The following is a 57,671-nucleotide window of genomic DNA, read 5'->3' as shown; positions in this document are numbered from 1 at the left end:
GTTTTGTAATCTGCTTTATCAAGCACATCAAAACCCTGATCTTTGAACATACGAGCATGAAGGAAGTATTGGTTAATTCCAACTAGCTCATTAGCCAACACCTTATTCAAGCTGGCTATTACCTCGCGATCACCTTTCATGCAGGCTCCTTACATCTGGGATTGAATGTAGTTTTGTTCACCGATGGTGTCCATCAAACGTAGTTGCTTTTCAAGCCAATACACGTGATCTTCTTCTGTGTCGTACAGAAGCTTTTCAAGCATTTCACGCGTCTGGTAATCACCTTCTTCCTCACAAATAGCAATCACATTACGCGCACACGTCACAACCTCAAGTTCAAGTGTTAGGTCATTTTTCATCATTGATCGTACATCAGTACCCACCAACAACTCACGACGCTTAGTCATGCATGGAACACCTTCCAAGAAAAGAATTCGCTTAATCAACCAATCAGAATGGTCTTTTTCTTCATCCATTTCATGGTTTAGGCGCTCATACAGTTTGCTAAGTCCCCAATCATCATACATTCGCGAATGGATAAAGTATTGATCGATAGCCGCCAGCTCGTTTTCTAGCAACATATTTAAACTATCGATTACTTTTTGACTGCCTTTCATTGGGCTTCCCTCTTTGTTGTAAAGGCTACTTACCCGTAGCGCTAAATAGATTTAGTGTCAGCTTCTTAAAGCTCACTCGACTTGCCTTCACCCACTTTTATCTCCAGCAGATCGACACGCTGGAACCCTCTTGGTAATTTAAGCCCACGGCGTCCACGCTCGCCAATGTAGTCTACCAATTCTTTTTCCGCAAAAGACATGAAACGCTTGCCACTGTGCACCATCAGCAAGTCATCCGGTTGGATTGAACTCATGGCGCAGACCCACTCCTCACGTTCTTTTGCTCTTGCCGAAGAAATACTCAGCATTTTATTACCTTTGCCCTTCGCCATCTGAGGTAGTGACGCCACGCTAAAGGCCAACATTCTACCTTCATTTGAAACAACTACAGCCCTAGCTGTTTCAGGGTCGAGAACCTTAACTGGTGGCAGTACTTGCGCGTTAGCAGGCAAACTTAAGGTTGCCTTACCTGCTTTGTTTTTCGCATGTAAATCACCCAGCTTGGATACAAAACCATAACCCGCATCAGAGGCAATTAAGTAATAAGCCTCATCATTATCCAATGTTGCCGCAACAATGTGTATATCTTTCTCTAAACTGATACGACCTGTTATCGGCTCCCCCTGACCACGTGCCGATGGCAAGGTATGGGCTTTAATGGAATACGTCCGCCCATTGGACGCAAACAATACTAACGTCTGATTAGAGCGACCTTTTGTAGAAAGCAAAAACTCATCGCCAGATTTATAGCTTAATCCACGCTCATCAATGTCATGGCCCTTCGCAGCACGAATCCAACCTTGTTTAGACAGGACTACGGTAATTGGATCGTTTGACAACAAATCCTCTTCACTGAATGCTTGTGCTTCTTTACGCTCTACAATAGGTGTACGACGGTCATCTCCGAAATCGTTAATTGCTTCTTCAATTTCACCAATGATCAGTTTTTTCAACTTAGCGTCGGAGGCCAAATACCCCTCAAGTTGCTTACGCTCTTTCTCTAGTTCATCTTGCTCACCACGAATACGCATTTCTTCAAGCTTGGCAAGATGACGTAATTTCAGTTCCAAAATTGCTTCAGCTTGCGTATCTGTTAAGCTGAAACGCTCCATAAGAACAGGTTTTGGTTTGTCTTCACTGCGGATAATCTCGATCACTTCATCGATATTCAAAAAGGCGGTCAGTAAGCCCTCTAAAATATGTAAACGCTTCAGCACTTTATCTAAACGGAACTCAAGTCGCCTGCGCACGACACCAATGCGAAAACGCAACCACTCGGATATAAACGTTGCCAGCGGTTTAACTTGAGGCAAGCCATCTAAACCAATCACATTCATATTGACACGATAGGATTTTTCTAAATCCGTCGTCGCAAATAAATGCGTCATGACACTTTCAACATCAACTCGATTAGATTTCGGTACGATGACTAGCCGAGTAGGATTTTCATGATCCGATTCATCACGTAGATCCACCACCATTGGTAGCTTTTTGGCCTGCATTTGTGCCGCCATTTGCTCCAGCACTTTACTACCAGATACTTGATGCGGTAGCTCGTTTACAACGATTTCACCTTCTTCAACAGTGTATCGAGCGCGGGCTTTAATTTGCCCTTTACCCGTTTCATAGAGTTTACGTATGTCATCACGCGGGGTAATAATTTCCCCCCCGGTCGGGAAATCAGGCCCTTGTACAAATTCAAGCAAATCATCCAAATTTGATTTCGGATTTTTCAACATATGAATACAGGCTTGACCCACTTCACGCAGGTTATGCGGCAAAATATCGGTTGCCATACCCACCGCAATACCGGTGGTACCGTTGAGTAGCAAATTGGGTAAACGAGCAGGCAGAACCGCAGGCTCATTAAGCGTACCATCAAAATTAGGCATCCAATCGACCGTGCCTTGGTTCACTTCCCTTAGTAATACATCCGCGTATTTTGACAGGCGTGACTCAGTGTAACGCATGGCAGCAAACGATTTAGGGTCATCCGGTGCGCCCCAGTTTCCTTGGCCATCTACTAACGGATAGCGGTAAGAAAAAGGCTGTGCCATTAACACCATGGCTTCATAACACGCGCTGTCACCGTGCGGATGAAACTTACCTAATACATCACCAACGGTACGAGCCGATTTTTTGTACTTCGCCGTTGCTTTTAAACCCAACTCACTCATGGCATAGACAATACGTCGCTGCACAGGTTTAAGACCATCACCAATATGAGGCAGGGCACGGTCTAGAATCACATACATGGAGTAGTTCAGGTACGCTTTCTCAGTATAGTCTTTGAGAGAAAGCGTCTCATTGGCTTCAAAGTCTGTCGTGTCACTCAAAAGCGTATTCCTTTCTTAAACGATTCGTTAAGCAAAAAGCCTAAAGATTTCGATAACTTAAATAATTTCATCTACTATAATCAGGCACTATTGTCGCTGCAACCGTTGTCCTTAATGAATTAGTTATTGGTCGATTTTTTCTTTAGCATGTACACTCAATAGTAACGGAGCCTATCGTAAGCGGATCATTATGAAAGCAACTTTTGGACAAGACAGCTGGCAGACCATCATACATCACTCGGATAGGATGCGTGTCTATGAAATCCAACTTGCTATGAATGAGCATGCCAATCACAATTTTGCCTTTCCTTTTGATAGTTTATTGACCGTTACGGATGGCCAAGTCTTTTTAGAGTCTTCTATCGAGGAAACCACTCTAAAAGCCAATCAAGCGGCTTGGCTCACCCATAATCAAAGCATACGTTGTGTGGCTGTATCCCCGATCGCTCGGTTATTTATCATTGTTTTCACCAATCAAACGTCACGTCACAAAGAAAAATTCGAACGCTTTGCCAGTGGTACAGAGCATAAACATGAACTCGGTAGTGGTATTACCAATTGGACAGTCGAAAACAAAACTCTAGGGAAAATTGAGTGGGTTATGCTGCCAGCTAACCATATCGAGTCCGCTTATTATTTAAAAGATTCAGAACAGTTTATCCTGCCACTCAATCATGATGACTCACTTAGTATTATTTATGATGATGAGCGCCAAAAAACCATTATTAAGTCTGGAATCATCATTGAGCAAGGACGCTCTCGCAGCTTAGTTAATCAAGCAAATAAACCCATTACATTTTTAAGCGTTAGCACGCCCTACCCTAAACACAGCCGTATTTTAAAATTAAAGGGGGCTCGTTGATTTTAACGTAGTGTTAGAGCCGTCAGCACATGGTCTTCCCATTGCCCATTGATCTTTAAATAATGCTTTGCAATACCTTCTTTTTCAAACTTTAAACGCTCCAACACGGCAGCGCTTTTATGATTTCTAGGCATATAACACGCTTGTATTCTGTCGATATTTAGCTCTTTAGAAACGTGCTGAATACCCGCTTCGAGGCATTCATTCATATACCCTTGACCCTGTATATCTTCCGCCAAGCTATAACCTAAAAAACAGGACTGAGAAATCCCTCGAACAAACTGTGAATAATTGCTGTAGGCCAACATGCGATCTTGCTCTGAGTTAAGTAAACACAAGACACAGCCCTTATCTTCGATAAAATCTCGACGCATCTCTTTTACCCGAAGACGACAGGTTTCATCGGAGTAGTAATCTTCTCCACGCTGAGGCTCCCAGCTGACTAAATGCTCGCGCTGCTCATTCACATAGGTTTTCAGTAAAGGCGCCTCACTTTCATCAAGAAGCTTCAACACACCTCTCGCCGTTTTGATGACAGGAAAACGACCATTGTCCTGCCAACTTTTACCGTTCACAACTACTTTCTCCTTTCGCACTTCCATCAGCTTTACACTGTAACGATCAAACCAAAACTGCACGCCAATCGACAGTGTTCTGATCATCATCGTATGATTCATCCAAGCGGTCGCTTGCTCTAATGTTGCCCAATAAAATATCAGTTGAGAACACGCTTCAGCACTCCATTCACTGTACAAAAAACCTTCTTGATCCGCAGCAAGCTCGATGACTTTCTCTGTCATAACGCGAAACATAATGTCATCACGCAATGGAGAAGTCGTTATACTAACGGCGTAGTAAGGCGACACAAAATTATTGTCCATACATCTAGATTCCCAATTACCCTATAAATAATGAACCAAGTATCCGGCTCTTTGTCTACACTTAAACCGTCTGAGATTATGGATAATGAGCTAAGTCTCGGCGTGGAAGTGCTCCAATACGACTTCTAAGTGTACATTAGCTCCGTCATAAATTTGACGCTTCCCCTTAGCGTCAATATGGAAAGCTTTTAGCCCACCTCGAATGAGGTGGGCTTTTTTCCATAAAAAAAGCGAGGCGCAATACGCAACCTCGCTTTAAAAACCCAGTAAACGGTTTTAAGAAACGCGTTCACCGTGAGCTTGTTTGTCGGCATGGTAAGAGGAACGCACCAATGGGCCACAAGCTGCGTGCTTAAAGCCAAGCTCTTTCGCGACTTGCTCGTAGCGCTCAAACTCTTCTGGATGCACAAATCGATCCATTGGGAAGTGATGCTTTGAGGGTTGCAAGTACTGACCAATCGTTAGCATGTCAACGTTGTGGGCACGCAGGTCTTTCATGACTTCGACGATTTCTTCGAAAGTCTCGCCCATGCCTACCATCAAGCCAGACTTGGTTGAAACATCTGGGCAACGCTCTTTGAATTTTTTCAACAGATCGAGCGACCACTGATAATCTGAGCCGGGACGCACTTGACGATACAAACGCGGGATCGATTCTAAGTTGTGGTTGAAGACATCCGGTGGTGACACCTGAAGAATATCTAACGCTACGTCCATACGGCCACGGAAATCGGGCACCAGTGTTTCGATTTCAATCGATGGGCTTTGTTCACGCGTGTGATCAATACAATCGACAAAATGCTGAGCACCACCGTCACGTAGATCATCACGGTCTACCGAGGTAATCACGACGTACTTCAGTCGCATATCACGAATCGCAGCAGCTAATTCTTTCGGCTCATCTGGGCTTAACGCATTCGGGCGACCATGTGCCACATCACAGAAAGGACAGCGGCGAGTACAGATATCACCCATTATCATAAAGGTAGCCGTACCGTTGGAGAAACATTCGCCTAGATTAGGACAATTCGCCTCTTCGCAAACAGACGCTAACTTATGTTCACGCAAGGTACTTTTAATACGTGCAATTTCTGGTGAAGCCGGCATACGCACACGCAACCAGTCAGGTTTACGCGGGATTTCTTCTGTAGGGATAACTTTTACAGGAATACGCGCCATTTTGTCGGCACCACGAAGTTTTTCACCCTGTACAACTCGCTTTTGCTGAGTAGTCATTCTTATTCACCCTTGTTGGATAATCGGATGAGAGTATCCGAGACGTTCAGCCAATACATTGGCAAGCTGAACTTTAACTTGCGTCATCTTGGTATCTGACTGCAAGCGCTTCATATCAATCATTTGTAAGCCTTGGTAGCCACACGGATTAATACGCAAAAATGGAGAAAGATCCATATCGACATTTAAAGCGACACCATGAAACGAGCACCCTCTTCGCACTCGTAAGCCAAGCGAAGATACTTTCATTTCATTGACATAAACACCAGGAGCATCTGCTTTAGGATAGGCTTCAATGTTATGTTGCTTCAATACGTCGACAATCGAGTTTTCGATCAATGTGACAAGGTCACGCACACCGATTCCCAATCGCTTTAAATCAATCATAATGTAAGCAATCAGCTGCCCTGGGCCATGATAGGTCACTTGGCCGCCTCGATCAGCTTGAACAACGGGGATATCACCTGCATCCAGCAGATGCTCAGCCTTACCCGCTTGCCCTTGAGTAAACACGGACGGGTGCTCGAGCAGCCAGACTTGATCGGGATCTTCTTTCGTACGAGTCTGGGTGAAATTTTTCATTTCTTCCCAGGTCGACTCGTAGGGCACCACACCTAAGTCGCGGCACAATATAGAATTAGGCATGAATCACATAACCATTTTTACGACATCAACAGCCATGAGATCTTTATGCAAACGCGATAAGTGGTCTTCACTTTGCGCAGTGATGCGGAAAGTAAAGCTTACAAAGCGCCCTTTAGAAGACACATTCTTCCTGATCGCTGAATCATCAAGTTCCGGTGCATGCAGGCGCACACACTCAAAAACATTGAGATGCGTGTCATCACTGTCGATTGCGACAACTTTAATCATATAGTTGTCGCAAGGAAACTCGATTTTAGGGGCATCTGGCGCTTCCTTGGCAACAACACCGTTTTGATTAATTAAAGCCATTTTTGCTGCTAACCCTTTTTAGAACAAGTTCATAAAGAACAATTTAACTTTATCGAATAAACGTTTGAAGAAGCCGCCTTCAGAAACTGGCTCTAGTGCTACTACGTCACGCTCAAGCAAAATATTTTCGGGCGTACCGACAATAATTTTACCCAGTACATCACCTGCGGCAATAGGCGCTTCAATTTCAGACTTAAGATCCAAAGAAGCAGGAATAGAATCCGCATTTTGACGTGGCATGGTCACCAATACGTCTTCAGAGAAACCAACTTTTACCGTATCAACTTCACCACCCCATACACGCGCATCGCTCAAAACTTGGCCTGCACTGTATAGTTTACGTGTTTCATAGTAACGGAAGCCGTAGTTCAAAAGTTTTTGCGTTTCTGCTGCTCGGGCTTCTGTAGAGCTTGTGCCCATAACAACGGCGATCAAACGCGTACCATTACGAACTGCGGACGCGGCTAAACAATACCCAGCGGCTTCAGTATGACCTGTTTTCAAGCCATCTACTGTTTTGTCACGCCACAGTAGTTTGTTTCGATTCGGCTGACGAATGTCGTTATAGGTAAAGTATTTCTCAGAATACAATTCGTAATTTTGCGGGAAATGCACAATTGTCGCACGCGATAATAAAGCAATGTCTAAGGCGCTTGAATAATGCCCTTCTGCAGGAAACCCCGTTGAGTTTACGAAGTGCGAATTGTTCATGCCCAATAGTTTTGCATGTTGATTCATCAAATCGGCAAAGGCCGCTTCGCCACCCGCAATGTGCTCAGCAACGGCCACACTCGCGTCGTTACCAGATTGAATAATAATACCGCGCATCAGGTCTTCAAGACGGACTTGAGTACCTTCACGAATAAACATACGCGAACCTTCCATACGCCATGCTGTTTCGCTAATAGTGACCTGATCATTCATTGAGATGTTGCCTTTAGCAAGCTCATACTCAGCAATGTAAGCGGTCATCAGTTTCGTTAAACTCGCAGGTGGTAGCTCCTCACGACTATTATGTTCAACCAGAACATCGCCTGTATAGGCGTCCATTAACACGTAACTGTTCGCGGACAGTTGAGGTGGCGCAGGAATCAGTGATGGTGCAGCTTGCGCTACAGAAACCATGAAGGAAATTGTGATGATAAAAAGAGATAACAGTCGTTTCATATTTTTTAAACGTCTTAGCCTAATCCGTGATGACAGGAATGATACTAAAGGGAGCTAGGAATCTCTAGCCTCGATAAAATTCTCTAAGGAGCTAACGCGACTTTTACACTTTTGCCAAAGCCGGCTTGCTCAAGTTTTTGCTGCCAGCCTGACAGCAGTTGATCACTTTCGTAAGGTCCAACCAGAACCTTATATAAACCATCATCCGCATGCAGTACTTCGATATTAATCGATGTATCAAAACGCTCAAATAATTTTTGCTTAAGCCTTTCAGCTGAGTTTTTTTGCGAGAACGCGCCCATCTGTAAATGACTAAACAACAAGTCATTTGACAATCCTTTTGATGCCGAAGGCACATTATTGACTGCCACAGAAGGCTTAACTACCGCCACCGCTGGTGTAGAGACCACTGGTGTAGCGGCAGCAGAAGCGACATAACGCTGACCAGGTTTAGGGGTAATGGCTTCAACACGAACCCGAGCCAATCCTTTTTTGTGATAGCCCAAACGCGCTGCAGCAGCATAAGATAAATCGATCAAACGATCTCCATGAAAGGGGCCTCGATCGTTTACACGGACGACTACAGAGCGCTGATTAGCTAGGTTGGTCACTTTTAAAAAGGTCGGTAACGGCAATGATTTATGCGCTGCTGAAAACGCATACATGTCATAAGTTTCCCCATTTGATGTCTTATGACCATGGAATTTCTGACCGTACCATGACGCAGTACCCTCTGCTTTGTAGCCTTCCGCCGAATTCATTACATAGTACTTCTTTCCCCAAACCGTGTAAGGGGACTTATTGCCACCACGACTTTTGGCTTCATACTTTGGAATTAAATCAGGCAAATGGTCAACTTTGATATCACCACTTGGGGCGTGATCCTGCAAAATGCTGTAGCGACCACCCCCTGAAGCCTTCTCATAGTCAATTGAACCACTTTTACCACCAATATGCTCAGTACTCATACAACCGGTCAGGCCAATGACAGAGATTAAGCCAAAGTATTTAGCCACCTTCATGCTGTGCAATCCTATTCGCTAATTCTAAAACAGACATGGCATAACGGCGACTTGGGTTGTAATCCATGATCGTGAAAAAATTCTCGTAGGCGAGCCAGTAGTCGACCTCCTCCTCACTTTCACGCAGCCCAATTAAGCCCGTTTTACCTGCTGCATAATCTGTTGTGGCCCATACACCTTTGGTACTCCATTCATTCATAGAATACAGCGGCGCTCGGCCTTTATTTACAAGCTCTGATACTTGCTCAGGTTGATCAACACGTGCTGGGATTGCAGCGCGCTGTTTGTATTGCCAACCATGATGACGTAAATAATTGGCAATACTGCCAATAGCATCGGCCTCAGAATTCCAAAGATCGATCCGACCATCTTGGTCATAATCCACAGCAAGTTTCATATGGTTACTTGGCATAAATTGCACCATACCCAACGCACCACTATAAGAACCTTTGGTTTCCCCTAAAGTCCAGCCTTGGTTTCTAGCTAACAGCAAGTAAGCTTCTAGCTCACTTTTAAAATACACACCACGTCTAGGGTAATCAAAAGACAACGTGGTAAGCGATGTAAATACATCGCGGTTACCCGTTATTTTACCATACGCAGTTTCTACACCTAGCAAAGCAACAATGACTTGCCAATCAACACCGTAATCTCGCTCAGCCTGCTCTAACCAAGCTTTGTTTCGCTGAGCGAACTTGACGCCTTGTTGGACACGATAAGGATCAATAAAGTTCACACGATATTTGTGATAAGGCGTGAGTACCTCTGGCTGATTATTTGATTTAGTGATTACCTGCTCTCGTTTGTAGGTATTAGAGAACATTGATAAAAGCAAGTGACGATCATAGTTATGCTGGCTCGCCATCTTATTGATGAATTTCTGAACTTCGGGTAAATCACTGTATGGCACACTTTTCACGACTCCAGGAGTGGGTTGTGCCTCTACATGATTACTCACTGTAGAGCAGCCATACAATCCAATTGCCAAACTAATGGCCAACACTCTCGTAAACATTACCTTGCCCTTTTATGAGTTTGAATCGACATTAAAATTCCGAATGTCGCCATGATGGTAATGATGGATGTACCACCATAGCTCACAAGAGGTAACGGTACACCTACAACCGGTAAGATCCCAGAAACCATGCCAATATTTACAAACATATACACAAAAAACGTTAACGTAATACTGCCAGCTAATAATCGAGCATAGTTATCCTCAGCGTATGCAGCAATAAACAAACCCCGAGCAATTACCAGCAAATACGCGCACATAAGCAAAGCACACCCTACCATGCCAAACTCTTCCGCCAATACGGCGATAATAAAGTCTGTATGACTTTCAGGGAGGAAATTTAACTGTGCCTGAGTCCCTTCTAGAAAACCTTTACCGTGCAGTCCTCCAGAACCAATGGCTGTTTTCGACTGAATGATGTTCCAGCCAGATCCAAGTGGATCGCTTTCTGGGTTTAAAAACGTCAATACTCGTTGCTTTTGATAGTCATGCATAACATGCCATAAGCAGTAGCCTGCAATGGGGGCTATAGCCGCCGCCCCCAAAATATAAAGCCAACCTATACCGGCTAAAAACAAGGCGAATATTCCCGAAACACCGACCAACAGAGCCGTCCCCAAGTCGGGCTGCTTTGCCACCATCAAAGATGGCACAGTAATGATCACTAACACCGTTACTATTTCTTTCAAACTCGGTGGCAATTGTCGATTCGCGAAATACCAAGCAACCATCATAGGCATGACAATTTTCATAATTTCAGAAGGCTGAAACCGCAGTCCTCCTGGTAAAGCTAGCCAACGCTGGGCACCTTTGGCACCTACCCCAAATAACAATACACAAACCAGCAAACCAACCAAGAAAACAAATAAAAATGGAGAGGCTCTTCGCATGTACTTAGGTGGTAATTGAGCTAAAGCAAGGCAAACAACCATACCGATGCCTAAACGAATTAATTGACGCTCAACCATTGCTACGTTTTGCCCCGAAGCCGAGTACAAAATAAATAGGCCTCCCGACATTAAAATCAGCAGTGCTACCAATAGCAACACATCAACATGTGTCAAACGCCACAGTCGAGCATTGGTGAACACCAATATGCGCTGATAAAACTGCAAACTCATCGGCTCGGTTCCTTGAAGTAGTCGTATTCTTTCGGGTATTTGTCGTATAAATACGCATCAAACAGAGCTTTTGTTAGATCCGCTGGCTTAGAACTACTGCCACCATTTTCGAAAATAGCAAACACAGCGATTTTCGGGTCATCTGCAGGCGCAAAACCGATAAACAAAGCATGATCATGAAGGCGCTTATCTAAATTATCAGCGTCATACTCTTCATCCTCTTGTAGACTAAATACTTGACCCGTCCCCGTTTTACCCGCGATTTTATAATCCGCTCCCTGTAATCGACGGCCAGTACCACGTGAGTCTGTTACAACTTTCTCCATGGCATTGACCATACGCTCCCAATTACGTTGATCTTTAAGCTTAATCTCATGTTCAACACCATCGTTACCTTGAAACGTTGCAGGCTCATCAGCAATCTGACTTACCATTCGCGGATAGTACATATGACCACGAGCGGCCATAGCTGCATTGGCAGTGGCTATTTGAATGGGCGTAGCCACCATAAAACCTTGACCGATACCTACGTTTACTGAGTCACCTGGATACCAAGGCTCTTTGTATCGCGCCTTCTTCCACTCATTAGACGGCAGCAAACCGGCGCTTGCGCCATTTAAGTCCAAAATAGAAGTTTGTCCGTAACCGAACTTTGATAAGAATGTGTGAATCGGCGTAATGCCCATTTTATGGGCTAGTTGATAATAATAAGTATCTACAGACTCAATGATCGATCGTTCAAGATCTATCCAGCCATGGCCCCCACGCTTCCAGTCTCGGTAACGTCGTCCATTAGGATTAATTTGATAGTAACCACGAGCATAATAGGTCTCTGTCCACGAAGAGAAACCATATTCTAATCCTGCCAACCCCATGAAAGGCTTGATTGTCGAGGCTGGAGGATAGCCACCACGTAGAGCGCGGTTAAACAGAGGCAAGCGTTTATCTTCTCTAAGTTCAGCATATTTACTAACGGAAATGCCGCGCACAAATGCATTGGGATCGAAGCCAGGTTTGGACACCATAGCAAGCACACCGCCATTACTAGGATCAATGGCTACGACCGATCCTTTATAATTTCCTAACAAATCGTAAGCATACTGTTGTAACCGGGCATCCATGTAAAGATGGAGATCTTTTCCAGGGGTAGGGTTTTGACGCTCAATTTCAGACATAATCCGTCCACGAGCGTTTACTTCAACTTTTGAGATACCTGGATGACCAAAAAGCGTAGACTCGTAATATTCTTCAATTCCTGTTTTACCGATAAACAGCGCACCTTGATAAGCCGCTCGATCAACTCGCTTAAGATCTTTAGCTGTAATTCGTCCCACATAGCCAACAGCATGAGCAAACGCTTCGCCAAAAGGATAATAGCGCGTTAACTGCGCCTCAACTTGAACACCGTCAAGTCGATAAAGGTCAACAGATACTTTGGACCACTCTTCATCTGAAAGTTGAGATTTCAAAGTAATGGATTGATATGGACGACGATAGTCTTTCAAGCGGTCTTCATAATCGGCCCACTCTTCATCGGTTATATCTATCGACTCATTCAATGCTTCTTTAAGTTTAGGAAGACTAAGCGCTCGCTCAGGAATCACTGTTAGACTGTGTATAGGACGGTTGTCAGCCAGCACTACGCCATTACGATCAAAAATAAGACCTCTAGGCGGAGGCTCAGTAATTAGCATGACACGATTGTCATTTGCTTTCGTTTGATACAGCTCGTGCTCGACAACTTGTAGATAAAATAAGCGCCCCATTAATACGCCAACCATCATCAACACAAAGATCGCGGCGACGACTACCCTACTTTTGGTCAGGGAATGTTCTTGACGATGATTTCGAAAAACTTGATGATGCTTGCCCACAACAGAACTCTAACGGTGATATGGATGATTATTCATAAGTGTCCAAGCTCGATAAATCTGCTCAGCCAATAAAATACGCACCATAGGGTGAGGCAGTGTAAGCTTAGAAAGTGACCAAGCTTGATCCGCACGTGCGGTACAGCGGGGGTCCAGTCCATCCGGCCCCCCTACTAATAAAGAAATGTTATAACCATCCATACGCCAGTGAGATGTCTGCTCAGCTAACTGCTCAGTACTCCAAGTTTTTCCCAAAACTTCCAAAGCAATAACTTTATCTCCAGAGGGAATCGCCGCCAGCATTGCATCACCTTCTTTTTGAATGGCTTTTGCAATGTCAGTGTTTTTCCCACGAGGAGACATAGGTAATTCAACTAATTCAAGAGAGAAGTCTTTTGGTAGGCGTTTAGCGTACTCTTCGTACCCTTCAACGACCCATTTTGGCATTTTCGTACCAATAGCAATCAATCTAACGCGCATGTCATAACCTTAACGCTTCTCTGGCTTGATATCCCAAAGTTTTTCTAGGTCGTAGAACGAACGTGCTTCTTCTGTCATAACGTGTACAACAACATCGTATAAGTCCACAAGAACCCAATCGCTACCCATCTCACGACCTTCGCTGCCTAATGGCTGAAGACCTTTGCCTTTAGCGTGCTCGACTACATTTTGGCCCAGTGAGTTAACATGACGTTTTGATGTACCCGTGCAGATGACCATGAAATCCATCATGTCGGTTAATTCACTTACGTTAAGTACCGTGATGTTATCGCCTTTCACATCCTCTAATGACTCCACAGCAAGTTCGAGAATTTGATCAGCAGATAATTGGTTTTGGCTCATAGTTTCGGATAACCCTATTTATATAAAGAATGCGTTTCAATGAAACGCTGTATAGTTTCTGGAACCAAGTACGCTATAGACGCTTTTTTGCGACAAAGGTTTCGTACTTGGCTTGATGAAATCGCAAGAGGTGTAAAACTCTCCATCCATATCTTTCCAGCGGGCGCGCATTGTAACTCAGCCGCGCTCTTGGCTCGATGCTTTTCATAAAAAGACTCAAGACTGGAAATAAAGTCAGGCTCCCACCCGGGTCGAGATATGACCAAGATGTGTGCTACACTCAATAACTCTTGCCAACGAGACCAGGTCGGAAGCGACAGAAAGCTGTCCATCCCAACGACCATAATCAATGGTTCGTCTGCGCCTAACTCATGACGCAACTGCGCTAAAGTATCAATACTGTAACTGCGCCCTTCTCTTGCTATTTCTCGCTTATCAACACTCAATCGCTCATCAGCCTGAATTCCTAACCTCACCATTTCTAGGCGCTGTTCGGCACTGACAGAAGGTTGACCTTTATGAACAGGTTGATAACAAGGGATTAAACGTAGATTATTGAACTGAAAATAATCTAATATATCGACGGCAGAGCGCAGATGGCCATGATGGATAGGGTCAAACGTCCCCCCCATCACAACCGTTCCTTTCTGTTGTATATCAGATAACTCAGTTGTCACGTGTGTGACCATCGCCTAATACGACATACTTTTGACTTGTTAGTCCGATCAAACCAACGGGGCCACGAGCATGAATTTTATCGGTAGAAATACCAATTTCTGCCCCTAGCCCATACTCGAAACCGTCCGCAAACGCTGTTGAAGCATTGACCATCACCGAAGAAGAATCAACCTCCGCCATAAAGGCACGCGTTTTGGAGTAATTTTGCGACACAATCGCATCAGAGTGATGTGAGCCATACTGATTAATATGAGCGATAGCTTCATCCATATCGTCCACTAATTTAATGGACAACTTTGGACCTAAATATTCGGTATACCAATCGTCTTCAGTAGCGGGTTGCGTATTAATCAAAGCACGTGTTTGCTCACAACCAACAAGCTCGACCCCTTTTTCAACCAAGGCGTCAGCTAGGCGTGGCAAAATATCCTGAGCGATACTCTGGTTAACCAGCAATGACTCCATCGCATTACACACGCCATAACGGCGAGTTTTAGCATTTATAGAAATGTTAAACGCTTTTTCAAGATCGGCCTCGTCATCAATGTATACATGACAGTTACCATCAAGATGCTTAATTACAGGCACTCGCGCATCGTTACTAATACGCTCGATCAAGCCTTTACCACCGCGTGGCACGATAACGTCGACAAATTCAGGCATTGTAATCAAAAGACCAACGGCTGCACGATCAACTGTATTGATCACCTGTACCGCATCCTCTGGCAAACCAACTGCCGCCAAACCAGACTGAACGGCTTGCGCAATCGCTTGATTCGAGTAAAACGCTTCACTGCCACCTCGTAAGATCGTCGCATTGCCAGACTTTAAACATAGACTGGCCGCATCAATCGTTACGTTTGGACGAGATTCGTAAATGATACCAATCACTCCCAATGGCACACGCATTTTGCCCAGCTGTATCCCTGATGGACGATAAACCATATCGGTAATTTCACCCACTGGATCTGGCAATGACGCAACCTGCTTCAGGCCTTCAATCATGCCGTCGATACGTGCGTCGTTTAGCTCAAGACGATCAAGCAAAGCAGCTTCTAGACCTTTTTTCTTACCATTTTCCAAGTCCTTAGCATTCTCTTCTTTAAGTCGAGGTCGTGCAGACTCCAAAGCATCCGCCATAGCGAACAACGCATTGTTCTTTTGCTCTGTCGTGGCACGAGTCAATTGGCGTGATGCAGCACGAGCTTTTTGACCAACTTCATTCATGTAAGATTCTAAGGACATTATTCACTCTCTTCTTTATCCAGCGATGTCATTTCCCTTGATGGGACGCTATAAAAATAGATAAGCGGTATACTACCACATCTTATTCAATCTGATTCTCAATTATTCAACACCTAAACGATTAATTTACCTATGACGAACACATTTCAATTTCAGCAGATTGGAGTTACTCACTCTTGCTACAAAGAAAAATTTGGTATCCCTCGTCAACCAGGCCTTGTCACTGAGGCTGCTGCATCAATTGAACTACTGCCTCCGTTCAACCGTATGGATGTATTGGATGGACTGGAAGGCTTTTCACATATCTGGGTACATTTTATCTTTCATCAATGCATTCAAGAACATTGGAAGGCCAAAGTCAGGCCGCCGCGATTAGGTGGCAACAAGAAAGTAGGCGTTTTCGCAACACGCGCTACTCACCGCCCTAACCCAATTGGATTATCAGTCGTTGAGGTATGTGGCATTCGACAAGATAAAAAACGCATCTTTATTGATATCATCGGGGCCGACTTATTAGATAAAACCCCTATAATCGATATAAAACCCTATCTACCTTATGCCGACGCACTACATCATGCGCAGGGCGGGTTTGCTCCTGAACCTGCTCCTCTTACGCCTGTGTTACTCTCAAAACTGGCATTAGCTCAGGCAATTGCCTATAAAAAAGAGTACAAGAGAGAATTAATCCCTTTGATAGAACAAGTTATTGGACAAGATCCAAGACCTTCCTATCTCACAAATGCTGATGGCAGAATACATGGCAACTTGCTATGGAACACCAATATAAAGTGGACTGTCAGCAGCGACCATATTTTAATCACAGAGATAGAGTACCCAGTGGGTGAATAGTATGAATAAGTCAAAAATGCTAAATGCTTATAAGTCTGTGAATAACTTAAAAGGCAGACCGCAATGTAAAGAAGAGCAGGAACCAAAGACACCTAAGATTTATCGCTCAGAATACGATGAAAAGCTGATAAAAGAATACCATTTCGCTAAATTTCAGAAGAATTTGAACCTAATTCAGAACAACCAAGAAGTGGCTGAACTGCTTGAAAAAGAAGAGTGGGACGAAGAAGACATCAAAACACTACTCGCATCGTTTCGCTAACAAAAAAGCTATACCCACGTTTATCCACATCTTCTGTGTATAGTTTATTTGTCAATCTGATCTAGAAAAAACACATAAAAAAAGCGGACCCAGAAGGTCCGCTTTTTAAAAAACTTAATTCTTAAATAGAATTAGTTTTGGTTCTCAAGTTGAGCCTTGATCAGGTCACCGATTGTCGTCGGGCCATTTGATTCAGCTTGCTGCTTTTCAGAGTGAGACTTAATAGCCGCTTTCTCTTCTGTAGCATCTTTCGCTTTAATAGAAACAGCGATAGTGCGAGCTTTACGATCAACGTTCGTGATCGCAACTTCAACAGATTCATCTTGCTTAAGAACAGTAGAAGCATCTTCTACACGATCGCGGCTGATTTCAGAAACTTTCAAGTAAGCTTCAACACCTTCTGAAAGAATCACAACAGCACCTTTAGCATCTACTTCGCCAATAGTACCAGTAACGATCGCACCTTTGTCGTTTTCAGCAACGAATGCAACGAAAGGATCTTGCTCTAGCTGCTTAACACCTAGAGAGATACGCTCACGCTCAGCATCGATAGAAAGAACAACCGTTTCTAGAACGTCACCTTTCTTGTACTTACGTACAGCTTCTTCACCAGCTTCTTCCCAAGATAGGTCAGATAGGTGAACAAGACCGTCGATACCACCATCAAGACCGATGAATACGCCGAAGTCAGTGATAGACTTGATAGCGCCAGAGATCTTGTCGTTTTTGTTGAATGACGTAGCGAACTCTTCCCATGGGTTTGGAGTGCACTGTTTGATACCTAGAGAAATACGACGACGCTCTTCGTCGATGTCTAGGATCATAACTTCTACTTCGTCACCGATCTGAACAACTTTAGAAGGGTGGATGTTTTTGTTAGTCCAATCCATTTCAGAAACGTGAACTAGACCTTCAACACCTTCTTCAAGCTCAGCGAAGCAACCGTAGTCAGTTAGGTTTGTTACACGTGCAGTAACTTTAGTACCTTCTGGGTAACGAGCTTTGATTGCAACCCATGGATCTTCACCAAGTTGTTTAAGACCTAGAGAAACACGGTTACGCTCACGATCGAACTTAAGAACTTTAACGTCGATCTCATCGCCTACAGCGATGATTTCGCTTGGGTGCTTGATACGCTTCCAAGACATGTCAGTGATGTGTAGAAGACCATCAACACCGCCCAAGTCAACGAATGCACCGTAATCAGTAAGGTTCTTAACGATACCTTTAACTTCTTGACCTTCTTCAAGGTTAGCAAGAAGCGTTTCACGCTCAGCGCTGTTAGTCGCTTCCATAACGGCACGACGAGATACAACAACGTTGTTACGTTTCTGATCAAGCTTGATAAGTTTGAACTCAAGTTCAACACCTTCAAGGTGAGATGTGTCGCGAATAGGACGAACATCCACCAAAGAACCTGGCAAGAAAGCACGGATGTTAGCGATATCCACAGTGAAGCCACCTTTGACTTTACCGTTGATAACACCCTTAACGATTTCACCTTCTTCGTAGGCTTGCTCAAGAACAGCCCAAGTTTCAGCACGCTTAGCTTTCTCACGAGAAAGTTTAGTTTCACCGAAACCATCTTCTACAGCATCAAGAGCAACTTTAACTTCGTCGCCGATGTTTAGAGTGAATTCGCCTGTCTCAGAAAGGAATTGAGAACGAGGGATAACGCCTTCAGATTTTAGACCTGCATGAACAGTTACCCAGTCGCTGTCGATATCGACAACTAGACCAGTAACAATCGAGCCTGGAGCCATTTCTACGGTTTTAAGGCTTTCTTCAAACAGTTCTGCGAAGCTTTGAGTCATTGTGATTCCTATATACACGGAACAACTAAATGTTCCCTGCCACATCGCCAGCTTATGTGGGGTTAATTTACATTGTTTGCGATTTGGCGTTTGCTGGCCCCAAATCGACTTAATTTAATCGATCTATTTTAGCACAAAGATTGAACATAAATACAGTTCAAACTTAAATGTAAGAGGCTTTTGCCGCTTCAGACAGGATAATATCCACAACCTGATCAATTGACAGATCTGTACTATCGATTTCAAGAGCACCAGTCGCAGGCACCAAGGGAGCAACAGCACGATTTGCATCTCGCTCATCACGCTCTTTAATGGTTTTAACTAACGCATCAAAATCGACCACATCCCCTTTCTGTTCAAGCTGTAACAAGCGACGCTGCGCGCGCTCTTCAGGTGTTGCCGTCAAAAAGACTTTGATGCTCGCCTCAGGAAACACAACGGTTCCCATATCACGACCATCAGCAACCAAACCTGGTTCCTGCACAAAAGCACGCTGACGTAACAATAAACCTTCACGTACATCAGCAATAGCGGCCAACTTAGACGCTTGATTACCGACTATTTCCGTCCGGATCGCCTGCGTAACGACTTCACCTTCAAGCACAATCTCAACCTTACTATCTTCAGATTGCTTAAATTGAATATCTAAATGCTCAGCAAGAACTTTGAGCGCTTCCACGTCATCACTTTCAATACCATGATGGGACGCCGCTAAAGCCAACAAGCGATAAAGCGCACCACTATCAAGCAAATGCCAACCCAGCTTTTCGGCGACCAATTGACTTACTGTGCCTTTACCAGCACCACTAGGGCCATCAATCGTAATAACTGGGGCTTGATTCATCATAACTGTTCCTCTTATTTAGCTAAGCACTGAGCACTTCAGACCCAGTGTTGTCGCAATTTCTTCTAAGTTTGGAATTTGTGCTAACAATCTCTGACAATCTCTGACTGTCGCTCCATTGCGGCAACGAGCAGCAAGCAGCAAAAATGCCAATGCAACAAGCTCATTCCCTGCACTGTCCAAATCCCCTCCATGAGGAGTACTTCCTTTTATTGATAAGGCTCCGGCGTGCCATTCTCCAACACCACCGATATGGTTAACGCCATCAACTAATGTTGTCATGCGATCCTCATAGAAATAAGGCAAATTCGACACAGCCTCAAACTGACTGTCTCCTTCCGCATAAACGGCAGCCATGGCAAGACATGGCAAAAACTCGCGAAATTCATAAGATTGCTCTGCGCTTAGCGAAAAAGAACGCAATTTTGCAAATGATACACGTAATCTTTGAGTTGCGAAGACACCCAAAGGCTCACCACACCATTCTAACTTGGCGCCATTCTGCTGCAGCAGATCCAACAAAGCCCCCATGCGTCCAGAATGCGTCACGCCTTGCAGCTGTAAAGCTGAACCAGGTAGCAAAGAAGCTAGCAACACAAGCCATAGGCTTTTCTGCATATCAGACGGCAACTCAATATTAGCAGCCTCTAACTGAGCTTTTCGAACTGTTATAGAGGCCTGCCCTTCAATTTCAACAGCAAAGCTGGCGAACAACGCGCGCACCTGCTCGTCAAATTGCATTGTCGACTCAAAACTAGAGTCATCTTGCGCAAATAGACTCAGCAATACTGCAGATGACATTAGTCTTGAGGATGCAGGTCCTGGCAATTTCCCAGAAACCAGGCCTATGGAAGACGGTACAAACTTAAATGGCAAACAATCTGCCGCCCCTGAAGAGACCGCCGCCCCCGCACTTTTTAGCAAACTTAATAAATTCGTAAACGGAGTGTTAAGAAGAGAATCATCAGCCAACACATCAACAGGAAATGCTTGCCCAGCTAATACTGGCGCAAGCAAATACAAACTTGTCGCAGAACCATGAACATTAATGGGCGCTATCGGAGCTCGAAGGCCCGTTCGTCCGGCCCCATGCACCCGCACAGAACCGTAGCCAAACTCTTCAATCACGACCCCCATATCCTTGAGTGCCTGCATGGTGACTTTTACGTCGCCCGCCAAATCCACGTTAGCTAATTCACTAACACCATCAGCCAAGGCCGCCATGATAAGGGCTCTATGTGACAAAGATTTGTCACCGACTAATTTAATATCACCATTGATAGCTGATGCCGGGCTAACAGAAATTGACAACTGCTTTTCTTGCGGTTTACCCAAGGTACGCTGCTCTAACAATCGTAAAAAATGATCTCGAGCGGATTTCGCACGAGTAAACACTCCGTACATTGAAGCACCATCTGCATCAACAATTGCCTGTCGCATGTCAGATAAACGATCAGTAAATAAATCAAGCGTTGCCAGCGTGGCATCTTTATTCGCTAGAAACACATCGCGCCACATAACAGGGTCACTTGATGCAATGCGTGTAAAATCACGAAAACCACCCGCAGCAAACCGGAATATATCTTGACTGCGATCAGCATTGGCCAACGTATCGACCAACGTGTACGCCAACAAGTGCGGCAAGTGACTCGAAGCAGCTAAGACATGATCATGATGATCCACATCCATACTCACAACATCTGACCCGACTGCACGCCATAGCCGATAAAGACGATCAAGTAGCTCAGGATCGGAGTATGGTAATGGAGTGACAATCGCCATATGCTTTTCAAATAGATGTGGATTAGCAGCAAGCACGCCGCTTTTCTCAGCGCCTGCGATAGGATGACCTGGAATAAAGTTCGCGGGGGCTTCGCCAAACACTTTTGCAGCTGCAGCGACGACACTCCCCTTTGTCGAACCAACATCGGTAATCAGAGTGGTTGGTTTAATATACGATTTAATCTCAGTTAATACAGACTCCATGGCACGAACAGGCGTTGCCAAAATAATGATGTCCATATTACTGATGGTAACTTCGTCTAATTGAGCCGGGTAATCAATGACCCCCGTTGATACCCCTAAGGTCAATTCACCAACACGACGATCAGCACCAAACAAAGTTGCCAAGCCTTGTTGCTTTAAACTTTTTGCGAAAGAACCGCCGATCATGCCCAACCCAACGATTAAGACATTACCGAACTCTCTCTTATTGTCATACATACTAAGCGCCTTATAACGTATTGAGCAAAGCGCTTAAAGCACAGCGACTGGGTAAGACCCAAGCACTTTTACTTCCGATGCACGTTCACGCAGCTCGTCAATTACAACTTGACACGCTTCGTCTTCACAATGCCCCCAGAAGTCGATATAAAACACATATCCCCACTTACTAATAAGAGAAGGGCGTGTCTCCAAACGCGTCATATCAACACCGTGACGCTCAAACGACTCGAGTAAGCGGTACAATGCACCCGGCTCGTTTTTCGCACTCACCAACAAAGATGTTTTATCTTTGCCGCTCGCAGGTACTTTTTCATTGCCAATAATTAAGAAACGAGTAGTGTTTTCAGGGTGATCTTCAATATTAGCCGACACCACCTCTAAGCCATAAAGCTGGCAAGCAATGTCACCAGCGATGGCTGCGACGGCTTTGCCATTCTTACCTGCCTCAGCAGCTAAACGCGCACCTTCGGCATTAGAGCTTACCGCAACGCGCTCTGCATGAGGCCAGTAACGATCAAGCCAAGCTCGACATTGAGCCAAAGATTGTTGGTGCGAATAGATGTGTGTCACATCATCAGGTGCAATATTAGGTGCCACCAACAAATTATGATGAATACGAACTTCTACTTCACCACAAATTTTTAGGCGCGAACCACGGAAACTGTCCAGCGTATGATTAACAACGCCTTCGGTAGAATTTTCTACCGGCACCACACCGTAATTAGCGGCACCCGACTCTACTTCGCGAAAGACTTCGTCAATAGCGGCCATTGGCGCACTCACAATGGACTGACCAAAGTGTTTCAACGCTGCCTGCTGCGTGAAGGTACCTTCAGGCCCTAAAAAAGCAATGCGCATAGGGCGCTCTAAAGCCAAACAAGAAGACATTACTTGGCGGAAAATCTTCGCCATTTCTTCATTGCCTAGCGGTCCTTTATTACGCTCCATAACGCGACGAAGCACTTGAGCTTCACGCTCTGGACGATAAAAAACAACGTTATGATCACCTTGCTCCGCAAGCTTAACCTCTGCCACTTTTTGCGCACACGCGGCGCGCTCATTTATCAAATCTTGAATCTGAGCATCAATTGCATCGATTCGATCACGTAACAATGGCAACGTCATCGGGATTGTGTCTTTTTTTATCGTCATAGAGCGTTTGTCCTAATTACAATTAACCGTAGCGTTTCTCAAATGCCAGCATGAAGTCTACTAATGCTTCAACACCCGCTTTAGGCATCGCATTGTAGATACTTGCACGCATACCACCTACCGAACGATGTCCAGCAAGTGTTTTCAGCCCGGCTGCCTCTGACTCGGCTAGGAAAGTTTTTTCTAGGGATTCGTCTGCCAAAATAAATGGCACGTTCATTCGAGAACGGTAACGAACATCAATTGGGTTTGAGTAAAAAGCGCTGTTATCAATAGTGCCGTATAGTAACGCGGCTTTCTCGATATTAATTTGCTCGATAGCAGACACTCCACCCTGCCCCTCTAGCCACTCAAAGACTAGATCGGCCAAATAAATGGCAAAGGTAGGCGGTGTATTTATCATAGAGTCATTCTTTGCAAGATTCTCATATGACCAAACCGTCGGCAAAGAATCGTTATCACTGCGCGCTAATAGGTCTTTACGAATAATATTAATCACTACACCTGCAGGCCCAACATTTTTCTGGGCACCTGCGTAAATCATGCTGTATTTAGAAACATCTATCTGTCGGGACAAAATAGTAGAAGATAGATCAGCAACAATAGGTAAGCCTGTTTCAGGCAATGTTTCAAACTCTAATCCACCAATAGTTTCATTCGGTGTCAGATGCAAATATGCAGCGGTTTCATCTAACACTAGGGACGAAAAGTCTGGAACGGTGGTGTAGTTCACATCTTTTGATGAACCCGACAAAATGACATTGGTGTACTTACTCGCTTCTTTAAGCGCCTTAGTAGACCAAGCACCAGTATCTAAGTAGCATGCTGAATCAAACCCTGAGGTCAAATTTGCCGGAATTTGAGCAAAAGATGCAGAAGCACCGCCTTGCGTAAACACGATCTCATAATCATCTGGAATATTCATTAAACGACTGAGTCGGGCTTTAGCCGAGGCCAAAATCGAAACAAACTCATCGCTACGGTGGCTCATTTCCATGACTGACACGCCTTTTCCATGCCAATCAAGGAGCTCTGCTTGCGCTTTTGCTAATACAGCTTCTGGAAGCGCGGCGGGACCAGAACAAAAGTTATAAACTCGGCTCATTCTGCCTTAAACCTCATTTAAGTATGTGTCACTACAACACAAAAGAAGGCGCACCGAGGTGCGCCATGGGATTTTTTACTCTTCTGAGCTTGGGGGGGTACTCGTCAGATCATCCGTTGTTTCGACTACTTCTGCATCCGCTTCCACCTCTTCGATCTCAACAACCGCATCGTCATCTTCAACAACACGTTCGACACCGACTAATTTTTCTTCATTAGACAGTCGAATCAAGGTAACACCCTGAGTGTTTCGACCTTGGCAAGAAATTTCAGAAACACGCGTACGAACCAAGGTGCCCATATCAGTAATCAAAATAACTTCATCCGACTCTTCAACTTGCGTCGCACCCACTACTGGGCCGTTACGCTCGGACACTTGAATACCAATAACACCTTGCCCACCACGGCCGTAAACAGGGAAATCACTGATCATGGTACGTTTACCGTAACCATGCTCACATGCCATCAAGACCGCCGTTTCTGTTTCAGCACTCGGTACAATCAGCGATACTACTTTGGCCTCTTCGGGCAATTTAATACCGCGTACACCGGCTGCCGTACGCCCCATAGGACGAACATCTGTTTCTTTAAAGCGAATCGTTTTACCTGAGCTCGACACCAGCATAATATCGTCTTCGCCGGACGTGCGCGCTACACCAACCAGTGCATCACTATCATCCAAGTTCAATGCAATCAAGCCGCTTGTACGAGGACGGGCAAAATGCTCCATTGCCGTCTTCTTAACAGTACCGTTGGCAGTCGCCATGAAAATATAGCTACTCGCCGTTTCATCTGACTCTTCAACGTATGTATCTGCATCCGTTTTTTCAGGCGCTGTTAGCGGCAACAATGCAGAGATATGTTCACCTTCTGCCAATGGCAATAGATTAACAATTGGACGACCTTTAGAAGCACGACTACCGACTGGAATTTCAAATACGCGCAGCCAATACACTTTACCGAAGTTACTAAATAGCATAACGGTGTCATGACTACTTGTTACCAACAGGTGACTGATATGGTCTTCGTCTTTCATACCTGATGAGGACTTGCCACGACCACCACGGCGCTGGGCTTTGTATTCTTCTAGCGGCTGTGTTTTCGCATAACCTGTATCCGAAATCGTCACCACCATTTGCGCTTCATCAATCAAGTCAGCAATGGTTAAATCTTGTTTCGACGTCAGGATTTCAGTACGACGCACATCACCAAACTGATCACGCGCATCTTCAAGCTCTTCGCGAATCACTTCCATTAGACGATCTGGATTACCCAAAATTTCTAACAGCTCAGCAATCAAGTCGATTAGAGACTTGTATTCGCCCAAAAGTTTTTCGTGTTCCAAACCTGTCAAACGGTGCAGGCGCAAATCAAGAATTGCTTGTGCTTGCTCTGGAGACAAATGATAAACATCACCATTAAAGCCGTAAGCAGGATCTAAGTCATCAGGACGACAAGCATCAGCACCCGCACGCTCAAGCATGGCATTTACATTGCCTGGTTCCCAGCTTTCAGAGATCAGTTTCTCTTTCGCTTCAGCTGAAGTAGGTGACTGACGGATCAGCTCAATAACTCGATCAATGTTCGCCAGTGCAACCGCTAAGCCCTCTAGAACATGGCCACGCTCACGAGCTTTACGAAGCTCGTAAATCGTACGACGTGTCACAACCTCACGACGGTGTTTCACGAAGCATTCTAGAATTTGTTTTAGGTTCAACAATTCTGGACGACCATCAACCAAGGCCACCATATTGATACCAAAAACAGATTGCAGCTGAGTTTGAGTGAATAGATTATTGACTACTACATCTGGGTTTTCACCTCGACGCAGTTCAATAACGATACGCATACCGTCTTTATCAGACTCGTCGCGCAGCTCGCTTATGCCTTCAATTTTCTTTTCTTTTACCAACTCAGCAATTTTTTCAATGACTTTAGCTTTGTTTAGCTGGTATGGAATTTCAGTAAAAACGATCGCCTGACGATTGGCTTTTTCCATCTCTTCAACATGGTGACGAGCACGCATGTAAATACGACCCCGGCCTGTTTTGTAGGCTTCTACAATACCAGCACGGCCGTTAATGAAAGCACCGGTAGGAAAATCAGGACCAGGCACAAACTCCATCAACTCATCGATGGTAATTTCAGGGTTATCAATGACGTTTAGGCAGCCATCAATGATTTCACCCAAATTGTGAGGAGGTATGTTGGTGGCCATACCTACGGCGATACCTGCAGAACCGTTTACCAACAGCCCAGGAATACGCGTTGGCAGTACGCCAGGCATAAATTCAGTGCCATCATAGTTAGGCACGAAGTCGACGGTTTCTTTTTCCAAGTCCATCAACATATGGTGCGATATGCGCGCCATACGGATTTCGGTGTAACGCATGGCTGCGGCACTATCACCATCTACAGAACCGAAGTTACCTTGACCATCCACCAGCATGTAACGCATTGAGAATGGCTGCGCCATACGAACGATGGTTTCATAAACAGCAGAATCACCATGAGGGTGATATTTACCGATCACGTCACCGACGATACGAGCCGATTTTTTGTAGGGCTTATTCCAGTCATTCTTAAGTTCATTCATCGCATACAGCACGCGACGGTGAACAGGCTTCAAACCGTCTCGAACATCAGGCAATGCGCGCCCTACGATGACACTCATCGCGTAATCTAGATACGAACCTTTCAGCTCATTTTCGATACTGACGGGAATAATTTCTTTGGCTAATTCACCCATAGATACTACCGTTCCTTATGTTTGGAGCAAGATAACAATACAACCGCTCCGGCCATCTTTTTGTAAGCGCGGCATTATACCACAAGCGAAACCTGAACACCCATTATCTATCGCGCATTTATTTTCATCAAAGCGGGAATCATAAACCCACACACTTATGTCATTAAAAGAGCTTGAAACAGATGGTAATGATCAATATTTATAAAAAAGCCTCGTTCAAATCATCATCCAAGTTTGTCGCCAACCATAGAATCGCTATAATGCCATGATCCAAATAGCGGCGAGCGCTCGAATAATAGGAATTCACCTAATCGTTAATGCAGTAGCCACGATACAACAGGAACAAGAGATGACCTCAAATCAAACCAACTCCACCAATGTAGACCCAGATGAAGTCGCCAAATTTGAAGCGCTAGCAAGTCGCTGGTGGGATAAGACCAGTGAGTTCAAACCTCTTCATGATATCAACCCACTGCGTGCCAACTACATCAATGAGCGAGCAGCATTAAATGGCAAAAAAGCCATTGATGTAGGCTGTGGCGGCGGTATCCTTTCAGAAGCTCTGGCCCAAATGGGAGCTACCGTTAAAGGTATTGACATGGGCGAAGCACCTCTTGCCGTTGCAACGCTTCACCTCGAAGAAAGTGACCTTGAAATCGATTACGAGCGCATCACCGCTGAAGAAATTGCTGAACGCGAAGCAGAACAATACGATGTGGTTACCTGTCTTGAAATGCTAGAACATGTGCCGGATCCAGCATCTGTTATTCGCGCCTGTATGAAATTGTGTAAACCTGGTGGCCACGTCTTCTTCTCAACCATCAACCGCAACCCAAAAGCCTATCTTTTTGCTATTGTAGGCGCTGAATACGTGTTGAAGATGCTACCAAAAGGCACCCATGACTATGCAAAATTCATTCAACCATCAGAATTGACTCAATTTGCACGTCAAGCTGGACTCGATGTCACTCATATGACAGGAATGACCTATAATCCAATTACTAAGGTCTACAAATTGAATGATCGCGATGTGTCTGTTAACTACTTAATGCACACTCAAAAGCCGACGAAAAACTAGGAGGTCTAAGATGCTGGACTACCAAGCGCCGAACGATCTGTTAAAAGAAAAAGTAATTCTAGTAACCGGAGCCGGCGATGGCATTGGCAGACAGGTTGCCCTAACCTACGCATCCCATGGTGCCACTGTTATCCTTTTAGGACGTACCACCAAAAAGCTTGAAGAGGTTTACGATCTATTTGAAAGCTCAGGTTATCCACAAGGTGCCATCGTACCACTCAATCTTGATACAGCAGTCGAGCATGATTACATTGAGCTGGCTAATACAATTGAAAGTGAGTTTGGTCGACTCGACGGTATCCTGCACAATGCCAGCTTGCTAGGAGATCGCACGCCCCTAGCAAACTATGAGACAAGTACATTTGAGCAAGTCATGCGAGTCAACGTCAACGCAGCATTTTTGCTCAATCAGGCACTCATTCCGCTTCTACAAAAAGCCTCAAACGCTTCCATCATATTTACAACTTCATCTGTTGGCAGAAAAGCTAAGGCGTACTGGGGAGCATACGCGGTTTCAAAATTTGCCACAGAAGCAATGATGCAATTACTGGCTGACGAACTTGAAAACATATCTCAAATACGCGTCAACGCTATCAACCCTGGCGCCACTCGCACCAACATGAGAGCCTTTGCTTACCCAGCAGAAGACCCTAATACCCTCAAAACACCTGAAGACATCATGCCCATTTATCTCTACCTAATGGGCAATGACAGTGCAGATGTTAATGGTCAATCCCTAGACGCTCAACCGAAATAAAACCACATACCTTGCACATCATCATAGGAACGGGCTAACCTGTTTCTATGATGAAATTCACAGCAAACATTCGTACCCTTTTTGTCTTGATCGCAACGACCTGCGCTCTCCTTATAAGCCTTCCTGTAGCAGCTAAATCTATGCAAACAATACCTGGTAAAAGCCCGTCAGACCAACACACCTATGCCCATATAACACTGAATAATGGCCTGTCTGTTATCTTAGTATCTGACCCGCAAGCCGAGCGCCCAGCAGCGTCATTAGCAATTAAATCAGGAAGCTACAATGATCCTGACAAACATTTAGGGTTAGCCCACTTACTAGAGCACATGCTTTTTCTAGGCACAGAAAAGTATCCTGAGGCAGGTGCATACCAAGAGTTTATTCGTAAACACGGAGGTACTCATAACGCCTATACCAGCGCACAGCTAACCAATTATTATTTTGACACGCTCCCTGAGACCTATCCTGAAGCTCTGGACCGTTTTGCTCAATTTTTTATTGCTCCTACTCTTGATCCGGCCTACATAGAAAGAGAAATCAACGCTGTAGATTCGGAATATCGCGCAAAATTGGACAATGAACAGCGCCGCAGCAATCAAGCAATAAAAACACTATTTAATCCAAAACACCCTGGTAGCCGCTTTACCGTCGGGAATATTGACACGCTGGGAAACATCCCAGCCAGCCAATTACGCGAACTACTTATTGACTTTTTTGAGCGTCATTACACACCAGATAAAATGGTGCTTACACTAACTGCCAAGCAGCCTACAGAAACATTAGCAGCCTATGCACGCACCTATTTTTCAGACATACAAGCTCGCCATAATAGCGCAACTTTACAGCTACCTGAGTTGGTGCAAAACAATGGCAAAATACAGTTTTTCAAGACCAGTACAGATAAAAGCGTTGTTAGATTCTCATTTCAGATCCCCAGCCAAATCGCGAAATATGCGACTCAACCAGCACGGTACTTATCCTATGTCTTGGGTGATGAGTCAAAAAACTCTCTTTTCGCTCATTTAAAACAGCACCATTGGGTACAGTCTCTACATGCAGGTATTGGACAGGATGATGGTCAGCATGCGCTGTTTAACATCAGTATGCGCTTAACCGATGAAGGAATTGCACAACGAAATAAAGTCATCGAGTATCTACTGAAAACCATAGACAACATCAAAAATGCACCTATTTCAGAAGAGTGTTTATCTGAGACAAAGACCCTCAGTTTACTTCATTATCGATACCACGATTACATTACACCCATCAAGCTGTCACAAACCCTATCAAGTCGTGCGCTGGACGTAGGCGCAGAAAACTTATTAGATAGCTTTCACATTTCCAAAAGCGCTGACAAAAAAGACATTCAGGCCTTACTCAAAACATTGGACATTAGTAATCTAATAATTCAATGGCAACACCCATCTATTTTCCCAGAGGAATGGATGGGGGGAGATGCCTACTGGCTGAATGAACCCTTATACAACAGCGATTATGCCAACGGCGATCTATCCATAAATCAGGATAAAATAATCGCAAAAAGCGCATTAAAAAAAGATTTTGGCCTGCCTACTGCCAACCTCTTCATGCCCGACAATCTAGACTTATTAGAGATACAAGGCGCACCCCTTCCTGAAAAAATTGAAAATAAAACAGGCTACGATTTTTGGTACAAAGCCAACACCCAATATAAAAAGCCTACTGGTATGATTTTTGGTTACTTCGGTTTTTTAGAAAACCCTAATACGCGCGATCGCCTACTTCTTCAACTGTGGGCAAAGTTATTTAACGATGCAGCAAGTGAAAGCACATACCAACCTTACATGGCTGGATTAGGCTACCAGCTTTACGCTCATGGAAATGGTTTAACGCTTCGCACAAATGGCTATAATGACAAGCAGGCGGACTACTTTAGCTCTTTAGTAGATCAACTGATGGCATTTAGAGCATCTAGAGATCGACTTTTGATTGCGAAACAAGATATTTCAAAAGGTTTAAGCAACCTTGAAAGCCAGCCACCATACGCGTTAGCACGTCACAACTTTAGCCAAGTCGTTATTAAAGGGAACGCGCCAACCCATGTATTAAAGGAACTTTTAGACAGCATATCAATTAATGAGGTCAACCAATTCATAAACAGGCATATACAACACTTCCAATATATTGGCTATATGACTGGAAATTTTAGTAAAACGGATGCCCATAATTTGGCAATCAGAGTCAACCAAAAAGTCGACAATTTCCTCTATAAACATCCTTATCGTTATGTAGAGTTAAAGCATTTTGAAGCTCAAGAACGCTATCTCTACACCTTCAATACACGTAGCAATGATAACACGGTACTCTATAGCCTGATTGCGACTGACAATAATAATGCCACATACACTGAACGTGCCAATGTACGCATCTTATCGCAGCTTCTAGGGGCTAGGTTTTACAATGAATTTCGCACCGAAAAGCAATATGGCTACATCGTTGCCGTTACCAACCAAACCATAGAAAAGACCCCCGCAATTGGATTCTTAGTACAATCCCCCAATACCTCAACAGAAGTCTTGGTTACGGAGATAGAGCGCTTTATCAATGAGACGAGCTGGACCGACGAGGATGTCTCAGATAAATCCTTTGAACAAGCACGCAAAGCCGTCCTGGCAGCCTACAAAAAGCAGCCTACAAGCTTAAAAGAAGTTGCCTTAGAAGAATGGCCACACATTGTGGAACCAGAACATAATTTCAAAGATCGCCAAAAGTGGATCACTGCATTAGAGCAACAAACCAAAACCGCATTCCTTGAGTTCATCAATGACAAAGTTGAGAAAGATCAAGCCGCACATTTATTGATCACCAATAAATGGGATACGACTGAAAAGGGAGATTGGAAGCCATTAAGTATAGAATAATGACTTCCAAATTTACTTTTTAACCACCAATGAGTTGCTCTAGTTTTTGCTCATTGGTGAGTTCAGCTTGATTGGTAGGTGCTTGCTCTGAGCCACTCGGCATTACACGATTACCAGGCAGCACCTCACTAAATTCACCTTCTGCTGCCGAAGCTGTATCCTCACCATGAAGCTCAGCCTGATCTTTTTCAAGCTTATCCTTTTGATCACCGAAGATTCCGATCTCAGGCATCATACTAAGACGTCGTTGTTGAATTTCTTCCGGTATATGACCTGTAAACAACACAGTGAAAGGGGACTCCTCAGTACGTCGATTTACCTCGCGATAGATCTCTTGCTCACGCTTGGCAATCGCAGACTCTTCTAGGTAGGATAATTTACTCGGATTCGCAGACACAACCATGTTAGCAATAGCGTTCAACCTAGGTTTTTCGGCAGGAATAATGGTGACATCCTCACGCGAGCTAATGACTACTTGATGCTGACCACTGTAAACCTGATTGCCATACAAAACCTCAATCGGCTCAATCTGAATTGTCTGGGCATTGAGTAGAGGTACAATTGCTGCCAACACACTTAAAAATACGGTTTTCTTAGGTAACATTAAAACTCTCCGAAGACTCACTCCACTATAAAAGAATCTTTGCACAAAAAAAAGGAGACCAATGGTCTCCTTTCTTAACGACTTGTAAGCAAAAGTCTTAAAGTGTAATTACATCAAACTCAACTTGCGTATCGACGTCTGCTTCGTAATCCACACCTTCGATGCCAAAACCAAACAACTTCAAGAACTCATCTTTGTAAAGCTGGTAATCTGTTTCTGCGAACAAATTAGCATCCGTCACTTGCGGCCAAAGATCACGACATGCCTGCTGGACGTCTTCACGAAGCTCCCAATCATCTAGGCGTAGACGATTTTTGTCATCTACAAGCTTTGCAGGGTCATTATCATTGTACAAACGCTCAGCAAACATGCGGTAAATTTGATCCATGCAGCCTTCGTGCAAACCTTTCTCGCGCATCACTTTAAACACCATCGCAAGATACAGCGGCATAACAGGGATTGCTGAAGAGGCTTGAGTTACAACAGACTTAAGTACGGCAACGTTAGCACCGCCACCTTGCTTAGCAAGCTCTGTATCAATCGCTTTCGCAGCACGATCCAAATCTTCTTTTGCTTTGCCCAGCGCACCGTGCCAGTAAATTGGCCAAGTGATATCAGAGCCGATGTAAGAGTAAGCTACCGTGCGAGCACCTTCAGCCAAGACACCCGCATCGGATAACGCTGACATCCAAAGTTCCCAGTCTTCGCCGCCCATAACGGTAACCGTTTGCGCGATCTCTTCTTCTGTTGCCGGCTCAATCTCCGCATCAGTTATGACATCACGGTTAGTGTCAATCGCTGTTGATTTGTAGGTTTCACCAATAGGCTTAAGAACAGAGCGAATAACCTCCCCTGATTCAGGCATTTTACGCACAGGCGAAGCTAGAGAGTAAACAACTAAGTCGACTTCACCTAGGTCTTGCTTAATAAGCTCAATAGCTTTGTCACGCGCTTCATTTGAGAACGCATCGCCATTAATGCTTTTCGCATACAAACCTGCTTCATGAGCCGCCTTATCAAATGCTGCAGCATTATACCAACCTGCTGTACCTGGCTTCTTCTCTGTGGCTGGTTTTTCAAAAAAAACACCAATCGTAGCCGCACCAGAGCCGAACGCTGCCGCGATACGAGAAGACAGGCCGTAACCACTTGATGAGCCGATTACCAGCACTTTTTTAGGGCCATTTTTAATGTCACCATTCGCTTTTACTTTAGCGATCTGGTCTTGTACGTTTTTCTCACAGCCTGTTGGGTGAGTCGTTGTACAAATAAATCCACGAATTTTCGGCTTAATGATCATAGTTAAGTCTCAACGTCATGTTTCCATAGCATGCCATCCAGTCTGATTTAGACCGACAACACAAAGTTGGCGCACATGATACAATACCCAGCAATACTTGTCCCTTTTCTTTATTTTCAAGCTGACTCAATCATCCCTATGAAAATTTTAATTATTGGTTACGTTTGGCCCGAACCAAACTCCTCTGCGGCCGGCAGCCGCATGATGCAACTCATCGACACATTCCGCGAGCAAGCTTGGGACGTAGAATTCGCCTCGCCTGCACAAACGACCGAACACATGGTGGACCTAACGCAACATGGCGTTACATCTGCCAACATCCAACTCAATTGCGATAGTTTCAATGATTACATTACTGAGCTCGCACCGAATATTGTTGTCTTTGATCGCTTTATGATGGAAGAACAGTTTGGCTGGCGCGTAGAAGAATACATGCCCTCGGCACTACGGATTTTAAACACAGAAGATTTACACTCTCTGCGCGATGCTCGCCACACTGCGGTCAAACAAAACCGTGAATTCACCATGACGGACATGCATTCTGACGTGGGCGTTCGAGAAATTGCCGCTATTTATCGTAGCGACCTCACACTGATGGTATCGGAGCACGAAACAGAGCTATTAAAAACAGCATTCAATGTGCCTGAGACACATGTAATGCACTTACCTTTTATGCTCGACACAGCGGCATTAAGCGCGAAACCTTTTGCTGATCGAGAGCACTTTGCCTTCATCGGTAACTTTCGTCATGCGCCGAATTGGGATGCAGTATTGCAACTTAAGCAGGTGTATTGGCCAAAAATTCGCAAACAGCTTCCTGAAGCTAAACTCATGATCTATGGTGCTTACCCACCACCCAAAGCCACACAACTGCATAATGAAAAAGAAGGCTTTTTAGTGAAAGGCTGGGCTGAAGATGCTCAAGAAGTCATTGCAAACGCCAAGATTTTACTTAGCCCTATTCGCTTCGGGGCGGGCATTAAAGGCAAGTTTGTGGAGGCTATGCAAGTTGGCACACCAAGTATTACAACCTCTGTCGGTGCCGAAGCTATGCATGGATCATTACCATGGAGTGGCGTAGTAACGGATAATATCGAAGAATTTATCAGCGCCAGCGTCAGCCTCTATAAAGATGAACAAAGCTATGAATTAATGCAAGAAAACGGCCATGCCATTATTAAACAGCGTTATGAAAAGAAAGCTTGGCAGGAAAAATTGATCACTCGAATCAACATACAAGTGCAATTAAAAGAGCGTTTAAGGGAAAACTTTTTTTTAGGTAAATTGGCACGTCATCACTCTATGAAAAGCACTCAATACATGTCTCAATGGATTACACTGAAAAACGCCAAGTCTGGCGATTAAAGCACAAATTGACTAGCGCTTTCTCGCTGGCGGACTTTTTCCATCACCGCCAGCTGCTCTTCGCAGGACATACGCCCCCACTGACTAATTTCTACGCCTGTTCGATAGCAACCGATACATACGTCTTCATCGTTTAATGAACAAATACTAGTGCAAGGTGATCGCACTGGCTCTTGTTTGATCGGCGAGGGAGACTGTACTGGATCATTACGATTCATTATCTTGCTCTTTAGTCTGGGAGGTATTTAGTGCGTCTTTTATGGCTTTTTGCTCCGCATTCCATTCACGCAACGCTTCGTAATAAGTATCCCATACGCAAGGGGAGCATTCGCTTTCACAGCACTCCCAATCTTCTGGCGGAGTTGGACGTTCGTTCATACTATCCTCAAAGAAAAAACCCTTCAGCAAAGACCTTAGCAAACCTTACCTGTGCCGCTACCGAAGGATTATTTAATTAGAATTCAGCGTTATGGTACACACGCTGAACGTCATCTAGATCGTTCAATAAGTCTAGGAAACGTTCAAACTGCTCTACCTCTTCACCTGAAATTTCAGTAGTCATCTGAGGGATAAACTGAATTTCATCGACATCAAAGTCCACGTTACCGAAACTTTCAATGATGGCATGACGCGCTTTACCGTATTCTGTATTCGGCGTAAATACTGTTGCCTTGCCTTCATCGTATTCGATATCGGTAACATCAACATCAGCTTCTAGCAAGGCTTCCATCACAGCATCTTCATCTTCTGCAGAAAAAACAAAGATCGCGTTGTGATCAAACATATGAGACACACTACCTTGTGTACCAATCTTGCTTTTCACTTTGTTAAAACAAGTGCGCACATCACCAAACGTACGGTTCGGATTATCAGATAGACAGTCTACAATCACCATTGTGTTGCCCGGTCCAAAACCTTCGTAGCGAGCCGTATCAAAGTCTTCGCCACCACCACCTTTGGCTTTGTCGATCGCTTTATCGATAACGTGCGTGGGTACTTGGTCTTTTTTGGCACGGTCAATCAAGCTACGTAGCGCAAGGTTACCATCTGGGTCAATTCCACCAGATTTTGCACACACATAAATTTCACGTCCGTATTTACTGTAAACCTTGGCTTTTTGATCCGAGGTTTTCGCCATGGACTCTTTTCGGTTCTGAAAGGCTCTGCCCATTAGATATTCCTACTCTGTTCAGTCATTTAGAAAACAAAATTCTAACGCTAAGTGCCGCCCTATGAAACTCCCTAATCCACATTTAGCAAATTATTGGTCGTGAAAGAAAGGCTAAACAGTCCACAAAAACGTACAATGACTCACCAAATCCTCCTACATGACTATCTACGAAGAATATTTTTCGTGCTAAGATCGTTTTTATTAAACGATCATTCAATAAAAATCATTTATCAACTGCGTAAACAATGAATCTGGAGATGCGCAATGCCTAATACCCTTCGCCGCTGGCTGCCTTGGCTTACACTTGTTAATGGATCAACCGTTAAGGCAGACTTTATTGCAGGGTTAACATGCGCATCTATGTCTATTCCTCAGGGTATAGCATTTGCAGCCATTGCCGGCCTGCCTGCCGAATATGGTTTTTACAGCGCTATTGTTGCACCGATTATTGCCGTTTTATTTGGCTCGTCTTGGCACATGGTTTGTGGCCCTGCCACGGCTATTTCTGCGTTGCTGTTTTCCTCTCTTTCAGGTCTTTACGTTCCCGGCTCAGCAGAGTTTATCCAAGCAGCGCTGGCTATTACATTCTTAGCAGGATTAATACAGCTTGCACTAGGCTTGGCCAAGCTTGGCAACTTAACTAATTTCGTGTCCCACGCAGTCATGGTGGGATTTATTACCGGTGCGGCGTTTTTGATCATGCTAAGCCAAGTCCAGCATGCTCTAACAGCAGACTTACCCAGACCGGAAAATTTATCGAGTTTTTTAAATGCACTGCTTCGCATTGGGCCTGAAACAAATATGTACTCGGTTTCTATTTGCCTCGTTACAGTGCTTGCAGCGATCATCATTCGAAAAATATCGACTAAGCTACCTCACTATTTACTGGCATTGATCGCCGGCAGTGTATTTGGCTATTTTGTGAATGCTGGAGTAAATAATGTACCGCTTGTGGGTGAACTTAACGAAGCGATCCCGCCTTTTGCTTTGATCGACTTATCTTCTAATACATTACGAGAACTACTCCCAGGCGCCGTCGTCCTTGCTCTCATCGGCCTGCTTGAAGCGGCTTCTATCGCCAAAGCCATTGCCCTGAAAACACACCAAGAAATTGATACGAACCGAGAATTTATCGGTCAAGGTATGTCCAATACCGTTGGAAGCTTGTTTTCAAATTACATGAGTTCAGGGTCATTTACCCGAAGCGGAATCAATGTGGAAGCGGGTGCCCAGACGCCCCTAGCGATCATTTTCTCAAGCGTATTTTTATTGCTGATTCTCAGCTTAATTGCGCCATTATTTTCGCACCTTCCGATCCCCGCCATGGCTGGCATCATCATACTAGTAGGCTGGCGTCTTATTGAATTCAAAGAGTTACTGCACTACGCAAAAACCAGTCGTGCTGAGTTAAGTATCGCCATGGTGACATTATTGAGCACCATTGGCATCAGCCTTGAGTTTGGTATTTTAGTCGGTGTTGGATTGAGCCTAGCACTCTTTTTAAACCAAACGGCCAAACCTAATGTACGCATCTTAGCGCCAATGGATACCCATGAAGGACGTTACTTCCATAACATCATGCACTTCAATTTAGAAACCTGCCCGCAAATCCACTTTATAAGGTTAGATGGGCCTCTGTACTTTGGCTCAGTGGACTATATGTCTAAACAGTTTCAATTGATTGAACACGACTACCCTCACAAAGATCATTGGGTCATTTTATGTCGCGGACTGTCTGCCATCGATATGCAGGGTGCTCATTTTTTAAAACAGCTGGTAGATAGACGTCGTGAAGAAAACACGCAAATTCATTTAGTTGTTCGCTATCTGTGGCAACTTGATTTACTTAAGCGCTTTGGTGTTTTAGAAAAAGTGGGAGCGGATCATACCTACCCAGCAAAAGGTGTCGCCGTCGAGAAAATTGAACACGACATGAACCTCAAACAATGCGCTAGCTGTTCGAAAAACGTGTTCCGTGAGTGTCAACAGCGCAAACTAAAAGGGGAAACATTAATTGCCAAAACACCTATCAAGTAATGAAAATTAATAGTTGATCCTCATTATTTGCTCACCTAGGTAATAGTCAATGTGTGGTTATCAATATAATATAGCTGCACAATGGGTCAGATCTATAAACAAAACGACAACGATACGAGCTTATGATTGGCATAAAAGGTTTTCAAATTCGCCACAAATTATTCTTAGTCTTTGTACTAAGTAACGTCTTGTTGATTGTCTCGATGTGGCAAGTCTTTCAATGGAGCTTCGATCGTGGTTTTGTGACGTATGCTACAGAGCGCGACCGCGATTTTTTGCAGCAAATGGCGAACCGTACCGCTAATTTGTTTATTTATTACGATGACTGGTATTTTCTTGTTCAAGAGAGTCGTTTAGAGAAAGAGTGGCAGCAGGCTAAACTTGAAAACATTCGTGACCTAATTCCACCTCCAAGCACGCCTAATTTAGACTTAATTTATCCTTCTCAATACTACCGTCAGCGTTTTTTATTGTTTGATCAGGATAAACAACCTCTAATTGGAGACGTTGCGTTCATTGACGCTGAAACCCATGCCGTTATGGTCAACAACTCCTTAGTTGGCTATGTGGGTTTGCGGTCTATGCGCGCCTTGGTTCAAGACCAGACACTACGTTTTGTTAGACAACAAGGCGAAGCTTTCTTGCTAATTTCAGCATTTATGTTAACGATTGCAGCCCTACTAACTTGGCCGCTAGCGCAATGGTTAAGTAGACCTATCTGTACCGTGCGTCAAGCGACAAAACGTTTGGCGGCAGGAGACTTTGATACACGAATCAAAATCAAAGGCACTGATGAACTTGCAGATCTAGGCCGTGACTTTAACCACTTAGCTTCGACTCTAGAACACATGCGCGATGCGCGTAAGAAGTGGGTTGCTGATACTGCTCATGAGTTACGTACTCCGGTCGCAATCTTACGGGGAGAAATTGAAGCTATGCAAGACGGCATTATTAAAGTCTCAGATAATTCCCTAGCTTCTTTGCAACAAGAAGCCGTTCACATTGCGCGCTTAATTGATGACTTAAACCAACTTTCAATGCATGATATGGGTAGTTTAAATTATTGTATGGAAGAAGCTGATTTAAATGATATTTTAGATCAGACTGTTAATTCGATGCAGTTACTGTTTGATGAAGCGGGCTTAGAATTAGAGCTTGTGGTTGTGAAAAAGAATCCAATTATGATTACAGGTGATGATGACCGCTTACATCAACTGTTCGCAAACCTGATGAATAACACACTCAAATACACCAATGCCCCTGGGAAATTAACGGTTACTTTGACTCGAGAGAACAAGAAAGCTGTAATATTACTGGAAGACACCCCACCTGGTGTAAGTGATGAAGATATAACACAAATATTCGATCAATTTTTTCGTGTAGAAAACTCACGCAACCGTGCAACTGGGGGGCGTGGCCTTGGCCTAGCCATCTGTACGAACATTGTCGATGGACATCAAGGCTCTATTTCCGCTTACCACTCTCCTTTCGGTGGGCTGGGAATACGCGTAGAATTCCCTTTAACTTAATATGGAATCGATAAATATGAGTAAAGTACTGATTGTAGAAGATGAACCAAAACTAGCTGAGTTAATGGCAGCCTACCTTGAGCAAGCTGGTTACGAACACCATCACATTGACCGTGGTGACCAAGTCATAGATTACTTAAAAAACAATCAGGCTGACCTAATGCTTCTTGACCTTATGCTTCCGGGACTTGATGGTGTTGAAGTATGTAAGCAAGTACGCCAATTCAGCGGCATGCCAATTATTATGGTTACAGCAAAAGCAGAAGAAATTGATCGACTGATTGGCCTTGAAATGGGCGCAGATGATTACGTTTGTAAACCGTTCAGTCCACGTGAAATCGTAGCACGCGTTAAAGCAAATCTACGTCGCGTAGAGCTTGACCAAACTGAAGCACCAAAGACTGACGGTTTTGACTTAGATGCAGACCGACTTCGTGCAACGTACAAAGGCGAACTTATCGATCTGACAACTGTTGAATTCCAATTACTGCAACTATTGATCAAAGAGCCTGGTCGTGTGTTTGGTCGTGATATGATCATGAAAAGCATTTACACAGATAGCCGAGTTGTTAGTGACCGTACTATCGACAGTCACATCAAAAAGCTACGTAAGAAAATTGCTGCTGTAGCACCAGAACTTAACGTAATTCACTCTGTATACGGTGCAGGTTACCGCTTTGAAAACAACGACTAATTATTAGTCGTTGTTTTCTTCACTCTATACTTTGCTATATAACTTCTGACACCGTCAGTCGTTCACGGTTATTTTGAAAATTAGGCAGCCAACATGGGTGACTTTCTTGACGTAGTGGAATTTTCTCTTTCCATTACTGCTCCCATTTTTTTAGTACTCGTTTTTGGCGTTGTACTCGAAAAAATAGGAATGATTAACGATAACTTCATTGAAGTGTCGTCGAAAGTCATTTTCAACGTTGCTATGCCTGCCTTAATTTTTATCAATATTACTCAACAAACCACAGATCCGAGCAGTCATCTTTCACTAATGGTGTATGCTGTTATTGCCACTTTTATTACCTATTTAGCTCTAGAAGTGCTTGCGGCAAAACTCGTTAAACAAAAAAGTGATCGAGGTATTGTTATTCAAGGGGCATTTCGCTCAAACATGGCAATTATTGGGCTAGCCTATTGCTTAAATGCTTATGGTGACAGTGCCTTAGCCGCAGCTACCGTCTACATAGGTGGCGTAATGGTGCTTTATAATGTTTTAGCCGTCATCACGATTAATCGCTCAATGAATGCCAATAAAAGCATTGCTGCTTCCTTAAAAGCGATCGCAAAAAACCCCCTCATCATTGCCATCGTGGTCGCCCTAACAGCCAATCAAATCAATTTGCAGTTGCCTGAAGTTGTTACTCAAGCAGGAAATTATTTCGCCCAGTTAACGCTTCCTTTAGCTTTGTTGTGTGCTGGCGCATCATTACGTTTTAAAGAGCTAAAGAAAGATATAACCCCTGCTCTGATTGCAACCGTTGGCAAGCTGATTGTCATCCCTCTAATTTTAACCATGGGCGGTTTTTTTCTTGGATTTAGAGGTATCGATCTAGGCATTTTATTCTTACTATCTTCAGCACCTTCTGCCTCGGCTGGATACATTATGGCTCGAGCCATGAATGGCAATGCCGTTTTGGCTGCAAATATCATCGTATTAACCACCGTATTTTCCTTTCTAACCACAAGTGTGGGTGTCACCTTATTGCGTGCATTCAATCTCATTTAAAAATAATTTCAATTTTTGAATGAGAAGCACTTGCATTTATTTTAATCAAGCTTTTAAATAGTAATCATTCTCAGGACTGAACGGATGATGACTCATGATCTTACAAGCAAGCAACTTATTTGAAGAGACTGGCAAAGTAAGCCAAAGCTACGCTTACTGGCTATCTGGTCACCAGCAAATAAAGCAGCCGCTATCAGGTCTTCGCCTTGTTCAGCAACAGTTTCAAATTTTTGAGCCACTGACTATTCAAGAGCATATTAAGGCTGGCGTATACATTACGTTTAATACTGTAAGCCCATTGAACAAGCTGCAAAACACCACCCCTATTCAAGTATTGCCTGTTTACGAAGACGCACAAGTCGATTGGGAAGTGACCCAAGAATCTAAATTCAGCTGGAGTCAGGTTTTTATTACATGGGAACAATTGGCCGCTATTACAGGAGAGTCTATTGTTCAAGTGAAAGCGTTCTTTACTCATCATGTCAGCAAAGAAACCGGTACACCTAAATCTCTGACACTGACACGTACTCTTAGCCGAGAATTCAACCGTTTGATGCAACGTGATGGCAAGCAATTAGCACTGGTAGGCAAGCTATACAACCTAGTATTACAGACTCTTGAGCACATTCATGTTCAAAACCATATTCAGCAATGTCCCGATTGCCAAACGAAACTATTTGAAAGTCAAAATATTATAGAAACAGATCCATTCGCTTCCACAGACAATTTAGCCGAACAAGTTGGTCTAACCCATACCGCACTTGAATTGGGATTTGCCGCCGTTACTGGCATGAGTATTGGTGAATACCAAATTGAAATGGCGTTTCGTCGAGCCCTTGCACAGCCTAACAGCAACCAATCTTTAGCCAGCCGTTTGACAGCAAACACAGGCTGGACACAACAAGACATTGAAAACGCTTGCCTAAAACGCTTTGGGGTCATGAGCCACCAATTAGGCGGTATGCAGTAACGTTGAGGACACTATGAGCGCAACTAGTACAATCGGTCTTTTTTATGGCACCGATACATCAAATACCGAGATGGTAGGACAGAAAATTCAGCAACAGTTTTCCGAGCTCGATCAATCGGTAGAACTGCATGATATTAAAGACTCTAATATCGGCACGCTACTGGACTATGATTTTTTAATTTTAGGAATTCCAACTTGGGATTTCGGTGGCATCCAAAGTGACTGGGAAGATGTCGGTGATGCGTTATCTGAGCTGGATTTATCTGGCAAGATTATCGCTTTATATGGCTTAGGTGACCAATTTGGCTATGGCGATTATTTTGTCGATGCCATTGGCTGGTTGCACGAAAAGCTCGCCAATACGGGCGCCACCTTTATCGGCCAATGGTCGACCGAAGGTTACGATTTTGAAGAATCTCGTGGCGCTAACGCAGATAAAACAGAATTCGTCGGCTTAGCAATCGACGAAGATCAACAATTTGACCTTACTGATCAACGTATTGAGCAGTGGGTGATACAACTTTATGCAGAGCAGGCACTGGCAGCCGCCTAAGGTTAGATAGACTGGCTCACGATTTTGCACACGACTCGTTTGGCTTCCACTCATTCGCTGCCCCGAATGACCAAATTCGTGCAAATAGTGATTAACCAAAGGTTAATTTCTGCATAAAAACACGCTTCTCCTTTCTCTCTCCTGCTTTTGGGGAAGCGTGTTTTCTTTTTTTCCAACCTTTTGTAAGCTTGAGTTTTACTCTTTAAGATCTTACAACATGAACCTAACCCTAATAGACGTTTGTCTTATTTTCGCGCTTATCTGTTTTATCTCAATCGCATGGCAACATTTTAAAGTACGCGAGTACACATTGAGAAGAGTTAAGCAACAGTGCTCTAAATTAGATTTACAAATGTTGGATGAATCCATCTATGGAAGCTACTGGCGACCCGTTATTCAGCGAGGTCAAATAAAGATAAAACGGCGTTATCAATTTTACTTCACTTCTACTGGAGAAGGCCGATATAAAGGAGAGATCGAGATGATCGGCATGCAACAAAGTCATATTCATTTTGATCCTCATGCCATGTAATTCGTCTATTTTTTAAACAGACCTTCAAAAACGTCACATAAAGCTTCAATAAAGCTATTTACAAAAGTAGCCTTAGGCTAAATACTCTGTTTATAAAAATTAGACAAATGTCTTACATAACTATAACTATAAAATATCAGTAGGTGGATATAATGCTGGCAAACTTCAGTTTTAGAGCCAAACTCACTATTTTACTTGCCTGTGGATTACTCGGCTTTGTCGTAGTAACTGTTGTTGCGTTGAATGGTATGAGTGCTCAGACTTCGGCTTCTGAACGCTTTGAAGTCATGACAAAAGTACAAAATGATTTGTCTTCACTCGTCATCGCTAATATGGAGATGTACGAGCAACTCGACAAACTTGATGACAACAGCTACACCATGTTCTTGGAAGAACTTAAAACCAAGGAAAATCTTTTCTCTGCTGTGATCGCAGAAGATGCTGAAATGGTTAAGCACCCTCAAACTGAAACGACGCTTTCAAATATTTCTGACTTTCTAAAGCAATATTCAGAAACATTAGAAGCGCTAGTGAACCTTAACCAGTTACTCGGTTTTAATGCTAGCTCAGGTATGAAAGGTGAAATTGCTAGTCTAGGTGAAGAGGTCGTTGAAAAAGTGTCTTTCTTAAGCCTTGTTAAGCAGGAGTTTCTACCTGTACGCGAAGCCGAAAAGAATTTTATCTTTGAACCCACTTTAGAAAATAAAGAAGCTTTTGAGGAGCGATATAAAAAGTTTTACCAACGTGTGGTGAATTTCGGCCTTGAAGAACGGTTTGGTGATGTAGTCGTCGCTTACTATGATAAAGTCCAACTATTTGCTAATACTGTGGGCAGCTTAGAGACCTTACAGCAGCAATTTCGTGATGTTCGAACCCAATACAACGATGCTACTAATGAAGCTCAAGAGCTACTAAAGCAGGCTGTTGTCGAGGCCCGTCAGCAAGCATCGGCTCAATCCAAACAAGCCAGTGTTAGTGTCATTATCGTTAGTGTTATTGTTGCTATTATCGCAGGCTTGCTAATGATGGCAATTGGACGCAGTGTTAATCAAACACTCAATCAGATCATTCGTGACCTTAGTAAAGTAAAAGGTGGCGACTTAACTGCTCGTTTAACTATCAATAACAAACGTAATGATGAGTTTGATTCCCTATGTGGCTCGGTTAACGAAATGACAACTGGCTTAGGCTCTGTTATTGGCGATGTCGTACACACGACTGGCGATGTCAGCAATATGGTCAGCCAACTAAACAGCGCAGTGGTCAATATTGCCGATAGTAACCGATCTGTTAGTGAGCAAACGAATTCATTAGCGGCTGCTACTGAAGAAATTTCGACAACAATCAGCAGCATCTCTCATACCACAGAAGAGTTAAGCGATCAGTCTAAAAACACCTATGAGTCAGCAAAGGTAGGATCCGAAACCATTAAAGGTGCTTTATCTAGCCTAGGCCAAACTATTGAAGTCGTAAACCTTACCGGTCGTCAACTTAACGAGCTAGGACAGCTGTCAAAAGACATCGATGACGTTATTGGTATGATCAATGATTTGGCGAATCAAACCAACTTGTTGGCTTTGAATGCAGCTATTGAGGCAGCACGTGCTGGTGAAGCCGGTCGAGGCTTCTCGGTCGTTGCCGATGAAGTTCGTTCTCTTGCTGAGAAAACCGTGGATGCCACAGCTAAAATTACCGATATTGTTGGCACCATTCAGACATCGACTCAAACAGCCATTACCACCATGAACAGTGGTCAAGAGAACCTTCGTTCAATTGAAGAGTATAGTGAAAAGGCAGAGTTGGCGATTCGTGAAATCGAGCACAATGCCCAAACAAGCTCACTGTCATCGGTTGATATGGCTCGCTCTATACAAGAAGTAGCTAAAACGGCGGTTCACATGAGTGAAGAAATGGACCGCATTGCTCAGCAGCTTCAACGTGACAGCTCTGACATTGGCAGTATTGAAGGCAATACTCGTGATATTCAAGATCAAGTCTCAGCTCTAGAAAAGAAAACCAGCATGTTTACTACTAAGTAAGCCTGCAGTTTTCTGCTAAAACAAAAAAACCGGCTAAGAGCCGGTTTTTTTAGATCAAAACATTATCGGTAAATTCAAAGTTCTGCGAACTCTTTTTCCCAACGTTTTGTTTCTTTCTTAGATGGCCCACCAACCACGTTAACGGCATGACGTAAACGAGCACGAGTCATATCAGGACCTAAGATTGTCATAGAATCAAATACAGAGACAGACGTTGTGGTACCCGATACCGCTACAAACAGTGGCGCAAAGAAGTCTTTCGGTTTCACTTCCATTGCTTGCGCAAGGGATTTCATTTCCGTAAAGATCTTATCTTTTTCCCATGAACGGAGTGCCTCTAGTTTCCATAGCGCGAACTGAAGGGCTTTACGTAACGTTTCTTCTTCCATTTTAATATCAGAAAAAGATTCGGCTGTGACATCCAGCTGACCTTTAAAGAAGAAGCCAGCAACATCCGCCACATCAGAGAACGTTTCAACACGCGGAATGATCAATGGCAAAATCGCATTAACGTATTCGCTGTTTAAGCCCCACTCAGCAAACTTCTGAGCAAAATCAGCCACCGATAAGTCTTCGCGAATCCACATGCCGTTTAGCCATTTCAGCTTCTCTACATCAAACACTGGTCCACCAAGAGAAACACGTTGAATGTCAAAATGATCGATCATGGATGATAAAGTGAACTTTTCACTTTCATCAGGCATCGACCAGCCCATACGGCCAAGGTAATTGATTACCGCTTCAGGTAAGAAGCCCATACGTTGGTAGTAAAGAATCGATGTTGGGTTTTTACGTTTAGATAGCTTGGATTTATCTGGGTTACGCAACAATGGCATATGGCACAATGTTGGAATGTCCCAACCAAAGTATTGATACAACAAGATGTGCTTAGGTGCTGAGTTAATCCACTCTTCACCACGGATCACGTGGGTAATCTTCATCAAGTGGTCATCAACAACATTGGCTAAATGGTAGGTAGGTAAACCATCGGCTTTCAACAGTACCTGCATATCTACTTGTGCCCAATCGATTTCGATTTCGCCACGTAGCATGTCTTGAACAACACAAGTACCCTCTTCAGGTACTTTCATGCGAATCACGTAAGGTACGCCAGCATCAATCTTCGCTTGCACTTCTTCTTGGCTCAGATTTAAAGCGCGCCCGTCATATTTTTGCGCTAAGCCTTGCTCTTTTTGCTCAACGCGCATTTGATCGAGCTCTTCGGGTGTTTCAAAGGCATAAAAAGCGTGACCTTTTTCAACCAACTCTAGCGCATAGTCTTTGTATATATCGCCTCGTTCGCTTTGGCGGTAAGGGCCATGTGGGCCGCCTACATCCGGGCCTTCTGACCAATCCAATCCTAACCAACGTAACGCATCAAGGATCATCTTCTCCGATTCAGGCGTACTGCGTGTCTGGTCAGTATCTTCGATACGTAAAATAAATTCGCCGCCCATTTTTTTAGCAAAAGCCATATTAAACAGTGCGATGTATGCAGTACCAACGTGAGGGTCGCCCGTTGGAGAAGGCGCAATTCGAGTTCTTACCTCAGACATATCCTATCTCATTAAATTGGGGGTGAGTGATGGGCGTTATTATATGCCTGTTGCCAAACATCGGTAAGAGCTATTCGCGATCTTTTCTGAGTTAGCATGCAACTAATTTGAATTTATTACGCTGCAGCATTTCAAACAAAAAACGCAAGCAGATACATTGCTGCTTTTTTGATCGATGTTTAAGTTGAAGTATTACGTCTGATTTCAAGCTGCGATAACCGTATACCAATTTCGACATCCAGTTTGAGGGTCACCATAGACCTCGCAAACTGGCAATGACTTAATTGCCCTTTTAATAGCTTTTGAAATTTTGGAGGGTACTCGTTCAAACCGTCAAAGACCTGTTCGAGGTTGCTTTTATTTTTAAGAATCTCCACCGACGACTTTGGTCCTATCCCTTTTACGCCTGGAATATGATTTGTTGTATCGCCAACTAATGCCCAATATTCTGGCAGTAATCGGGGGATGACACCGTACTTTTGTTCAACCCAATTGGCATCGTAGCCAAGCTTTGCAAAGTAGTCATATTGTAAAATATGTGGGTATTGCAGTAGCTGCGTATAGCCTTTGTCAGTAGAAACAATCATTGAGCCTATGCCATGCTGGCTGGCTTTGAATGCTAATGTGGCCACTAAGTCATCTGCTTCCCACCCTGTCATGCGTAAGCATGGCCAGCCATTAAAGCGAAAAACCTCGGCAAAACGGCCCATGGATTCTAATAATGCATCATCCATTGGTGGCCTTCCTAGCTTATACTCTGGAAAGATCTCGTGACGCCACGTTTTGGCTGGCGAGTCAAAAACAATTGCCATGTAGCTCGGCTCAAATTGATGAACTAGCTTCGCTAACGCATCAATGCATAGACTTTGAGTACGCTCTATACGACGCTCACTGTCTGGCTCAATTTCTAACGCTGCATGTAAACGTCGTATCAGATTTAAGCCATCAATCAGTAAAAGCCCATTTTTCACTGTCACCTTCCACTTTGTGTCCTACATATAACGGAGCATTCTACGTTATTCTGAAAGCTAATTGGGAATTTGCCGGCTCACGTTTTCAATGTTTAACAGAGGAATGCTTATGGACACTAAAACAATTCTAACCAACGCAACAATGACAGGATTGCTACTCACTTCGATCTCCAGCTTTGCGACAACTCAAAGTATTGTTATTGAACAGCAAGGCAGCCAAGTAACAGAAGATCTAAAACAAAAATCTGAATTGAGTTTTACCCCGATGGAAGGCTCTATCCTTCCAATCGGAAAAAACTATGCACCATTTCAGTTACCCGATTTTTATAATAGTGAACGCCGTGACTGGAGTAACCACTTAGGTCAGCCCGTTCGTGTTGAGCACAAAAGCCGTAATCTGTCTTTAGAAGGCACTTTAGAAGCAGTAACTGATCGTTACTTCACATTGAGTGTAAAACGCGTCGCAGCAAACTACCCTATCAGTGATTTTTATCTGATACCTAAACTCGCGGCATCAAACACTCGCACGGCATTAAATTATCAAGGCCTACTTACCTATCAAACTTCTGATATTCGTTGGCACCCCGAGCTATCAATGGTTATTGATGACCGAAAAATCACCTTGGTACAACAGGCTAGCATTCAAAATAATGCCTCTCAAAATATTGAGCTGGACAGCGCCCTACTGCATTACAGTCAGAACCGAAATATTGGCCGCCCAATGATGATGAAAAGTTCGATGGCAAGCGACATGACATTAGAACGCTCAGCACCAGAAACAGATTATAATGACAGCGAGATCACACTCGAGTTAACCAAACTATCACTGCCTGCGGCATCAATGACATTAGTTGATCTTGGGAAACACAGTAGTGACATTACCAGTCGTCGTAATGTAAGTAAGGTGTTTAGTTATCAGCATTCGTCAAAATTGAATTTGAGCTTTGATCAACAGATTCGCTTTGACAGCCCGAAAGATTTGATCCCCGGTACTTATCAAACTCTTTGGCATAAAAAACCCTACTTTATGAAAGGGAATACCATTGCGTTAAAAAATATGCGAGAGGGTGCTGAAGTCGAAGTGCTTCTAAATAAAAGCTTAGATTTGACTGGTGACATCACCTTAATCACGGAATCAAAAGCAAAGAAAGGCACCACTCAAACATGGGAGCTGACATTAAAAAACATTTCGAAGCAGCCTCAGGATTACCAAATCACTCACCAGTTACAAGCCCCAATTCGTGAACTGTCTCTGCGTTCTTTGGAGCAGATCAATGCTAACAGTGTGTCTCTACATGGAACCATTGCCCCCAACACCACGTATCAAATCCGATACACGGTTGAGCTAGATAACCCTTCATAAAACACTGCCTCAAATCATACAATACAGCCCACTCTATGTGGGCTGTTTCATGCATACTGTATTTTTACACAATAAGTCAGACTGACTTTAGGATTGATTGTGATATGGTCATGAGTCATAGAAGTTATATCAAATTAGGTAGTATTCACTGCCTTTACCGTCAGGTAATATAAATTTATTTCATATCGAGGCAAAAAAGGAACCTATGAAAAAGCATATTATCGCATCGTTTATAGCTGCAGCGGTGGCATTACCGACTGCGCAGGCAGAAACACTTAATCAAGTATATGACTTAGCTAAAGCACATGATCCTAGCTTGCGAGCGGCCAACGCCTCTTTCCGCGCTGACAAAGAACAAGTTGAAGTGACTCGCGGTAATTTATATCCAAACATTAGTTTCAGCGGCAACCTTGGCTACACAAAAACCGATCCAGATAATGCTGAGTCGTTTAATAACACGCAGAACCAGCTCGCTTTGAACCTAGATTACCCCATTTATTCTCCGGCATTGGATTACGGTGTTGATGCGGTTGAGCTGACGTTTGCAAGTTCAGGAATTGCTTTAGAACAAGCACAGGAACAACTCATCTACAACACACTGTCTGATTTCTTTGCGGTCTTAACCGCTCAAGCGACTCTCGACACCACGCGCTCGCAAGTAAAAAGCTACGAGGGTCAGTTAGATCGTGTTAGTAAACAATATGAAGTAGGTTTGGTTTCTATTACGGACTTACATGATGCGCAAGCGGCCTATGATTCCGTACTCGTTGATGAATTAAGTGCTGAATCGGACCTGACTATTGCCCTTGAAGCCTTATATCAGCGTACTGGTCAAAGCATCGAAAGCATCCCACGCCTGTCTGAAGACTATCCGATTATTGTTGACTCAAGCTTGAATACCAGCAACCTTGTCCAAAAAGCGATGACTGCAAACAAAGACGTTAGAATTTTAGATCTTTCCGTCGACTCAGCTCAGAATAACATCAATATCCAAAAAGCCAGCGGTCGAGTACCCACGGTTGCCATTACCGGCTCATTGGCGCGTACAGACAATGATTATTCCGTTGAAGCTCAGTCTCGGTCAGATGGCGTAACCAATACCTCCTCTATTGGTATTGGGGTATCGATTCCTCTTTATAGCGGTGGTGCAATAAGTGCCTCTGTGCGCCAAGCGGTTGCAAGCGCGGAGTCTGCTGTGGAAACACGTGCAAGCTCTATCCAAGATATCGAGTTAAATATTCGTAGTGCCGTATTGAAGCTTAAAACGCTTGCTGCGCAAGTTAGAGCTCAGCAACAAGTTATTCGCTCATCTCAAAGTGCATTAGAAGCGACCCAAGCGGGTTATGATGTTGGCACACGAAATATTGTTGAACTGTTAGATGCCCAATCAACGTTCTTTAATGCTAAAAACACTTATGAGCAACTTCGCTACAATTTTGTGTTACAGCAAATTAAACTGGATCAACTCACAGGCGATTTAGGCGAGGAAGATATTAAAGCCCTAAATAAATGGTTAATCTGATTTAATTACTTATATAGCACCCAATAAAAAGCCCAGCATAAGCTGGGCTTTTTATTGGGTGCTGATTTTCTAGACTGAAATCAATTGATCACGTTTTGCAAACGCGACTAAAATTTTATAAAGATTAAATGCGTCCACACTGCCTGCAAGCTCTCGGATCGAATGCATGGCAAACGTCGGCAAACCGATATCTAAGGTCGCAACGCCAATCTCGCCCGATGTTATTGGGCCAATGGTACTACCACACCCCATATCACTGCGTACAACAAATGTTTGTGCAGGTAGGCCAAGTTCATTGGCAATGTCTTTGTAAACTGCCGCTGTTTCACTGTTGGTCGCATATCTCTGATTGTTATTGACCTTAATGACCGCACCTTGGTTGATCAATGGCGCATGCAGTTGATCATGTTTTGCCGCATAGTTTGGGTGCAGTGCATGCGCATTGTCTGCAGAGATCAGCATGGATTGCTGTATAGCCTGAGTGTACTGTTCCGGCACAGGCGATAAACGGCGTAAGACATCCTCTAAAAATGGACCATTAGCGCCACATGATGACTGACTGCCCACTTCTTCGTGATCAGTACAAATTAATAACGTCGGCCGACTAGCGTCTGCATTCAGTAAAGCCTGTATACCAACATAGCAACTTAGCAAATTGTCCAAGCGCGCAGCACTAATGTAATCACCATGCAAGCCTGTAATCGCCGCTTTTTGTACGTCATATAGGCTTAATTCAAAACTTAAAATCGAACTGACAGAAATGTCATCGTATTCACTCTGAATTTGCGTAATTAACAACTTTTCTAGATCCAACGTATGTTCTGCACCACACAAAATCGGCAAGATTTCTTCCTGTGGATTTACTTTAAAGCCGTCCGTATTCACGCCGCGACTAAGGTGGATTGCCAAGTTTGGCACCAGCGCGATAGGGTCTTTAAAGTCAACCAGACGGCTTTTCAAGCTGCCATCTTCTGCTTTAAACGTCACTCGTCCTGCTATCGATAAATCACGATCTAACCAAGTATGGAGCAATACGCCACCATAGACTTCAACGCCTAACTGATGATATCCAAAGCGCTCTACGTGGGCGTTTGGCTTTAATTTCAAGCACGGACTGTCAGTATGCGCACCGATCATACGAAAGCCCTGATGAGCAAAATCTAACGTGGGTGTAGTGAATGCGATCACCGATGAATCGTTTCGCGTGACAAAATATTGTCCACCCTCACTGATGACCCACTCTTTTTGCTCAACAAGTTCTTCATAACCTGCACCAAGCAGTTCACGCTTCATTGTAGAAACGGTATGAAACGGTGTCGGGGAATCATCAAGAAATGACAATAAAGAATGATTAAAACTGGCTTGATTCATATTTTCCTGCTAGGTCAATGGTATAAAAAAACGACTTTTTTGCCGCTGGACTGGTCTTGTTGATACGAGTCTAATATGATTTTAACCAATTTAAAGACCAATCAGTTTAAGGGAACCAATCGCGGATGATCTACAAACGCCTGTTGTTAAGTCTACTTCCATGTATCGCGTTAGCCAGCGGTTCCGTTTCGGCGTATGAAAAACTCGAACCACCACATGACTACGACCGTGTTGCACAAGAAATTGTCGCAACACTGGAAAACGTCCACTATAACAAAACCCTGATCAACGACGAAGTATCAGAACAAGCATTTGATAATTATCTCGATGCTTTAGACCCTTCTCGCAGCTTCCTTTTACGAAGTGATGTGGACTCTCTGTCAAAATACCGCGATGCATTTGATGATGCCTTGCGTGACGGTGACTCGCAAGTTGCTTATGACATTTACAATACCTACTTAGATAGAGCGGAGACTCGTATTGCAAGAGTCTTAGCCGATATTCCTAACATGGTAAAAGGCTTTCAATACAATGTTGATGAAAGCCTCAATGTAGATCCTGACAAATTAGAATGGGCTGAAACCGAAGCTGAGCTTGACGATTACTGGCGTAAACGGATTAAAAACCGTGCACTAACCCTCAAACTTAATGGCGAAACAGAAGAAGATATTATCAGTGCCATTGAGCGCCGTTATAAAAGCCAGCTTAAGCAAATCGATCAAACCAATGCAACGGATGTATTCCAAAGTTTTGCCAACTCTGTCACCTCTGTATTAGATCCACACACCAGTTATTTCGCACCACGGGCGTCAGAAGCTTTCAATATCAACATGAGTTTGTCTTTGGAAGGTATTGGTGCTGTTTTGCAGATGGAAGACGACTACACAAAAGTTGTTCGTCTTATCCCTGGTGGGCCAGCTGAAGCACGCAAAGAATTGGCTCCCAACGATCGCATTATAGCAGTAGGTCAAGAAGGAGAACCGATGATTGACGTCGTTGGCATGCGCCTTGATGATGTGGTCGATATGATTCGCGGAGAGCGTGGTACCGACGTTATTCTTGAAATCATCCCCGCCAACAGTAACACCCAAAACAGTAAAAAAATCACGATTACTCGTGAAAAAGTGAAGCTTGAAGATCAATCTGCACAGAAAAAGATCGTTGAAGTTGAACGGGGTGGCGAAACCTTCAAGGTGGGAGTCATTGAGCTGCCCACGTTCTACTCAGACTTTGCCGCAATTCAGCGTGGTGACCGTGATTACAAAAGCTCAACGCGCGATACCAAGAAACTGATTGAAGAGCTGCAAGAAGAAGATATAACGGCTCTGATTTTAGATCTTCGCAACAATGGCGGCGGCTCCCTACAAGAAGCTAACTCGTTAACCGGTCTCTTTATCCCTGCTGGTCCTGTAGTGCAAATTCGTGATGCCTCTGGCCGTGTCAGCATTCTTGGCGACCAAGACCGTGACGTAGCATACAGTGGCCCTATGGCTGTGTTAGTGAACCGTATGAGTGCATCAGCTTCAGAAATCGTTGCTGGCGCTCTGAAAGACTATGGTCGAGCTATTATTGTTGGAGACCAAACATTTGGCAAAGGCACCGTTCAAGTACTACAAGAAATGGATAAGGGACAACTGAAGATTACTCAAGCCAAATTCTACCGAGTATCGGGTGAGAGCACTCAACACAAAGGCGTGATGCCAGACATTAACTTCCCTTCTCTGCTGGACACCAATCAAGTGGGTGAAAGTGCTCTTGAAAACCCGCTACCATGGGACAAAATCCACGATACGCGTTACCCAGTGTATTGGGAATTTGCAGACTATGTAGATGAGCTGACCAATCTGCATGACAAACGCATAAAACAAAATGCTAACTTTGTTGCTTTAGAAGACCAGATCAACTATGTCAAAGGTCAAAATGAAAAATTTAAGTCGATCTCACTTAATGAAAACACACGTGAGGCACAGCGAGAAGAGAGTGAGCAGAAGCAACTTGATCGAGAAAATAAACGTCGTAAGGCTTTAGATTTGCCAGTCCTTGAAAACGTAGAAGACATTGAGGCTCCGGAAGATGATGTCTATGCGCACGAAGCGGCCGAAGTAGTACTCGACTTTATTGGCTTATATCAGAAAAATAACTAACCCCTTCTGGCTAGACAGTGATCACTGTCTAGCCAGATCCCCCTAATATCAGCTCAATCACTACACCTTTTAACACAAAGGCTAGCATTCCTAGGCCTAAACCACCGATAATAATAAAGGTCCCTAATTTCCCGGCATTTGATTTACGAGCTAAGTCCCACATAATGAACAGCATAAACATACAAAAGCCGCTAATAAGTACCGTCAGCATTAAAGATTCAAATTCTTCTATTTCCATTTCAACCTACTGATTAGACATTCAATTTAAGTTATGGCCAAAGCTTCCTCAGACCGCAATACCATTGACCTATTTGGCACTGTACGCGGCCGTCCTCGTACCCACCCATTACCCCGTAAAGACCAACTAAAGGCCAACAAACGAGCACAACGTGAAAAAGAGAAATCGCTAGGGATGAAGCGTGTCGAACTAGTCGTCGATGAGGATACCGTAAAAAAATTAGACATGCTGTGTGAAATGTCAGGTATTAAGCGTGCAGACTGGCTGACCATGCAGGTAGCATTGGCGTTCAATAAAGCTAAAGTGTCAAACAAAGACAGCTAGAGGACCTTTTATGGCGAAGCTCTACTTCTATTACTCTGCAATGAATGCAGGTAAGTCTACGACACTGCTACAATCGGCTTACAACTATCAAGAGCGGGGCATGAACACCTTTCTATTGACCGCTGCACTGGACGATCGCTACAGCCAAGGTACTATTGCTTCGCGGATTGGCATTGAAGCCGAAGCGGAGCTGTTTAAAGAAAATACCAAACTCTTTGAGCTCATCCTCAAACACCACCACCAAGCCAGTATTGGCTGTGTGTTAGTAGATGAGTCGCAATTTTTGACAAAAGAGCAGGTTTATCAATTATCCGAAGTAGTCGACCGGCTGGACATTCCCGTTTTAGCCTTCGGTATTCGAACCGACTTTCGCGGGGAACTGTTCCCCGGTAGTCAAGCCTTGCTTGCTTGGTCTGATAAACTGATTGAACTAAAAACCATATGTCACTGTGGCAGCAAAGCCAATATGGTGATTCGAGTGGATGCAGAGGGCCGTGCGATAAAAGAAGGCACTCAAATCGAAATTGGAGGTAACGATCGATACATTTCGGTCTGCCGCAAACATTTTAAAGAAGCGATGAAGGATTAATACATGTGGTTTAAAAACTTACAAATATTCCAACTCAAAGACACGGAAAATTTTAGCAGTACGGATCTTATCGCCAAACTTCCTGAACACCCATTGCGTGAATGTGGTTCACAGGATGAATTTACATTTGGTTGGATGCCATTGATCCGAAGTAGTGAGCAATGGGCGATCAGCAGCAATCAGTGCATGTTAATTCGTGCCGGTAAAGAAGAAAAAGTACTACCTACCGCCGTCGTTCGCGAAGAACTTGAAGCCAAAGTCGCTGAAATCGAAATCGTAGAAGGCCGTAAAGTCGGCCGCAAAGAAAAAGCCGACATCAAAGAAGAATTAGTTTTTACACTACGCCCTAGAGCCTTCTCGAAACGTTCTGACATTTGGGCCTACATTGATACAAAAGCCAATCTGGTCGTATTAAACAGCACGAATGCAGGTATGACCGAGCAGCTCTTCAAATTATTGCAAACGACTCTCGGCAGTTTTGCTATGGTGCCACTTCAAGCACAGGTGTCACCCGCCTCGATTATGACAGACTGGTTAATGAAAAATGACGTGCCAGCGAGCCTTGAAACAGGGGATGAATGTGAAATCCAAGATGCTTCAGAAGACCGAGCAAAAATACGCTTTAAGTCTTTAGAGCCGTTATCTGAAGACGTCACTCGTCATCTTTCCCAAGGGATGAGCGTTAAAAACTTAGCCCTTCGCTGGAGCGAAAAAATGTCTTTTGTTCTTAATGACGACTTAACATTAAAGAAAGTAAAATTCGACGACACACTAAAAGAAAACGCTTTTAACGACTCTCAAGGCGGCACATTGTCCGATATGGATGCGAACTTCGCACTTATGTCATTAACCATTCGAGACTTTTTTGGATCTTACCAGCAATGGTTTGAAATCGCAGACGATTAACAGTTTTCCACAGATTGGGTGGATAACATTGGGGAGAAAGAAGGCAACACCAGTAACCGCAGGCAACAACCTTTTTTCTCCAAATTAACAAAGATACATCTATAAAAAGCAGCAAACTTAACGACACACCTAGGTCTTAAATAATGTCTAAATTGCAAGAAGAAAGGCAAATAGCTCAACGAGTTACAGTAGTTGGCGCTATTTGGGATGCACTGCTAGGTATTGTTAAAATCATCGCAGGTTGGTTTTCGCAATCTCAAGCGTTAATTGCCGACGGTATCCATTCGTTATCGGATTTAGTGACGGATATATTCGTCGTAATTGCCTCTAATAATGCGCGTCAGGGCCCTGATGAAGATCACCCTTATGGGCATTTAAGATTTGAAACCTTAACCACTGTGATCCTTGGCGTTGTGCTAATTGTTGTTGCAACAGGCATTGTGTTTGAAACGTTCAATAGCGAACGGACCCCCTTTGCAACTTGGTACGGTGCAGCTGCAGTCATCTTAACCATTGCGGTAAAAGAGGCTATTTTTCACTACACACACCGCGCTGGTACGAAAATTGGCAGTAAATTACTCATTGCCAATGCTTGGCACAGCCGCAGTGATGCCCTCTCTTCAGTAGCTGTTTTAGCGGGATTGGTCGGGGTCTATTTTGGCTATCCATGGGCAGATAAAGTCGCCGCTGTTGTTGTAGGCTTATTGATTGCAAAAATTGCCATCGAGATGATTTGGGATAATCTAAAAGAGTTGGTCGATACTGCACCCGATCAAAAAACGATTGAACAAATAAAAGTTACTGTAGACAGCTTAAAAAATGTCATGGCCCCACACGATATCCGAGCTCGTTCAATGGCCGGTAAAATTTTCTTGGACATGCACATCCATGTTCCTGCCCATGCCACTGTCAGTGAAGGGCACTACTTGAGTGACTTAGTTGTCTACACCATCAAGAAAGCCCATCCGCAGGTGCAGGATGTCATGGTACATGTCGACACTGATGATCATATACAATCAGATACAGTAGATCATGAGCACGTTGGCAGACCGCCATCGCTTCAGCTGCCTGCTCGAGATCAAATTTTAGCAGATCTAGGATTTATGTTACGCAGTCATCGCGGCTATGTAGACATTGAAAAAACTCAGTTGCATTACTTAAATAAGACACTCAATATTCACTTGATCGGCAAAGCGAATCAAGCACCATCGATTGATCTGACTAAGGTTACAAATAGCATCTTGTTTGATCTACAAAATTTGC

53 protein-coding genes (2 of these 53 running past the window's edge) are annotated in these 57,671 nt (G+C 43.9%); 22 read left to right on the top strand and 31 right to left on the bottom strand.

Annotated elements, in window-relative coordinates:
* The 3 genes from bfr (AYW75_RS06750) to parC all read right to left on the bottom strand — a co-directional run.
* On the bottom strand, window positions 1-140 hold the 5' end (the start) of the coding sequence (bfr, locus tag AYW75_RS06750) for a bacterioferritin (RefSeq protein WP_067097267.1). 346 nt of this gene lie to the left of the window's left edge; 140 of the gene's 486 nt are visible here — the first part of the coding sequence; the start codon lies at window positions 138-140; its stop codon lies beyond the left edge, outside the window.
* Window positions 141-149: 9 nt separating this feature from the next.
* Window positions 150-617 carry a bacterioferritin gene (bfr, locus tag AYW75_RS06745; protein WP_067036225.1) on the bottom strand — a complete coding sequence of 156 codons (468 nt, stop codon included), beginning with the start codon at window positions 615-617 and terminating at the stop codon, window positions 150-152.
* Window positions 618-682: 65 nt separating this feature from the next.
* On the bottom strand, window positions 683-2,953 hold the full coding sequence (gene parC, locus AYW75_RS06740) for a DNA topoisomerase IV subunit A (RefSeq protein WP_067097264.1): 2,271 nt from the start codon (window positions 2,951-2,953) through the stop codon (window positions 683-685).
* A gap of 190 nt (window positions 2,954-3,143) precedes the next feature.
* Here parC and AYW75_RS06735 point away from each other — a divergent pair, with 190 nt between their 5' ends.
* Window positions 3,144-3,815, top strand: a complete 672-nt coding sequence (locus tag AYW75_RS06735; protein WP_067097261.1) for a hypothetical protein — start codon at window positions 3,144-3,146, stop codon at window positions 3,813-3,815.
* A 2-nt stretch (window positions 3,816-3,817) separates the two neighbouring features.
* Here the strand turns inward: AYW75_RS06735 and AYW75_RS06730 are convergent, their stop codons facing one another.
* The 13 genes from AYW75_RS06730 to AYW75_RS06670 form a co-directional block, all read right to left on the bottom strand.
* The gene (locus tag AYW75_RS06730; protein WP_082856424.1) at window positions 3,818-4,696 is read right to left on the bottom strand and encodes a GNAT family N-acetyltransferase; all 879 of its coding nucleotides are present in this window, start codon (window positions 4,694-4,696) and stop codon (window positions 3,818-3,820) included.
* A 276-nt stretch (window positions 4,697-4,972) separates the two neighbouring features.
* Entirely contained in the window at window positions 4,973-5,932 is a 960-nt protein-coding gene (gene lipA, locus AYW75_RS06725; RefSeq protein WP_067097258.1) for a lipoyl synthase, read from the bottom strand.
* A gap of 6 nt (window positions 5,933-5,938) precedes the next feature.
* Entirely contained in the window at window positions 5,939-6,577 is a 639-nt protein-coding gene (gene lipB, locus AYW75_RS06720) for a lipoyl(octanoyl) transferase LipB (protein WP_067097254.1), read from the bottom strand.
* A gap of 3 nt (window positions 6,578-6,580) precedes the next feature.
* Complete coding sequence (locus AYW75_RS06715) at window positions 6,581-6,886, bottom strand: YbeD family protein (RefSeq protein ID WP_067097250.1); 306 nt, start codon at window positions 6,884-6,886, stop codon at window positions 6,581-6,583.
* 18 nt (window positions 6,887-6,904) lie between these two features.
* Window positions 6,905-8,053 carry a D-alanyl-D-alanine carboxypeptidase family protein gene (locus AYW75_RS06710; protein ID WP_067036207.1) on the bottom strand — a complete coding sequence of 383 codons (1,149 nt, stop codon included), beginning with the start codon at window positions 8,051-8,053 and terminating at the stop codon, window positions 6,905-6,907.
* A gap of 83 nt (window positions 8,054-8,136) precedes the next feature.
* Complete coding sequence (locus tag AYW75_RS06705; protein WP_067097246.1) at window positions 8,137-9,075, bottom strand: septal ring lytic transglycosylase RlpA family protein; 939 nt, start codon at window positions 9,073-9,075, stop codon at window positions 8,137-8,139.
* The gene (gene mltB, locus AYW75_RS06700; protein WP_067097243.1) at window positions 9,062-10,090 is read right to left on the bottom strand and encodes a lytic murein transglycosylase B; all 1,029 of its coding nucleotides are present in this window, start codon (window positions 10,088-10,090) and stop codon (window positions 9,062-9,064) included. Before mltB ends, AYW75_RS06705 begins: the two co-directional genes overlap by 14 nt.
* The gene (gene rodA, locus AYW75_RS06695; protein ID WP_067097240.1) at window positions 10,090-11,211 is read right to left on the bottom strand and encodes a rod shape-determining protein RodA; all 1,122 of its coding nucleotides are present in this window, start codon (window positions 11,209-11,211) and stop codon (window positions 10,090-10,092) included. The genes mltB and rodA overlap by 1 nt, the downstream gene beginning before the upstream one ends.
* On the bottom strand, window positions 11,208-13,085 hold the full coding sequence (gene mrdA, locus AYW75_RS06690; RefSeq protein WP_067097237.1) for a penicillin-binding protein 2: 1,878 nt from the start codon (window positions 13,083-13,085) through the stop codon (window positions 11,208-11,210). Before mrdA ends, rodA begins: the two co-directional genes overlap by 4 nt.
* 9 nt (window positions 13,086-13,094) lie before the next feature.
* Complete coding sequence (rlmH, locus tag AYW75_RS06685) at window positions 13,095-13,562, bottom strand: 23S rRNA (pseudouridine(1915)-N(3))-methyltransferase RlmH (RefSeq protein WP_067097234.1); 468 nt, start codon at window positions 13,560-13,562, stop codon at window positions 13,095-13,097.
* A 9-nt stretch (window positions 13,563-13,571) separates the two neighbouring features.
* A complete protein-coding gene (gene rsfS, locus AYW75_RS06680; protein WP_067097231.1) occupies window positions 13,572-13,925 on the bottom strand; it encodes a ribosome silencing factor in 354 nt (117 codons plus the stop codon).
* Between the two features lie 14 nt (window positions 13,926-13,939).
* Window positions 13,940-14,602, bottom strand: a complete 663-nt coding sequence (nadD, locus tag AYW75_RS06675; RefSeq protein WP_231886158.1) for a nicotinate-nucleotide adenylyltransferase — start codon at window positions 14,600-14,602, stop codon at window positions 13,940-13,942.
* Window positions 14,592-15,848: a glutamate-5-semialdehyde dehydrogenase gene (locus AYW75_RS06670; protein ID WP_067097225.1), complete on the bottom strand. Its 1,257-nt coding sequence runs from the start codon at window positions 15,846-15,848 to the stop codon at window positions 14,592-14,594. Before AYW75_RS06670 ends, nadD begins: the two co-directional genes overlap by 11 nt.
* Before the next feature lie 132 nt (window positions 15,849-15,980).
* Here AYW75_RS06670 and tsaA point away from each other — a divergent pair, with 132 nt between their 5' ends.
* Together tsaA and AYW75_RS06660 are read left to right on the top strand one after the other, a co-directional pair.
* Window positions 15,981-16,697 carry a tRNA (N6-threonylcarbamoyladenosine(37)-N6)-methyltransferase TrmO gene (gene tsaA / locus AYW75_RS06665; RefSeq protein ID WP_067097223.1) on the top strand — a complete coding sequence of 239 codons (717 nt, stop codon included), beginning with the start codon at window positions 15,981-15,983 and terminating at the stop codon, window positions 16,695-16,697.
* Window position 16,698: 1 nt separating this feature from the next.
* On the top strand, window positions 16,699-16,959 hold the full coding sequence (locus AYW75_RS06660) for a hypothetical protein (protein WP_067097219.1): 261 nt from the start codon (window positions 16,699-16,701) through the stop codon (window positions 16,957-16,959).
* A gap of 131 nt (window positions 16,960-17,090) precedes the next feature.
* Here AYW75_RS06660 and rpsA read toward each other — a convergent pair whose 3' ends face one another.
* The 6 genes from rpsA to gyrA form a co-directional block, all read right to left on the bottom strand.
* The gene (rpsA, locus tag AYW75_RS06655; RefSeq protein ID WP_067097215.1) at window positions 17,091-18,773 is read right to left on the bottom strand and encodes a 30S ribosomal protein S1; all 1,683 of its coding nucleotides are present in this window, start codon (window positions 18,771-18,773) and stop codon (window positions 17,091-17,093) included.
* Window positions 18,774-18,936: 163 nt separating this feature from the next.
* Window positions 18,937-19,620, bottom strand: coding sequence for a (d)CMP kinase (gene cmk / locus AYW75_RS06650; RefSeq protein WP_067097212.1), 684 nt, complete (start codon window positions 19,618-19,620; stop codon window positions 18,937-18,939).
* 15 nt (window positions 19,621-19,635) lie between these two features.
* Window positions 19,636-21,840 carry a prephenate dehydrogenase/arogenate dehydrogenase family protein gene (locus AYW75_RS06645; protein WP_067097209.1) on the bottom strand — a complete coding sequence of 735 codons (2,205 nt, stop codon included), beginning with the start codon at window positions 21,838-21,840 and terminating at the stop codon, window positions 19,636-19,638.
* 33 nt (window positions 21,841-21,873) lie between these two features.
* Window positions 21,874-22,995, bottom strand: coding sequence for a prephenate dehydratase (gene pheA / locus AYW75_RS06640; protein ID WP_067097206.1), 1,122 nt, complete (start codon window positions 22,993-22,995; stop codon window positions 21,874-21,876).
* Between the two features lie 22 nt (window positions 22,996-23,017).
* On the bottom strand, window positions 23,018-24,100 hold the full coding sequence (gene serC / locus AYW75_RS06635; RefSeq protein ID WP_067097203.1) for a 3-phosphoserine/phosphohydroxythreonine transaminase: 1,083 nt from the start codon (window positions 24,098-24,100) through the stop codon (window positions 23,018-23,020).
* Window positions 24,101-24,175: 75 nt separating this feature from the next.
* Window positions 24,176-26,848: a DNA gyrase subunit A gene (gyrA, locus tag AYW75_RS06630; RefSeq protein WP_067097200.1), complete on the bottom strand. Its 2,673-nt coding sequence runs from the start codon at window positions 26,846-26,848 to the stop codon at window positions 24,176-24,178.
* Window positions 26,849-27,197: 349 nt separating this feature from the next.
* Here gyrA and ubiG point away from each other — a divergent pair, with 349 nt between their 5' ends.
* From ubiG to AYW75_RS06615, 3 genes are all read left to right on the top strand, one after another.
* A complete protein-coding gene (gene ubiG / locus AYW75_RS06625; RefSeq protein WP_067097197.1) occupies window positions 27,198-27,926 on the top strand; it encodes a bifunctional 2-polyprenyl-6-hydroxyphenol methylase/3-demethylubiquinol 3-O-methyltransferase UbiG in 729 nt (242 codons plus the stop codon).
* Between the two features lie 10 nt (window positions 27,927-27,936).
* Window positions 27,937-28,683 (top strand): YciK family oxidoreductase, encoded by a 747-nt coding sequence (locus tag AYW75_RS06620; RefSeq protein ID WP_067097195.1) that lies wholly within the window; start codon window positions 27,937-27,939, stop codon window positions 28,681-28,683.
* Between the two features lie 86 nt (window positions 28,684-28,769).
* Window positions 28,770-31,586 (top strand): insulinase family protein, encoded by a 2,817-nt coding sequence (locus tag AYW75_RS06615; protein WP_197478907.1) that lies wholly within the window; start codon window positions 28,770-28,772, stop codon window positions 31,584-31,586.
* 19 nt (window positions 31,587-31,605) lie between these two features.
* On the opposite strand, the gene AYW75_RS06610 is transcribed toward AYW75_RS06615, so the two are convergent.
* Window positions 31,606-32,190: a hypothetical protein gene (locus tag AYW75_RS06610; RefSeq protein ID WP_067097189.1), complete on the bottom strand. Its 585-nt coding sequence runs from the start codon at window positions 32,188-32,190 to the stop codon at window positions 31,606-31,608.
* 97 nt (window positions 32,191-32,287) lie between these two features.
* On the bottom strand, window positions 32,288-33,490 hold the full coding sequence (fabV, locus tag AYW75_RS06605) for an enoyl-ACP reductase FabV (protein WP_067097186.1): 1,203 nt from the start codon (window positions 33,488-33,490) through the stop codon (window positions 32,288-32,290).
* A 138-nt stretch (window positions 33,491-33,628) separates the two neighbouring features.
* Between fabV and AYW75_RS06600 the strand changes: the two genes are divergently transcribed.
* Window positions 33,629-34,855 carry a glycosyltransferase family 4 protein gene (locus AYW75_RS06600; protein ID WP_067097665.1) on the top strand — a complete coding sequence of 409 codons (1,227 nt, stop codon included), beginning with the start codon at window positions 33,629-33,631 and terminating at the stop codon, window positions 34,853-34,855.
* On the opposite strand, the gene AYW75_RS06595 is transcribed toward AYW75_RS06600, so the two are convergent.
* From AYW75_RS06595 to AYW75_RS06590, 3 genes are all read right to left on the bottom strand, one after another.
* On the bottom strand, window positions 34,852-35,073 hold the full coding sequence (locus tag AYW75_RS06595; protein ID WP_067097183.1) for a DUF1289 domain-containing protein: 222 nt from the start codon (window positions 35,071-35,073) through the stop codon (window positions 34,852-34,854). The two genes, AYW75_RS06600 and AYW75_RS06595, sit on opposite strands and share 4 nt — an antisense overlap.
* A complete protein-coding gene (locus AYW75_RS18630; RefSeq protein ID WP_082856423.1) occupies window positions 35,063-35,233 on the bottom strand; it encodes an oxidoreductase-like domain-containing protein in 171 nt (56 codons plus the stop codon). Before AYW75_RS18630 ends, AYW75_RS06595 begins: the two co-directional genes overlap by 11 nt.
* Window positions 35,234-35,309: 76 nt before the next feature.
* Complete coding sequence (locus AYW75_RS06590) at window positions 35,310-36,026, bottom strand: YebC/PmpR family DNA-binding transcriptional regulator (RefSeq protein WP_067097180.1); 717 nt, start codon at window positions 36,024-36,026, stop codon at window positions 35,310-35,312.
* A 264-nt stretch (window positions 36,027-36,290) separates the two neighbouring features.
* Here AYW75_RS06590 and AYW75_RS06585 point away from each other — a divergent pair, with 264 nt between their 5' ends.
* From AYW75_RS06585 to AYW75_RS06550, 8 genes are all read left to right on the top strand, one after another.
* A complete protein-coding gene (locus AYW75_RS06585; protein ID WP_067097177.1) occupies window positions 36,291-38,063 on the top strand; it encodes a SulP family inorganic anion transporter in 1,773 nt (590 codons plus the stop codon).
* 122 nt (window positions 38,064-38,185) lie between these two features.
* On the top strand, window positions 38,186-39,592 hold the full coding sequence (locus AYW75_RS06580) for an ATP-binding protein (protein WP_067097174.1): 1,407 nt from the start codon (window positions 38,186-38,188) through the stop codon (window positions 39,590-39,592).
* Window positions 39,593-39,608: 16 nt separating this feature from the next.
* Window positions 39,609-40,286: a response regulator gene (locus AYW75_RS06575; protein WP_067097171.1), complete on the top strand. Its 678-nt coding sequence runs from the start codon at window positions 39,609-39,611 to the stop codon at window positions 40,284-40,286.
* Between the two features lie 93 nt (window positions 40,287-40,379).
* The gene (locus AYW75_RS06570) at window positions 40,380-41,330 is read left to right on the top strand and encodes an AEC family transporter (protein WP_067097168.1); all 951 of its coding nucleotides are present in this window, start codon (window positions 40,380-40,382) and stop codon (window positions 41,328-41,330) included.
* Between the two features lie 94 nt (window positions 41,331-41,424).
* On the top strand, window positions 41,425-42,300 hold the full coding sequence (locus tag AYW75_RS06565) for a hypothetical protein (RefSeq protein WP_067097165.1): 876 nt from the start codon (window positions 41,425-41,427) through the stop codon (window positions 42,298-42,300).
* A gap of 13 nt (window positions 42,301-42,313) precedes the next feature.
* A complete protein-coding gene (locus AYW75_RS06560; protein WP_067097162.1) occupies window positions 42,314-42,853 on the top strand; it encodes a flavodoxin in 540 nt (179 codons plus the stop codon).
* Between the two features lie 217 nt (window positions 42,854-43,070).
* Window positions 43,071-43,385: a DUF3301 domain-containing protein gene (locus AYW75_RS06555; protein ID WP_067097159.1), complete on the top strand. Its 315-nt coding sequence runs from the start codon at window positions 43,071-43,073 to the stop codon at window positions 43,383-43,385.
* Window positions 43,386-43,537: 152 nt separating this feature from the next.
* The gene (locus AYW75_RS06550) at window positions 43,538-45,424 is read left to right on the top strand and encodes a methyl-accepting chemotaxis protein (protein WP_067097156.1); all 1,887 of its coding nucleotides are present in this window, start codon (window positions 43,538-43,540) and stop codon (window positions 45,422-45,424) included.
* A gap of 74 nt (window positions 45,425-45,498) precedes the next feature.
* Here AYW75_RS06550 and gltX read toward each other — a convergent pair whose 3' ends face one another.
* Window positions 45,499-46,980, bottom strand: a complete 1,482-nt coding sequence (gltX, locus tag AYW75_RS06545; protein WP_067097153.1) for a glutamate--tRNA ligase — start codon at window positions 46,978-46,980, stop codon at window positions 45,499-45,501.
* 179 nt (window positions 46,981-47,159) lie between these two features.
* A complete protein-coding gene (locus tag AYW75_RS06540; protein WP_067097150.1) occupies window positions 47,160-47,951 on the bottom strand; it encodes a 5'-3' exonuclease H3TH domain-containing protein in 792 nt (263 codons plus the stop codon).
* A 109-nt stretch (window positions 47,952-48,060) separates the two neighbouring features.
* Between AYW75_RS06540 and AYW75_RS06535 the strand changes: the two genes are divergently transcribed.
* On the top strand, window positions 48,061-49,314 hold the full coding sequence (locus tag AYW75_RS06535) for a hypothetical protein (RefSeq protein WP_067097147.1): 1,254 nt from the start codon (window positions 48,061-48,063) through the stop codon (window positions 49,312-49,314).
* A 205-nt stretch (window positions 49,315-49,519) separates the two neighbouring features.
* Window positions 49,520-50,836: a TolC family outer membrane protein gene (locus tag AYW75_RS06530; protein WP_067097144.1), complete on the top strand. Its 1,317-nt coding sequence runs from the start codon at window positions 49,520-49,522 to the stop codon at window positions 50,834-50,836.
* Window positions 50,837-50,905: 69 nt separating this feature from the next.
* Here AYW75_RS06530 and AYW75_RS06525 read toward each other — a convergent pair whose 3' ends face one another.
* A complete protein-coding gene (locus tag AYW75_RS06525; RefSeq protein WP_067097141.1) occupies window positions 50,906-52,207 on the bottom strand; it encodes a M18 family aminopeptidase in 1,302 nt (433 codons plus the stop codon).
* A 125-nt stretch (window positions 52,208-52,332) separates the two neighbouring features.
* Between AYW75_RS06525 and AYW75_RS06520 the strand changes: the two genes are divergently transcribed.
* Window positions 52,333-54,351, top strand: a complete 2,019-nt coding sequence (locus AYW75_RS06520) for a carboxy terminal-processing peptidase (protein ID WP_067097137.1) — start codon at window positions 52,333-52,335, stop codon at window positions 54,349-54,351.
* A 28-nt stretch (window positions 54,352-54,379) separates the two neighbouring features.
* Here AYW75_RS06520 and AYW75_RS06515 read toward each other — a convergent pair whose 3' ends face one another.
* Window positions 54,380-54,589: a DUF2788 domain-containing protein gene (locus AYW75_RS06515; RefSeq protein WP_067097134.1), complete on the bottom strand. Its 210-nt coding sequence runs from the start codon at window positions 54,587-54,589 to the stop codon at window positions 54,380-54,382.
* A gap of 33 nt (window positions 54,590-54,622) precedes the next feature.
* Between AYW75_RS06515 and ybfE the strand changes: the two genes are divergently transcribed.
* From ybfE to AYW75_RS06495, 4 genes are all read left to right on the top strand, one after another.
* Complete coding sequence (ybfE, locus tag AYW75_RS06510; protein ID WP_067036077.1) at window positions 54,623-54,913, top strand: LexA regulated protein; 291 nt, start codon at window positions 54,623-54,625, stop codon at window positions 54,911-54,913.
* Between the two features lie 10 nt (window positions 54,914-54,923).
* The gene (locus AYW75_RS06505; RefSeq protein ID WP_067097131.1) at window positions 54,924-55,502 is read left to right on the top strand and encodes a thymidine kinase; all 579 of its coding nucleotides are present in this window, start codon (window positions 54,924-54,926) and stop codon (window positions 55,500-55,502) included.
* Window positions 55,503-55,505: 3 nt separating this feature from the next.
* Complete coding sequence (locus AYW75_RS06500) at window positions 55,506-56,408, top strand: recombination-associated protein RdgC (RefSeq protein ID WP_067097128.1); 903 nt, start codon at window positions 55,506-55,508, stop codon at window positions 56,406-56,408.
* A 143-nt stretch (window positions 56,409-56,551) separates the two neighbouring features.
* Window positions 56,552-57,671, top strand: partial view of a cation diffusion facilitator family transporter gene (locus tag AYW75_RS06495; RefSeq protein WP_067097125.1) — the 5' portion only. Its footprint extends 41 nt past the window's final position; only the first 1,120 of its 1,161 coding nucleotides appear in the window; its start codon is at window positions 56,552-56,554; the stop codon falls past the right edge of the window.

The sequence above is a fragment of the Marinomonas atlantica genome, from assembly GCF_001639725.1.
Classification (GTDB): domain Bacteria; phylum Pseudomonadota; class Gammaproteobacteria; order Pseudomonadales; family Marinomonadaceae; genus Marinomonas; species Marinomonas atlantica.
This window is presented reverse-complemented; position numbering and strand designations above follow the sequence as displayed.

Bases quoted from the DNA above. Each gene is read 5' to 3' on its own strand.
- AYW75_RS06670 (WP_067097225.1), bottom strand. From the start codon at position 15,848: ATGTCCTTAGAATCTTACATGAATGAAGTTGGTCAAAAAGCTCGTGCT.
- gltX (WP_067097153.1), bottom strand. From the start codon at position 46,980: ATGTCTGAGGTAAGAACTCGAATTGCGCCTTCTCCAACGGGCGACCCT.
- AYW75_RS06535 (WP_067097147.1), top strand. From the start codon at position 48,061: ATGGACACTAAAACAATTCTAACCAACGCAACAATGACAGGATTGCTA.
- tsaA (WP_067097223.1), top strand. From the start codon at position 15,981: ATGACGAACACATTTCAATTTCAGCAGATTGGAGTTACTCACTCTTGC.
- lipB (WP_067097254.1), bottom strand. From the start codon at position 6,577: ATGCCTAATTCTATATTGTGCCGCGACTTAGGTGTGGTGCCCTACGAG.
- AYW75_RS06600 (WP_067097665.1), top strand. From the start codon at position 33,629: ATGAAAATTTTAATTATTGGTTACGTTTGGCCCGAACCAAACTCCTCT.
- AYW75_RS06715 (WP_067097250.1), bottom strand. From the start codon at position 6,886: ATGGCTTTAATTAATCAAAACGGTGTTGTTGCCAAGGAAGCGCCAGAT.
- AYW75_RS06595 (WP_067097183.1), bottom strand. From the start codon at position 35,073: ATGAATCGTAATGATCCAGTACAGTCTCCCTCGCCGATCAAACAAGAG.
- ybfE (WP_067036077.1), top strand. From the start codon at position 54,623: ATGGCCAAAGCTTCCTCAGACCGCAATACCATTGACCTATTTGGCACT.
- cmk (WP_067097212.1), bottom strand. From the start codon at position 19,620: ATGATGAATCAAGCCCCAGTTATTACGATTGATGGCCCTAGTGGTGCT.
- rsfS (WP_067097231.1), bottom strand. From the start codon at position 13,925: ATGAGCCAAAACCAATTATCTGCTGATCAAATTCTCGAACTTGCTGTG.
- AYW75_RS06620 (WP_067097195.1), top strand. From the start codon at position 27,937: ATGCTGGACTACCAAGCGCCGAACGATCTGTTAAAAGAAAAAGTAATT.
- AYW75_RS18630 (WP_082856423.1), bottom strand. From the start codon at position 35,233: ATGAACGAACGTCCAACTCCGCCAGAAGATTGGGAGTGCTGTGAAAGC.
- AYW75_RS06520 (WP_067097137.1), top strand. From the start codon at position 52,333: ATGATCTACAAACGCCTGTTGTTAAGTCTACTTCCATGTATCGCGTTA.
- AYW75_RS06580 (WP_067097174.1), top strand. From the start codon at position 38,186: ATGATTGGCATAAAAGGTTTTCAAATTCGCCACAAATTATTCTTAGTC.
- gyrA (WP_067097200.1), bottom strand. From the start codon at position 26,848: ATGGGTGAATTAGCCAAAGAAATTATTCCCGTCAGTATCGAAAATGAG.
- lipA (WP_067097258.1), bottom strand. From the start codon at position 5,932: ATGACTACTCAGCAAAAGCGAGTTGTACAGGGTGAAAAACTTCGTGGT.
- AYW75_RS06575 (WP_067097171.1), top strand. From the start codon at position 39,609: ATGAGTAAAGTACTGATTGTAGAAGATGAACCAAAACTAGCTGAGTTA.
- AYW75_RS06500 (WP_067097128.1), top strand. From the start codon at position 55,506: ATGTGGTTTAAAAACTTACAAATATTCCAACTCAAAGACACGGAAAAT.
- rlmH (WP_067097234.1), bottom strand. From the start codon at position 13,562: ATGCGCGTTAGATTGATTGCTATTGGTACGAAAATGCCAAAATGGGTC.
- AYW75_RS06515 (WP_067097134.1), bottom strand. From the start codon at position 54,589: ATGGAAATAGAAGAATTTGAATCTTTAATGCTGACGGTACTTATTAGC.
- AYW75_RS06705 (WP_067097246.1), bottom strand. From the start codon at position 9,075: ATGAAGGTGGCTAAATACTTTGGCTTAATCTCTGTCATTGGCCTGACC.
- fabV (WP_067097186.1), bottom strand. From the start codon at position 33,490: ATGATCATTAAGCCGAAAATTCGTGGATTTATTTGTACAACGACTCAC.
- AYW75_RS06550 (WP_067097156.1), top strand. From the start codon at position 43,538: ATGCTGGCAAACTTCAGTTTTAGAGCCAAACTCACTATTTTACTTGCC.
- serC (WP_067097203.1), bottom strand. From the start codon at position 24,100: ATGAGCCGAGTTTATAACTTTTGTTCTGGTCCCGCCGCGCTTCCAGAA.
- rodA (WP_067097240.1), bottom strand. From the start codon at position 11,211: ATGAGTTTGCAGTTTTATCAGCGCATATTGGTGTTCACCAATGCTCGA.
- AYW75_RS06585 (WP_067097177.1), top strand. From the start codon at position 36,291: ATGCCTAATACCCTTCGCCGCTGGCTGCCTTGGCTTACACTTGTTAAT.
- AYW75_RS06525 (WP_067097141.1), bottom strand. From the start codon at position 52,207: ATGAATCAAGCCAGTTTTAATCATTCTTTATTGTCATTTCTTGATGAT.
- AYW75_RS06560 (WP_067097162.1), top strand. From the start codon at position 42,314: ATGAGCGCAACTAGTACAATCGGTCTTTTTTATGGCACCGATACATCA.
- AYW75_RS06530 (WP_067097144.1), top strand. From the start codon at position 49,520: ATGAAAAAGCATATTATCGCATCGTTTATAGCTGCAGCGGTGGCATTA.
- AYW75_RS06590 (WP_067097180.1), bottom strand. From the start codon at position 36,026: ATGGGCAGAGCCTTTCAGAACCGAAAAGAGTCCATGGCGAAAACCTCG.
- AYW75_RS06710 (WP_067036207.1), bottom strand. From the start codon at position 8,053: ATGAAACGACTGTTATCTCTTTTTATCATCACAATTTCCTTCATGGTT.
- ubiG (WP_067097197.1), top strand. From the start codon at position 27,198: ATGACCTCAAATCAAACCAACTCCACCAATGTAGACCCAGATGAAGTC.
- AYW75_RS06645 (WP_067097209.1), bottom strand. From the start codon at position 21,840: ATGTATGACAATAAGAGAGAGTTCGGTAATGTCTTAATCGTTGGGTTG.
- AYW75_RS06610 (WP_067097189.1), bottom strand. From the start codon at position 32,190: ATGTTACCTAAGAAAACCGTATTTTTAAGTGTGTTGGCAGCAATTGTA.
- AYW75_RS06555 (WP_067097159.1), top strand. From the start codon at position 43,071: ATGAACCTAACCCTAATAGACGTTTGTCTTATTTTCGCGCTTATCTGT.
- bfr (WP_067036225.1), bottom strand. From the start codon at position 617: ATGAAAGGCAGTCAAAAAGTAATCGATAGTTTAAATATGTTGCTAGAA.
- AYW75_RS06735 (WP_067097261.1), top strand. From the start codon at position 3,144: ATGAAAGCAACTTTTGGACAAGACAGCTGGCAGACCATCATACATCAC.
- rpsA (WP_067097215.1), bottom strand. From the start codon at position 18,773: ATGACTCAAAGCTTCGCAGAACTGTTTGAAGAAAGCCTTAAAACCGTA.
- AYW75_RS06565 (WP_067097165.1), top strand. From the start codon at position 41,425: ATGATCTTACAAGCAAGCAACTTATTTGAAGAGACTGGCAAAGTAAGC.
- pheA (WP_067097206.1), bottom strand. From the start codon at position 22,995: ATGACGATAAAAAAAGACACAATCCCGATGACGTTGCCATTGTTACGT.
- AYW75_RS06730 (WP_082856424.1), bottom strand. From the start codon at position 4,696: ATGGACAATAATTTTGTGTCGCCTTACTACGCCGTTAGTATAACGACT.
- AYW75_RS06570 (WP_067097168.1), top strand. From the start codon at position 40,380: ATGGGTGACTTTCTTGACGTAGTGGAATTTTCTCTTTCCATTACTGCT.
- AYW75_RS06660 (WP_067097219.1), top strand. From the start codon at position 16,699: ATGAATAAGTCAAAAATGCTAAATGCTTATAAGTCTGTGAATAACTTA.
- AYW75_RS06505 (WP_067097131.1), top strand. From the start codon at position 54,924: ATGGCGAAGCTCTACTTCTATTACTCTGCAATGAATGCAGGTAAGTCT.
- mltB (WP_067097243.1), bottom strand. From the start codon at position 10,090: ATGTTTACGAGAGTGTTGGCCATTAGTTTGGCAATTGGATTGTATGGC.